This window comes from Parapedobacter luteus (assembly GCF_900168055.1).
GTDB classification, from domain to species: Bacteria; Bacteroidota; Bacteroidia; order Sphingobacteriales; family Sphingobacteriaceae; genus Parapedobacter; species Parapedobacter luteus.
Map to the genome: position 1 here is coordinate 1 of NZ_FUYS01000012.1, position 57,671 is coordinate 57,671.

General features: G+C 49.1%; 50 protein-coding genes. 22 read left to right on the plus strand and 28 right to left on the minus strand.

Translation table 11 applies throughout. The features are described from left to right. The 5 genes from tnpA to B5X72_RS17700 form a co-directional block, all read right to left on the minus strand. Positions 1 to 256 (minus strand): IS66 family insertion sequence element accessory protein TnpA (gene tnpA, locus B5X72_RS17675; RefSeq protein WP_079718262.1); only part of this gene is annotated, 256 nt, incomplete at its 3' end. Between the two features lie 42 nt (positions 257 to 298). Beyond that, complete coding sequence (locus tag B5X72_RS17680; RefSeq protein ID WP_079718263.1) at positions 299 to 802, minus strand: lantibiotic dehydratase; 504 nt, start codon at positions 800 to 802, stop codon at positions 299 to 301. Between the two features lies 1 nt (position 803). Further along, a complete protein-coding gene (locus B5X72_RS17685; protein ID WP_079718264.1) occupies positions 804 to 1,190 on the minus strand; it encodes a response regulator in 387 nt (128 codons plus the stop codon). Positions 1,191 to 1,914: 724 nt separating this feature from the next. Continuing rightward, entirely contained in the window at positions 1,915 to 2,478 is a 564-nt protein-coding gene (locus B5X72_RS17690; RefSeq protein ID WP_139378770.1) for a hypothetical protein, read from the minus strand. Positions 2,479 to 2,622: 144 nt separating this feature from the next. Continuing rightward, positions 2,623 to 3,318, minus strand: a complete 696-nt coding sequence (locus tag B5X72_RS17700; protein WP_139378771.1) for a DUF5683 domain-containing protein — start codon at positions 3,316 to 3,318, stop codon at positions 2,623 to 2,625. A 268-nt stretch (positions 3,319 to 3,586) separates the two neighbouring features. Between B5X72_RS17700 and B5X72_RS17705 the strand changes: the two genes are divergently transcribed. Next, positions 3,587 to 4,228 carry a DUF6266 family protein gene (locus B5X72_RS17705; RefSeq protein WP_079718268.1) on the plus strand — a complete coding sequence of 214 codons (642 nt, stop codon included), beginning with the start codon at positions 3,587 to 3,589 and terminating at the stop codon, positions 4,226 to 4,228. 21 nt (positions 4,229 to 4,249) lie between these two features. On the opposite strand, the gene B5X72_RS17710 is transcribed toward B5X72_RS17705, so the two are convergent. Continuing rightward, positions 4,250 to 4,669, minus strand: coding sequence for a DUF202 domain-containing protein (locus B5X72_RS17710; protein WP_217698161.1), 420 nt, complete (start codon positions 4,667 to 4,669; stop codon positions 4,250 to 4,252). On the opposite strand from B5X72_RS17710, the gene trxA reads away from it, so the two are divergent. Further along, positions 4,668 to 4,964 (plus strand): thioredoxin, encoded by a 297-nt coding sequence (trxA, locus tag B5X72_RS17715; protein WP_079718269.1) that lies wholly within the window; start codon positions 4,668 to 4,670, stop codon positions 4,962 to 4,964. The two genes, B5X72_RS17710 and trxA, sit on opposite strands and share 2 nt — an antisense overlap. 8 nt (positions 4,965 to 4,972) lie before the next feature. Here trxA and B5X72_RS17720 read toward each other — a convergent pair whose 3' ends face one another. The 5 genes from B5X72_RS17720 to B5X72_RS17740 all read right to left on the minus strand — a co-directional run bounded on the left by B5X72_RS17720 (position 4,973) and on the right by B5X72_RS17740 (position 12,450). Further along, positions 4,973 to 6,154 carry an RsmB/NOP family class I SAM-dependent RNA methyltransferase gene (locus B5X72_RS17720; protein WP_079718270.1) on the minus strand — a complete coding sequence of 394 codons (1,182 nt, stop codon included), beginning with the start codon at positions 6,152 to 6,154 and terminating at the stop codon, positions 4,973 to 4,975. Positions 6,155 to 6,168: 14 nt separating this feature from the next. Beyond that, complete coding sequence (locus B5X72_RS17725; protein ID WP_139378772.1) at positions 6,169 to 7,434, minus strand: ABC transporter substrate-binding protein; 1,266 nt, start codon at positions 7,432 to 7,434, stop codon at positions 6,169 to 6,171. Continuing rightward, entirely contained in the window at positions 7,391 to 8,941 is a 1,551-nt protein-coding gene (gene guaA / locus B5X72_RS17730) for a glutamine-hydrolyzing GMP synthase (RefSeq protein WP_079718272.1), read from the minus strand. Before guaA ends, B5X72_RS17725 begins: the two co-directional genes overlap by 44 nt. 270 nt (positions 8,942 to 9,211) lie before the next feature. Next, positions 9,212 to 10,291 carry a class II fructose-bisphosphate aldolase gene (gene fbaA / locus B5X72_RS17735; RefSeq protein ID WP_079718273.1) on the minus strand — a complete coding sequence of 360 codons (1,080 nt, stop codon included), beginning with the start codon at positions 10,289 to 10,291 and terminating at the stop codon, positions 9,212 to 9,214. 86 nt (positions 10,292 to 10,377) lie between these two features. Further along, positions 10,378 to 12,450 carry a TonB-dependent receptor gene (locus B5X72_RS17740; protein ID WP_233632700.1) on the minus strand — a complete coding sequence of 691 codons (2,073 nt, stop codon included), beginning with the start codon at positions 12,448 to 12,450 and terminating at the stop codon, positions 10,378 to 10,380. A 139-nt stretch (positions 12,451 to 12,589) separates the two neighbouring features. On the opposite strand from B5X72_RS17740, the gene B5X72_RS17745 reads away from it, so the two are divergent. Beyond that, positions 12,590 to 13,252: a hypothetical protein gene (locus tag B5X72_RS17745; protein ID WP_245826995.1), complete on the plus strand. Its 663-nt coding sequence runs from the start codon at positions 12,590 to 12,592 to the stop codon at positions 13,250 to 13,252. A gap of 7 nt (positions 13,253 to 13,259) precedes the next feature. Here B5X72_RS17745 and B5X72_RS17750 read toward each other — a convergent pair whose 3' ends face one another. Both B5X72_RS17750 and B5X72_RS17755 read right to left on the minus strand, forming a co-directional pair. Further along, the gene (locus tag B5X72_RS17750) at positions 13,260 to 14,177 is read right to left on the minus strand and encodes a TIGR01777 family oxidoreductase (RefSeq protein ID WP_079718275.1); all 918 of its coding nucleotides are present in this window, start codon (positions 14,175 to 14,177) and stop codon (positions 13,260 to 13,262) included. Positions 14,178 to 14,206: 29 nt separating this feature from the next. Next, on the minus strand, positions 14,207 to 15,079 hold the full coding sequence (locus B5X72_RS17755; protein ID WP_079718276.1) for a Rossmann-fold NAD(P)-binding domain-containing protein: 873 nt from the start codon (positions 15,077 to 15,079) through the stop codon (positions 14,207 to 14,209). A 222-nt stretch (positions 15,080 to 15,301) separates the two neighbouring features. Here B5X72_RS17755 and B5X72_RS17760 point away from each other — a divergent pair, with 222 nt between their 5' ends. The 14 genes from B5X72_RS17760 (at position 15,302) to B5X72_RS17825 (ending at position 36,565) form a co-directional block, all read left to right on the plus strand. Next, on the plus strand, positions 15,302 to 16,549 hold the full coding sequence (locus tag B5X72_RS17760; protein ID WP_079718277.1) for a DASH family cryptochrome: 1,248 nt from the start codon (positions 15,302 to 15,304) through the stop codon (positions 16,547 to 16,549). 126 nt (positions 16,550 to 16,675) lie between these two features. Continuing rightward, positions 16,676 to 19,471 (plus strand): 2-oxoglutarate dehydrogenase E1 component, encoded by a 2,796-nt coding sequence (locus B5X72_RS17765; protein ID WP_079718278.1) that lies wholly within the window; start codon positions 16,676 to 16,678, stop codon positions 19,469 to 19,471. A 26-nt stretch (positions 19,472 to 19,497) separates the two neighbouring features. Then, positions 19,498 to 20,757, plus strand: a complete 1,260-nt coding sequence (gene odhB / locus B5X72_RS17770) for a 2-oxoglutarate dehydrogenase complex dihydrolipoyllysine-residue succinyltransferase (protein WP_079718279.1) — start codon at positions 19,498 to 19,500, stop codon at positions 20,755 to 20,757. Between the two features lie 199 nt (positions 20,758 to 20,956). Further along, positions 20,957 to 21,352, plus strand: coding sequence for a GtrA family protein (locus tag B5X72_RS17775; RefSeq protein WP_079718280.1), 396 nt, complete (start codon positions 20,957 to 20,959; stop codon positions 21,350 to 21,352). Positions 21,353 to 21,366: 14 nt separating this feature from the next. Beyond that, positions 21,367 to 23,076 (plus strand): ArnT family glycosyltransferase, encoded by a 1,710-nt coding sequence (locus B5X72_RS17780; protein WP_079718281.1) that lies wholly within the window; start codon positions 21,367 to 21,369, stop codon positions 23,074 to 23,076. 6 nt (positions 23,077 to 23,082) lie between these two features. Continuing rightward, complete coding sequence (locus B5X72_RS17785) at positions 23,083 to 24,105, plus strand: hypothetical protein (protein ID WP_139378773.1); 1,023 nt, start codon at positions 23,083 to 23,085, stop codon at positions 24,103 to 24,105. Positions 24,106 to 24,209: 104 nt separating this feature from the next. Further along, a complete protein-coding gene (locus tag B5X72_RS17790) occupies positions 24,210 to 25,790 on the plus strand; it encodes a glycerol-3-phosphate dehydrogenase/oxidase (RefSeq protein WP_079718283.1) in 1,581 nt (526 codons plus the stop codon). Between the two features lie 44 nt (positions 25,791 to 25,834). Then, positions 25,835 to 27,319 carry a glycerol kinase GlpK gene (glpK, locus tag B5X72_RS17795; RefSeq protein ID WP_200121627.1) on the plus strand — a complete coding sequence of 495 codons (1,485 nt, stop codon included), beginning with the start codon at positions 25,835 to 25,837 and terminating at the stop codon, positions 27,317 to 27,319. 66 nt (positions 27,320 to 27,385) lie between these two features. Further along, positions 27,386 to 28,123, plus strand: coding sequence for an MIP/aquaporin family protein (locus tag B5X72_RS17800; RefSeq protein WP_079718284.1), 738 nt, complete (start codon positions 27,386 to 27,388; stop codon positions 28,121 to 28,123). Between the two features lie 142 nt (positions 28,124 to 28,265). Then, positions 28,266 to 28,865, plus strand: coding sequence for an RNA polymerase sigma-70 factor (locus tag B5X72_RS17805; RefSeq protein WP_079718285.1), 600 nt, complete (start codon positions 28,266 to 28,268; stop codon positions 28,863 to 28,865). Between the two features lie 201 nt (positions 28,866 to 29,066). Continuing rightward, positions 29,067 to 30,080 carry a FecR family protein gene (locus B5X72_RS17810; RefSeq protein WP_079718286.1) on the plus strand — a complete coding sequence of 338 codons (1,014 nt, stop codon included), beginning with the start codon at positions 29,067 to 29,069 and terminating at the stop codon, positions 30,078 to 30,080. A 264-nt stretch (positions 30,081 to 30,344) separates the two neighbouring features. Further along, on the plus strand, positions 30,345 to 33,761 hold the full coding sequence (locus B5X72_RS17815) for a SusC/RagA family TonB-linked outer membrane protein (protein ID WP_079718349.1): 3,417 nt from the start codon (positions 30,345 to 30,347) through the stop codon (positions 33,759 to 33,761). Between the two features lie 17 nt (positions 33,762 to 33,778). Then, positions 33,779 to 35,236, plus strand: coding sequence for a SusD/RagB family nutrient-binding outer membrane lipoprotein (locus B5X72_RS17820; RefSeq protein WP_079718350.1), 1,458 nt, complete (start codon positions 33,779 to 33,781; stop codon positions 35,234 to 35,236). 24 nt (positions 35,237 to 35,260) lie between these two features. Beyond that, on the plus strand, positions 35,261 to 36,565 hold the full coding sequence (locus B5X72_RS17825; RefSeq protein WP_079718287.1) for a DUF5689 domain-containing protein: 1,305 nt from the start codon (positions 35,261 to 35,263) through the stop codon (positions 36,563 to 36,565). A 90-nt stretch (positions 36,566 to 36,655) separates the two neighbouring features. Here B5X72_RS17825 and B5X72_RS17830 read toward each other — a convergent pair whose 3' ends face one another. The 7 genes from B5X72_RS17830 to B5X72_RS17860 all read right to left on the minus strand — a co-directional run bounded on the left by B5X72_RS17830 (position 36,656) and on the right by B5X72_RS17860 (position 42,229). Continuing rightward, positions 36,656 to 37,603 (minus strand): MBL fold metallo-hydrolase, encoded by a 948-nt coding sequence (locus B5X72_RS17830; RefSeq protein ID WP_079718288.1) that lies wholly within the window; start codon positions 37,601 to 37,603, stop codon positions 36,656 to 36,658. After that, positions 37,603 to 38,199: a dephospho-CoA kinase gene (gene coaE, locus B5X72_RS17835; RefSeq protein WP_079718351.1), complete on the minus strand. Its 597-nt coding sequence runs from the start codon at positions 38,197 to 38,199 to the stop codon at positions 37,603 to 37,605. Before coaE ends, B5X72_RS17830 begins: the two co-directional genes overlap by 1 nt. A 4-nt stretch (positions 38,200 to 38,203) precedes the next feature. Further along, positions 38,204 to 39,151: a CdaR family protein gene (locus tag B5X72_RS17840; protein WP_079718289.1), complete on the minus strand. Its 948-nt coding sequence runs from the start codon at positions 39,149 to 39,151 to the stop codon at positions 38,204 to 38,206. A 113-nt stretch (positions 39,152 to 39,264) separates the two neighbouring features. Then, positions 39,265 to 39,591 carry a preprotein translocase subunit YajC gene (gene yajC / locus B5X72_RS17845; protein WP_079718352.1) on the minus strand — a complete coding sequence of 109 codons (327 nt, stop codon included), beginning with the start codon at positions 39,589 to 39,591 and terminating at the stop codon, positions 39,265 to 39,267. Positions 39,592 to 39,629: 38 nt separating this feature from the next. Continuing rightward, positions 39,630 to 40,094 (minus strand): DUF1573 domain-containing protein, encoded by a 465-nt coding sequence (locus B5X72_RS17850; protein ID WP_245826997.1) that lies wholly within the window; start codon positions 40,092 to 40,094, stop codon positions 39,630 to 39,632. A 69-nt stretch (positions 40,095 to 40,163) separates the two neighbouring features. Continuing rightward, entirely contained in the window at positions 40,164 to 41,111 is a 948-nt protein-coding gene (gene nusB, locus B5X72_RS17855) for a transcription antitermination factor NusB (protein ID WP_079718291.1), read from the minus strand. A 41-nt stretch (positions 41,112 to 41,152) separates the two neighbouring features. Further along, complete coding sequence (locus tag B5X72_RS17860; protein WP_079718353.1) at positions 41,153 to 42,229, minus strand: Glu/Leu/Phe/Val family dehydrogenase; 1,077 nt, start codon at positions 42,227 to 42,229, stop codon at positions 41,153 to 41,155. A 168-nt stretch (positions 42,230 to 42,397) separates the two neighbouring features. Here B5X72_RS17860 and B5X72_RS17865 point away from each other — a divergent pair, with 168 nt between their 5' ends. Continuing rightward, positions 42,398 to 44,179 (plus strand): ABC transporter ATP-binding protein, encoded by a 1,782-nt coding sequence (locus B5X72_RS17865; protein ID WP_079718292.1) that lies wholly within the window; start codon positions 42,398 to 42,400, stop codon positions 44,177 to 44,179. Between the two features lie 18 nt (positions 44,180 to 44,197). Here B5X72_RS17865 and B5X72_RS17870 read toward each other — a convergent pair whose 3' ends face one another. The 4 genes from B5X72_RS17870 to B5X72_RS17885 all read right to left on the minus strand — a co-directional run bounded on the left by B5X72_RS17870 (position 44,198) and on the right by B5X72_RS17885 (position 50,177). Beyond that, positions 44,198 to 46,987 (minus strand): 3-keto-alpha-glucoside-1,2-lyase-like domain-containing protein, encoded by a 2,790-nt coding sequence (locus tag B5X72_RS17870; RefSeq protein ID WP_079718293.1) that lies wholly within the window; start codon positions 46,985 to 46,987, stop codon positions 44,198 to 44,200. 25 nt (positions 46,988 to 47,012) lie between these two features. Then, positions 47,013 to 48,284: a Gfo/Idh/MocA family oxidoreductase gene (locus tag B5X72_RS17875; protein ID WP_079718294.1), complete on the minus strand. Its 1,272-nt coding sequence runs from the start codon at positions 48,282 to 48,284 to the stop codon at positions 47,013 to 47,015. A 156-nt stretch (positions 48,285 to 48,440) separates the two neighbouring features. Next, positions 48,441 to 49,643, minus strand: a complete 1,203-nt coding sequence (locus tag B5X72_RS17880; protein ID WP_079718295.1) for a glycosyltransferase family 2 protein — start codon at positions 49,641 to 49,643, stop codon at positions 48,441 to 48,443. Positions 49,644 to 49,718: 75 nt separating this feature from the next. Beyond that, positions 49,719 to 50,177, minus strand: a complete 459-nt coding sequence (locus tag B5X72_RS17885; protein ID WP_079718296.1) for an NUDIX domain-containing protein — start codon at positions 50,175 to 50,177, stop codon at positions 49,719 to 49,721. Positions 50,178 to 50,344: 167 nt separating this feature from the next. Between B5X72_RS17885 and B5X72_RS17890 the strand changes: the two genes are divergently transcribed. Together B5X72_RS17890 and B5X72_RS17895 are read left to right on the plus strand one after the other, a co-directional pair. Then, on the plus strand, positions 50,345 to 51,340 hold the full coding sequence (locus tag B5X72_RS17890; RefSeq protein ID WP_079718297.1) for an acyl-ACP desaturase: 996 nt from the start codon (positions 50,345 to 50,347) through the stop codon (positions 51,338 to 51,340). 49 nt (positions 51,341 to 51,389) lie between these two features. Continuing rightward, positions 51,390 to 51,839 (plus strand): YybH family protein, encoded by a 450-nt coding sequence (locus B5X72_RS17895; RefSeq protein ID WP_079718298.1) that lies wholly within the window; start codon positions 51,390 to 51,392, stop codon positions 51,837 to 51,839. Here the strand turns inward: B5X72_RS17895 and ctlX are convergent. From ctlX to glmM, 3 genes are read right to left on the minus strand one after another with little or no spacing between them, the layout of a single operon-like run. After that, on the minus strand, positions 51,814 to 52,734 hold the full coding sequence (gene ctlX, locus B5X72_RS17900; protein ID WP_079718299.1) for a citrulline utilization hydrolase CtlX: 921 nt from the start codon (positions 52,732 to 52,734) through the stop codon (positions 51,814 to 51,816). The genes B5X72_RS17895 and ctlX overlap by 26 nt on opposite strands. Positions 52,735 to 52,762: 28 nt before the next feature. Beyond that, positions 52,763 to 54,214, minus strand: coding sequence for an arginine deiminase family protein (locus B5X72_RS17905; protein WP_217698162.1), 1,452 nt, complete (start codon positions 54,212 to 54,214; stop codon positions 52,763 to 52,765). A 49-nt stretch (positions 54,215 to 54,263) separates the two neighbouring features. Further along, a complete protein-coding gene (gene glmM, locus B5X72_RS17910) occupies positions 54,264 to 55,646 on the minus strand; it encodes a phosphoglucosamine mutase (RefSeq protein WP_079718300.1) in 1,383 nt (460 codons plus the stop codon). 151 nt (positions 55,647 to 55,797) lie between these two features. Here glmM and B5X72_RS17915 point away from each other — a divergent pair, with 151 nt between their 5' ends. Together B5X72_RS17915 and B5X72_RS17920 are read left to right on the plus strand one after the other, a co-directional pair. Further along, on the plus strand, positions 55,798 to 56,382 hold the full coding sequence (locus tag B5X72_RS17915) for a phosphatase PAP2 family protein (RefSeq protein ID WP_079718301.1): 585 nt from the start codon (positions 55,798 to 55,800) through the stop codon (positions 56,380 to 56,382). Beyond that, positions 56,379 to 57,122 carry a ZIP family metal transporter gene (locus tag B5X72_RS17920; RefSeq protein ID WP_079718302.1) on the plus strand — a complete coding sequence of 248 codons (744 nt, stop codon included), beginning with the start codon at positions 56,379 to 56,381 and terminating at the stop codon, positions 57,120 to 57,122. The genes B5X72_RS17915 and B5X72_RS17920 overlap by 4 nt, the downstream gene beginning before the upstream one ends. Before the next feature lie 3 nt (positions 57,123 to 57,125). On the opposite strand, the gene B5X72_RS17925 is transcribed toward B5X72_RS17920, so the two are convergent. Beyond that, positions 57,126 to 57,599, minus strand: coding sequence for a MarR family winged helix-turn-helix transcriptional regulator (locus tag B5X72_RS17925; protein WP_079718303.1), 474 nt, complete (start codon positions 57,597 to 57,599; stop codon positions 57,126 to 57,128). Positions 57,600 to 57,671: the final 72 nt, after the last annotated feature.

Here is a 57,671-nt window from a genome sequence, read left to right on the forward strand (position 1 = left end):
CCAGATCGGCCGAAGGTACCTCCAGCCGCACACCGTTGGGATAAATAACCGATAAGACACAATGGCCTGCCCTCTTGGGTGAACCCATCGGAATAAAGCCATTATCCCCGCCGGATTGATCCTCTTTCCAGCGACTGATCCAATAACCGAACTTACCCACGGTGATGCCATGCTGAAGGCAGAACTCCTGCCGGGTCAAACCACTCTCACGCCACTGACGGACAAGGGTAAACATGTAGTCTCTACGCTCTTTCATATCAATAATATTTAGCCCGTAAAACTACAGCGGATCAATTAATCAATAAAGATGTACTTGGTCGGGCGGATACTCATATAGCGTGCTGTTCGTAAAATAATTTAGTTGGCGTTGGCTTGACTTTTCTTGTGTGGCCAAGCTAATAAGATATGAAGTATATTCCGTGTCCAGTCGAAAGGTCGGGAAAAACTCCCCGGAGAGTTCAAGACATGTTTTTAATTCATCCGTCTTTCCCAAAGCCACTCCGGCAAACTTTCCGTATGGTGTAGGCCGTCCGGCCATCCTATTGACATACTTATACAGGGATGTCAGCAGCTTACTTTTTGACGGAGTGTACTCACTTCCAAGATGGTTTACCAATTCACGAAAAAGGTCTTCACTTGCAACGTAAATGGCATCAAGGATTTCAGGGTTCAACAACAAACTGTTTACATAGTTCCAAGCATCTTCTTTGCTGTCAAGCCTATTTAATCTATGAATGACAGAAGATGGTAAACGTGGAGTACGTAACAGGAAGAAATTGAAATCCCTGAATCTTGGTGTCATATCAGTCCTTTAGATGTTTGGCCAACACCTCATCTACGCAACGGTTGAAACTATCGTACGATACGGGCTTAAATAGTTCATAGATGTCTCCTTTGGGCAGGATACCCCGAAAAAGATTTGGCGGGGTACCTGACACAATGACGATGCTTGCATTCGATGGGAGTTTTCCGAAATGAAAGTCACCACATGCTCCCGGAGGAATAAAAAGGTCGAGGAAAATGATGGAGGGCGTATGTTTAACCAGTATATCCTTTACTTCCGAAAGTTCACTTACGACAGCAAGCAGTACCAGATCGTCTCTCCGACCAATGTAATCCTCCATCATTTCGATAGCCAATGCTTCATCCTCGATCAGCAAACAGGTAGTACGGTTAAACTTACTATACATTACAAGAAAGCCTCGCTATTTTTAAAGCCTCTGTTATCAGATAACTTATTTACCACCCAGTATAGAGGTGGTCATCGATGTTGTAAGGGTTATTGTATAAAGACCTTCGACTTCGCCCCAGAAATTCCCATAATTTGAGTTTTCAATGTGATCCGCACTGCAGACCACTTCTCTTTCGATTTGAAGAAATTGTTCGATTTGATTTTTGTTTAGCATTTCCATGATAATAACAATTAGATTTTCAATAAAATTTTATGCTAAACTGGATGAACCAATGGACTCCTAAAAATTTTTTCGACCAACTACAAATTGAACATCACAAAAGATGATTTTAGCACCATATCATATTTTCACCTTTTTTTATCTAATTGATTATATTTTAGTTGTCTGTTTTTAAAGAAATCGTGTGTTAGGGTTGTTTCGCGGTGGTAGAAGAGTCGTATTATAACATACAATCCGCAAAAGAAAAGAGGAAAGTTGTTAACTATTTACCTATAGGAGAGTTTATTGAAAATATTAGAACAAACATTGACTGGCACCCGGCATCACTTAAAACCAGAACCATGTATTCTCAAAATTAATTAAAACTATTTTGGCATTCTTGGCCTCAGGAGGATTAATTCAGTAAGTATCAGTGATTCATTTTCTGAACTCAAATGGAAGTGCGATTCTTGTGCAGAGTCGCACTTTTTTTATTTAAAGGAGAATAGTGACGCATGTATCTTTATCTCCTGATTTTATACCTCACCGTGCCGCCGATTTTCATGTCCCTTGTGCCGAAAAAGCCCGCCTCGGCTTCAATCACATCGCGATTCTTCAACGGTATCTGATATCCGGCCCCTAAACTTTTATATAAACCATACGCATGCCCTCCGTCCGAGATACTACCATCAGACAAGTTGGTATAATAATCGTCATATCCCACACCGAGTGCCGTAGCGAGGTAAAAGCCGCCCATGTAATACCTTGCTCCGACATTGAGCGAATACTCCTGATGAATACGAACATCGCCATAGACATGCGTACCATCCAGTTCACCCCAATAATCACCGGAAACATCTTTCCTTGTCCTTTCATACATGAGCGCAGTCGTAAAACCGAATTTTTGAAAAGGTCGGTATTCATACATTAAACCGCCTCCATATGCCAATCCCTTGGTGTCAAGGTTATATCCAGCCATGGGGCCGAAGCTGAAATTATGCTTTGGCGGGGTAAAAGTATCCTGCGCATTTGCAACCCATATCCCTGAAAAAAACAATAAGATCAAGACAAGATTCTTTAGACTCATAATCGAAGTTTTAGCGTTTGATAACTTTTTAATTACCAACGAAAATAGAATCAAAAAACCTGAAAATCACCTATTTTAACATTTTTAACTTTTTAGGCCGCAAATACTACGCACGAAACAATGAAGTGGTCCGAATAACCATCCTTATTCAAAATCCACTTGAACTTTCAGTCCAATCACTGGCGAATAAACGCCGTACAGTGGTGTGGAGAGCATTGCCGGACTAACCCTGGCGGCAAGGTTTTCACTGATGCTCCATCGATTTTTTAATATATCAGAAACGTATGCTTCGACAGCGTTCAATCCCCACCATCCGACCGCAAGCAGCACTGTTAAATCCCGGTTTCTCCGATGTGCATCTTTTGCATTGGTAAATCGCGTTGTCTGTATTTCATCGCCGAACTGATATAATGACCATGGAGGTGGTGCATCATTGTGCAGTATCCGGTATTGGGCTTCAGCCAAATACGTTTTATAATAATTTTGGTTAAAATTATAAATCAAAACTCCCGCCACAAAACCGCCATAAATCACGGGGACCTTAACCCACCAGAGGCCACCATTGGTATATTGTCCCCATCCCGGTACAATAAGGGATCGTTTCCAGACCTTGGCCGTCCTCGCCTCCATGGCAAGGCGGGTGGAGTCTTTTAATAATTCGTCTTTAGCAGTATCCTCTATTGGGAAGAAGCCCGAGTCGAATGTTCTTACAAAGAAATATTCACTTCCTTTCACTGTACAAGATATGGGCGGTATCGCAAAAATTAAGGCGAAAACAAAAAGAAATTTCATGATAGGTTCATTAAGGGCTGCTATCGCAATTTTAGCAAAAGTATTCATAATTCTTCAATATCTTATAACGGGTGTTGTAGCAGTTCTGCTACTGCATATACCGTACTTATCACCGGTACTGCTCAGCAATTGCTTCTGCCTTGCTCCGTGCCTGACTCACTATTAATATAGTATTAATAGAGGTTTAATAAAGGGTTGATAAAGGTTTAGTAAAGATTATACCTTTACTAAACCTTTATCAATACACTATTTTATCATTATTATTTCTATATTTGTAGAGAATCAGGTACAAAGCAGGTAATACGGAGGTACAACTATGGCTACTACAAGAAGCGGAATAAACGGAGTCTTTATTGGAAAAGTAGGCTCGATTGTCGGGTACGAACTCGGCGGGAAAAACGTCATTCGTGCAATAGGCAGGCGCACGAAACCCTTTTCCAAGCTGGAATTATTGAACCAAGCGAAGATGAAGGCCGTATCGGAATTCCTGCGCCCGATCAAACTCTACATAAAGTTCGGGTTTCAGCATGAAGTACCTCCAGGCAGCCACGCCGGTGCTTTTCAGCTGGCGCAATCGTACACCCGCAAAAATGCGATCGAACTGGATGAACAGGGATCCCCATTCATCAACCCGGCAAAAGTGCTGATCTCAAAAGGCGAGTTGGATCCACCGTTGAATTGCACCGTCGAACGGGACGGCAACCGCCTGACGTTTCGTTGGGATTACATTGACAAAAAACAAAGCCCCACTGACCGACTGGTGATATTGTTATACAACCCCGAGGAGCCTATCCGCATCTTCAAGGACCTTGGAGGCAAGCGGAAAGCGCAGCAGGAGGAATGGGAAATCGAATCGTTGCATTTATTCCCCGCGCCGATTCATGCTTATGCCGCATTCCGGAGCACATGGCCTGACCAGATTTCCAATAGCGTGTATTGCGGCGTGATTCCGCAGTAAGGCAACCGTGGTGGCCATTGTTTATTGCGTGCTATAGCCGGTATCTTGTCCTTCGTAATCAAGTTTGTAGTCACCGATATGCTTTTCACTTCGCGCAATTTTCTTCTTGTGGACAAAGTAGTTGACCACGCCGGCAACCAACACCACTGCGGAAATGGCAAAAAAGACGTATTCATAGACGTGCCCGCCGGGCAATTCCAGCAACCGATCGACCGATATCCCAGCTATCGCGAAATACATGGCCGTACGCAAGAAAGAAAGGAATGTCGACTGATTGGCCAGTATCGTGCGTTGCAAGGCAAGTCGTTCGCGCAAAATCAGATCCTTGTTCATGAGCTCAAAGGTAAGCCAATCCTGCATTTTCGTCAAGATCCCGGCTGTGCTCAGCATACCAAACAATCCAGCGGTACCGAAGTTAATTACAAGGAGGTAAAATAACATGAACACATTTATCGAATTAATCAATGGCGACAAGCCCGTATTGGTAGACTTCTTTGCCACATGGTGCGGTCCTTGCAAGACACAAGCACCAATTTTAGAAGAGGTGAAACAACGTATCGGTGATGGTGCATCCATTATCAAGATTGATGTGGATAAAAATCCATCGGTCGCTGCCAAATACCAGATACGGGGTGTGCCTACGCTAATGATTTTCAAAAATGGTGAAATAAAATGGCGGCAATCGGGCGTATTTCCCGCTCATGAATTGGAACGGCTACTAAAGGAAAACGTATAATTTGTGCGCTACAAAGCCACCAGTCGGGCCACAAACATACTATCTGCCCGGTGATCGTACCCTTGCAGCGTCTCCATGTGTTCAAGGTGGAGCCGATGGTGTTGCTGTAAATACCTTACGACCTCCTCATTTTCTGCTGCAAATACCGAGCAGGTGATGTAAATCAACGGCTTGCCGGGTTTCAGGTGTTTTACCGCCTGTCCGGCGATTTGCTGCTGTAGCGCCCCGAAACGTTGGATAGTCCCAGCCTGAAAAGCCGTAATCATCTCAGGAGTCCGGCCCCAGGTGCCCGATCCCGAGCAGGGCACATCGAGGATAATGCCGTCAAACTGCTCCTTTCCGAGTACAGCTGCCGTATCCCCTTTGGTAAGATCGATGATTTTCTGCCGGTATGATCGGATACCCGCTGCCTGAAAGCGCTCATCAAGGTTGCGCAGGATGCTGCTGCGTATATCAGACACCAGCAACTGCACGCCGGGGCAGTTGTCCAACAGCAGGAGTGACTTCCCTCCTGCTCCCGCGCAGGCGTCCCACCAGCTTTCACCGCGGGAAGCCTTAAAAAATCCACCTGTCCTTTGTGATGAATAGTCCTGCACCTCATACTTGCCGGCAAGGCCGGGAACACGTGCCAATGCGGTACCGTTGGGCAATGCCACGGTAAAATCGCCTATTCGCCGAAAGTCAATGCCTGCATTTTCAAGCGCACCAATGACATCGGCCGCGTAGCGCGGCCGCAAACGGAGAAAAAGGTCCGGCTGTTCAAACAAACTGAGGAGGAATCTATGCGGGTCAATACCCGATGACAACTGATTCAGAAAAGGAAAGACGTCCACTAAGCGGAATGGGGTATGCGTTTCCAGCAAGGCTATCTTCTCTTCCAACGGGGCTTGAATAGCCGGATAAAGCGCGGGCAGCAACAGTTCGGCTACGGCACTATCCGCACTGCATAAAAATTCAGCAATGGCCAGTTGCAGCGAAAATTCCGATTGCCTGGCCGCATGTCCAATCCGGAAATAATGGTATGCCAGGCGGGAGGCCATGCGCCTGTCTTTGGAGCCCATCTGGGGATTCCGCTTATAAAATCCTGTTAGGAAACGGGCCAATGGCGTACCCTTTTCTTCCTGTTGGTATGCCAACAATAGGCGTTCAACCGTTCGGATTTGCTGGTTTATCCGCTGTTCCGTTGACATCACGGCATGACGTTTTAATTCAGCGGTTGGAAATCACCACTCCGGTATTGCAAGATAGCTATCGCATTATTTACATATCCCCAGGAGGGGTTGTATTCAAATTTAAATGCGTTGTGCAAGCCGGTGTATTCCTCCTGAACGATATGCTCCCTATATTCGGCGCCATACTTAGCCAGTAAGCCACCAAAATAGCGGGCAGCATCATACCCTTTGTAGGCAAATTCAGTGGGTGCTATCCCAAATTCCTGCCGGTACAGCTGATTGAAACTGCGCACATCAGACGCCTGCGTATTTATGTAATAAGAGGTCGTGATGGCCGTTTGAAAGGCACCTAACCCGTCATTTTCATCAAACGGCAACTTGGCCCAATTCGGGTGTCCAAACAAATTGATCCGATAGGAAAGTTCGTCCTGCAGCTTATGCAAATGCGCCAAGACCGGTGAAATCTGGTATTTATTGGCGGTGCCTAAAACCACCAAATTCTTTCCCGATAAGTGGATGCTGTTTTCCAGACTGGCTTCATCCTGCACTTCCACCACTTTGGCGTTCTTCTTAATACGCTGTATTTCGACCTTCAGCGGTGATAAAAACTGCCGGCTGGCGGCATCCTGCGTATTGTATAGCACGATGACATCCCCCGTCTGGTATTGCTTCGTAATATGCGCGGCCAATGTGTGCACATGCGCCGTAATCGGAGCCGTGATAGTCACCAAATTGGGCAAATTGAACTCCGAAGGCATGCTGGCTGCCAAGGGTGAAATCTGCAACGCATCGGACAAGGCTGCGTTAAAACCAAACACCTGTATCTCTTTTGGATACACGGGGCCTACGATCAATGCTGCATTTTGTACTTCTTCCAGCTTTGCAATACGGGCATTTTCGCCTGCATCATCGCGCGTATCCAGCACATTGACTTTGAAATTGACACCCTGCTCCGCTAATGCGTCCAAGCCTAATTTAAAGCCCTGAAAAAAATCCAGTGCTAACGCGGACCGTTTAATATCTTCGGCACTTGGTGCATGCGGATTGGCCTTGTTCAATTCAAAAGGCAACAGCAGCGCAATCCGCTTTACATCCACTTTTTCCGCGTCGGTGACGGCTTTGTCCGCTTCCTTTTTATCCTTATCAGCAGGTGTGTCGGTCTTAGGGGGAGCACTGCTTCCCGAGCCACGCAGTACGCGCACTTTGGGCGTACATCCCATGATGAACAGTGCTATCACAATGCCAATGAGATATTTATTCCCACTCGATGGTAGCCGGAGGCTTCGAACTGATATCATATACAACTCTGTTTATCCCCTTTACATGATTGATTATCTCATTTGATATTTTTGCCAGCAAATCATACGGCAAATGTACCCAATCCGCCGTCATGCCATCCAGCGAGCCGACCGCGCGAAGTGCCACAACGTGCTCGTACGTACGCTCGTCTCCCATGACACCCACCGACTGCACGGGCAGAAAGATGGCACCGGCTTGCCAAACCTGATCATACCAGCCGGACTCGCGCAGGTTGCGGATATAGATATCATCAGCTTCCTGCAATATCCGTACCTTTTCGGGCGTGATTTCGCCTAATATCCGTATCGCAAGCCCGGGGCCCGGGAAAGGATGCCGGCCTAATATATTTGGTGCGACGCCAAGCGCCTTGCCCACCCTGCGCACTTCGTCTTTGAAAAGTGTATTCAAGGGCTCCACCACCTTTAGCTTCATAAAGTCAGGCAAACCGCCAACGTTGTGGTGGGATTTGATGGTGGCGGAAGGTCCTTTCACCGAGATGGATTCAATGACGTCGGGATAAATGGTTCCCTGGCCAAGCCATTTTACTTCCACGCCTTCAGGTAGTTCGGCCTGCACCGCATGGGCAGCCTCGTCAAACTCGTCGATAAATGCAGCACCGATGACCTTACGCTTTTGCTCCGGCTCACTTACACCGGCCAGCTTTTGGTAAAACCGTTCTTTGGCGTTGACACCTTTGATATTGAGCCCCATATGCTGGTAAGATTCCAACACCTGCTCATACTCATTTTTGCGCAGCAGCCCGTGATCGACAAAAATGCAATGCAGATTTTTACCGATGGCCTGGTGCAGCAATACAGCAGCTACGGTAGAATCCACGCCGCCCGACAGGGCCATGATGACATGGTCATTACCCAGTTTTTCCTTCAGCGCCGCGACTGTCGTCTCGACAAATGCATCGGCCGTCCACGACGGTGTACAACCGCAAATATCGATGACAAAATTCTTCAGCAACGTCGTGCCGTCTGTACTATGAGTCACCTCAGGATGGAATTGTATGCCGTAAGTCTGGCTGCCTTTGATGTGGTAAGCGGCTACCTTCACCTTATCCGTACTGGCAATCACCTCGAACTCCTCGGGGATAGCCGAAATGGTGTCGCCATGGGACATCCACACCTGCGAATCTATCGGGATATCCGCCAGCAACGGATTGCCGTGATCCACGAAATGAAGATTCGCACGCCCATATTCACGGATGGTGGATGCGATGACTTCACCGCCAGAATGCTGGGCGATATACTGTGCACCATAGCAAACGCCCAATACCGGAAAGCGGGCCTGCAATGCGCGGAAATCAACTTGCGGTGCGTCATCCTGACGCACCGAATAGGGACTTCCGGAAAGAATAACGCCTTTTACGGTTTCGTCGAAATCAGGCAGATGGTTATACGGATGAATCTCACAATACACATTCAGCTCCCGTACCCGGCGTGCGATCAATTGGGTATATTGGGAGCCGAAATCAAGGATAATGATCTTTTCTGGCATGGGCCAAAGGTACGGATTAGCACTGAGATTTGCGGTATCCCGCTTCGATTTGGTAAAATCTTTATCAACGTCAATCCATGACTGCCCGAACTTTAAAGTGAAATGTGCCTGTTACATATTTCCCTTTCTCCGTGCCTGCAGATTTAATCAACGTTATTTTCAGTACCTGCCGCATTGTCGTCAAATGCCGAACAATCGAATCGTTTAAATAAAAAACCCTTGTCCTACATAAGCGTGAGACAAGGGCTGTTATGCGGGTTGGGCGAAAAGCTACAGCTTGCTGTTTACATCCAACGCATTCAATTCTTCAAAGGCCTGCGTAAGGCGTTTCACGAAGCTCTCTTCTCCCTTACGCAACCATACGCGGGGGTCATAGTATTTTTTGTTGGGGGAATCCGGTCCTTCCGGATTGCCAATCTGGCCTTGCAGGTAGCCTTCTTTGGATTGGTAATACCCCCGTATACCGTCCCAGAAAGCCCATTGCATATCGGTATCGATGTTCATCTTGATGGCACCGTATGAAATGGCCTCGGTAATTTCTTCGGGCGCAGAGCCTGAACCGCCGTGGAAAACAAAGTTGACCGGCTTTTCGGCCGACAGGCCAAACTTATTGCGGATATATTCCTGTGAATTGTGCAGGATGACAGGCTGCAATTTCACGTTACCGGGTTTGTATACGCCGTGTACGTTGCCAAATGCTGCGGCGACCGTAAACTTATCACTTACTTTGCTCAGTTCTTCGTATGCATACGCAACTTCCTCCGGTTGTGTGTACAGCTTTGAACTATCAACATCTGTGTTGTCCACGCCGTCTTCCTCGCCTCCTGTTACACCGAGTTCGATTTCTACGGTCATACCAAGAGGCTTCATCCGCTCCAGGTATTTCTTCGATAGCTCGATATTCTCCTCAATAGGCTCCTCAGACAAGTCGAGCATGTGTGACGAAAATAACGGTTTGCCATATTGCTTGAAAAAGCGCTCACCGTAGTCAAGCAAGCCATCGATCCAGGGAAGCAGTTTTTTTGCCGCATGATCTGTATGAAGAATAACGGCCACACCATAATGCTCGGCCAGTAAGTGGACGTGCTGTGCCGCCGAAACCGCGCCCAGTATGCAAGCGTTCAATCCGTCATTGTTTAAGGTTTTTCCGGCAAAAAATTGGGCACCGCCATTGGACAATTGGATTATTACCGGAGAATTGACCGCTTTGGCGGTTTCCATCACGGCATTGATAGAATTGGTACCGATTACGTTGACAGCTGGCAACGCAAACTGATGAGCCTTAGCTACCTCAAAAAGTTCTTGTACGGCATCACCGGTGACAACTCCTTTAAAATCTTTCAAACTCATGGTATTATTTTATTTTTTTATGGCTTCGAAAGTAGGGATAATTTTTTTAAATACGTAATTCCGTTGTCTTTCTGTGCGGCTTTCGCTCAATAACGCAGGGCTATCCCGCCATAAAAATTCCGTGTTGGGGCAGCGTTGAAAAAGCGGCCGCCGAACGCATTGATATCATTGCCAAGGCTATATTTTTGGTTCAGTAAGTTATCGCCGCCAACAAACACCTGGAATCTCAATTTCCGGTTCAGTGCGGTGTCCCAGCTTACTTTAGCCTGCAAGAGGTGATACGCGTCTGCAAATACGGTATTGGCGTCATTCAACGGGATGGATGCCGTGTAATTATGCATGATATAGCCGCTGATTCCCAATGGAAACTGCGCCAATATGCTGCTGACCACCGTACTGGCTGGTACGCCTGTGAGTTTGTTGCCGGTAAAATTGTCGTCTCCCACCCGGTAGTCGCCAAAACGGAACCTGCTCAATGTAAGGTTGGTTCCCACCTGTAGGCCGCGCAAGCCGCCCTGATAGCGGGGTTCCACAGCCCATAGTACAGCCGAAAGTTCGGCGCCCCGTTGATCGACCTCGCCGGCATTGTCGAAAAACTCCGCACCTGTCTCCCGCAACTGACGGATAATTGCATCATCCATGCGGTAATAAAATAGTGAGCCATCCACAAAAGCCCGGCGATTGCTGGTCTGCCAACGGAAACCGACCTCATAGTTCCAGCCGGTTTCCGCCCGTAATGCCGTATTGATGATGTTATCCGATGGCCGTATTTCAGCAATTGTGGGCGGCGAATACCCACGCGAAACAGACAGCCGACTGGCCAACCGCGGCGTGATCAGATAGGATAGCGCCACCCGTGGCATCCATGCCGCGTCAAATTGCCGATCATTGAATGAAGATTCATTTCCTGGAAAAATAGATTGATACCGATAGCGGTAATCATTAAGGCTGAGCGCGGCTTCCATCGTCAGTCGGCTGCGTACGTCGGCGCTAAGGCGCACGAAGTAAAAGTGCTGTTGGCTCTTCAAGGCATCGATGGCCTGTTCATCGCCGCGCATGCCACCATGGTTATCGTAGTTGGCGATATCCGTACCGCCATGCTGCCATTCGAGCCCAGCATTGAATCGCCAGGAAAAGGTCTCCGGATCGCCATCAGCATAATCGATATAAGTCCGTAGCCCGATGTTGTATTCATCCCGGATTTCATAATTGGTGATAAACGGGTTGCTAAAATCGGTATGCGTACCGAAAATGCTGGCCACATGCCTGAGCTTCGCGCTGATTTGTGCCTCATGCACGATTCCGCCTACCAACGTTTTATTGACAATGCCGGCCTGTTGTTCCAATGCGCCGGGTATTGCCGGCGTGGCCGGACGGGCCAGCCTCGGATCTTCATGGTATTGCGCCTCCGTCAATCCCCCCGGGGTGCGGTATCGCAAGTCAGAATACAAGGCAATCAAACGCAATTCATTGGCCGGCGTATAGTTCCATCGTTGTACGGTCTGAAAGGCAGCCCGTTTCATCGACGAATTTTGGCGGTACCCGTCTGCACGCTGGTAGGCCTGGCTGAACCCAAACCGGTACGTCGATGATGGGCGGAGCTCGGTTGTCAGTTGTTCTTGAAACAGCCCGAACGAACCTCCGTTGATACGCAGCGAGGCCCGATCGCCAGCTTCATTGGACATGCCCACTGGCCTGATGAGTACGACACCGCCCGAATTGGCACCAAAAAGGCTTCCATCGGGCCCTTTCAAAACCGCTATACGATCCACACCGTCCGCATCCAACAGGTTTAAATAGGTATTCCCCCCCGCGTCGGTAAGCGGTATTTCATCCAGGTACACTTTCACATTCCGCACACCGAACGGCGATCGCAATAAGCTGCCCCGAAGCGAAAGCCGGTAACTGCCCGGTGAACGTTCCTCCATCCGGACGCCCGGCACCATATTGAAAGCCGGCAGCAAGGTGTGGCCGCTCTGTTGTTCAAGTGTACTGCGGCTGACGACCCCCGCCGAAGCGGTAAGCCGCAACAACGGCTGCTCAACAAAATATGCCCGTACCGTTACTTCCTCAAGGTGGGTTGTGGTGTCTTGGGCTGACCAGGCGAAAACTGGCAACGAAAACGCAATGAAAACAAAGGTGATGGCACGTATCATCATGGGTATCCAAAGTTTGGACGAAGTTAATCATTATGCACACATCATGTACGTGTGCTGCCGTTTGTAACATGAATTAAACTTTATTTCGCGAAAATGGTCTAATCAATAAGCACACATCGGAATGGAGGGAAAGATAATCATGAGAACAATCCTTGCTTTTATCTTAATCGGCAGTACAATTGCCGCGTTCGCACAGCGGACAGAAGATACTACACGTCAAAATAAGACCATACATATATCGAAGCTGGAGATCGGCAAGAAGAAAAAAGAGGTGTTTACAGGAAGGGATTCGTCGTTGATTGTGCGTATCGACACGTTGATCATGAACGATCGCAGTCAGTTGGTGTTTTACGGCAAAAAGGACGTAGCGCTTCACGTAGCGCACGCGGAGATAGGCAAACGCGCCTACATATTCGGCACCGATGGCAAAAACAACGGCACCGATTTTGACATCGATATGCGGCTGGAAAAACTGGGTGCATTGTATGTTTTAGCCGGAGGCCATGACGCCAATAACAATGGGTCGCGCACGTTTCCAAACGGGAATGGCGGCCGTGTAAATTTCACCTACGACAGCACGGGCATCGTGCCGCAGACAGGCGATAAAAAAGCGTCCCACTACCTGCAAATTGATACCCGTGCGGGTGGATATCGTGTTAATCCGCAGAATGACCTCAACAACATCTATAGCCTGATTAATCTGGGCGTGCGGGGAAGGCCGCTGGGCAACCTGGCACAGGGTACGGTATATTCGGGCTCTCCCGGACGAGACGGCAAAAGTACCGTGAAGGCAAGGGAGTAACGGTAGCTTATCGCTTACCGCTTAGCGCCTTTACTGCTCCTCCGATTTCGGGATACGTAAAGCGGAACCCCGCATTGCGGATTTTTTCGACCGACAGCCGGGCACTGCTGAGCAACATCTCGCTCATTTGGCCTAAAACTGCTTTCAGGATGCCGCGGGGAATGTTAGGTAGCCACAGCGGTCTCCCCTGTTGCTTCGCGATGAGGCGAATAAACGCCGAGAACGTAGCGGGTTCAGGCGCTGCCATGTTATAAACGCCCTGTATCCCAGGATGTTCGAGGGCGAAAATATACATCGCCACGGCGTCATCAATGTGTATCCATGGCATCCATTGTTTACCCGTGCCGGGCACCGCTCCCAAACCCGCGTTTACAAAACCGACGAGTTTGCGGTATATGCCGCCATCGTATGACAATACAACCCCGCTTCTTAATGAAACCGCCCGTATTCCCTGGTGGCGCCCTTTGCTCACCGCCCGCTCCCATTCCAAACACGTCTGTCCGAGGAAATCGTTAGCGGGGGCAATATCCTCGCTTATCCATCTATCCCCCATGTCGCCATAATAACCTGAAGCAGATGCGGATACAACGGTCCTGATCTCGTGCCCGATTTGCTTTTTCAGCAAGTCATACAGCAACACGATACTGTGTGTCCGGCTTTCCAGGATTGCCCGTTTCCGTTTGTTGCTCCAGGGTTGCGCGATGTTCTCACCGGCCAGGTGGATGATAGCTTGCGCTCCATCGACGCAGCGCGCGTCCACTTCGCCCGCCGAGATATCCCATTCGTAAACCCGCACATCCGGCAAACCAGAAGGCTGCTTCTGCCTACTTAGTACATTGACCGCATAACCACGGCGGACCAATGCTGCTACCAGCGCCCGGCCCACCAAACCACTTGCTCCAGTGACCAACACACGTTTTTCCATAATCAAGCCAGTTAAAGTGCAAACAAAGCCTATGGCAAGCCCAGCGCATAGCGGAGCGATGCACTGAACGGTGCCAACTTCGCCGGATAGAGCCGGTTCAGACCGTTATTCAATGCCACTAAATCCCTCCCCATATAAACAATAAATGCGGCCGTAACGTCTTGTTCAAACTTATAGATATGCCGCCCCAAAAAAACCGACATGGGCACGCCCAATCTCGGCAATGCCCACACTTTCTTTTTTAACTTGGCTACGTCTAAGTAACGTTCAAAAGCTTCTTTGTAGGTCATGATTTCCGGCCCTCCCACATCAAAGGTCTGCCCATAGGCATCGGGGTCGAGCAGCATCTTATTGAAATAGGCACATACATCCAATAAATGAATGGGCTGGCAACGGCTCGTGGCAAATTCTTTGGGAAGAACCACCAGTTTTTGCTTCGCCAGATTCGACATGATATTCATCAATGCAGAACCTTTACCTATAATATTACTGATCCGTACCACGGTGTAGTCCAATCCGCTTTTGCTGATATACGACTTAATCTTGCTGACGCTCTCGTCGGCAAGCTTGGTCACATAAATCAAATGCCGGCAGGTCGTAAGCTTTAGCGCGCTGACGTATTTCTGCAACGCAATTAACTCCATTTCCAGCCGGATGTCAATTTCGTTTACCGGCGATTGGTTAAAATACAACGCCACTTGGGTTTCTTTATCCAACCCTGCGGGCAGTGTACCCCGGAATAAATCGCCTTCAATCAAATTGATGCCATACCGCTCAGGTACGTGCTTATAAAAAAACTTCTTACTCCTAATCAGGCACGTCACCTGATGTTCCTCTTCGGCAAGGCATACGGCTATATTTCTCGCTAAATAATTATTAAGGCCGGTTATCAGGACTTTCATACGCTATTTATACCACTTAGGCGGGTTGGCTATTTTTATAGCAACTACAATTGAAACCAGTTTATGTTTCCGGTTATGGATAATTTTGTGCAAAATTAACATTTCTCCTTGTTTATAAAACGAATTGTGGTTTTATTGTCAATATTCCGTTGCTGGCCGTATAGATTATGGCGATAATAAACAATAAAGCCTATATTTGTAGAATTTAATCTCCTTTGAAGCATGGACAACAGGACAATTTTGGTTTGGTTCAGAAATGATTTACGCATTCATGATAATGAAATTCTACTCCGCGCAATCGAACGTAGCCAACGCATTGTACCTGTTTATTGTTTTGATCCGCGTTACTTTACTTCTACCAAATACGGTACCAAAAAAACCGGCGTGTTGCGCGCCGCATTTTTACGTGAAAATGTCCTGGCCTTACAGCAAATGCTTCAGCAGTTAGGGGGCGATCTGATTATCGCCCATGGCTATCCTGAAGTGGTGCTGCCTCAAATTGCCGAGAAATACCAAGTCGATGAAGTTTATCACCATCGGGAGGTGGCTTACGAGGAAACGCACATCTCCGCCCTGGTGGAGGAAGCATTATGGAAAATGCAGATCAATCTACGTCATTTTATCGGCCACACATTATACCATAAAGAAGACTTACCTTTTCCGATTAAAGACATTCCGGATGCTTTTGCGGTTTTCAAAAAAAAGACCGAACGGGAAAGCGCCATCAGGCCTCAACTGGGTAATCCCGATGCGGTACGCGTGCCTGAAGGGCTGGACACCGGCCGCCTCCCGGACCTGACGGAGCTCGGTTTTGATGAAGAAGAGATTCGACAGGCCTCCCAGCTAACGTTTAAGGGAGGTGAGTCCGTCGCATTGAAGCAAATGCATACCTATTTATATGATCAGCCGGCTCAGCCCGACTTTTCGCGCTTATCGCCCTACATTGCTGTCGGCGCATTATCACCTAATACCTTGTACCATGCAGCGAAAGAAGCGGAACACGCAATGGCGAAAAAACGGGTTGAACAAATTATACTTCGGTTATTGTGGCGCGACTATTACCGGTTTATGTTCAAGAAACACGGCAACCGCTTTTTTCAGATCGACGGCCTGACCGGCCATTCGCCGGAAATGCTTGAAGATGACGGGGCTTCTTTTGAGCAATGGAAAGCTGGAAACACGGGGAATCCTGCTGTGGATAAGGGTATACGCCAATTGAATGATACAGGACATATTCCCTATAATTATCGGATTATCGTCGCAGCCTATCTCATCCAGGAGCTGAAAGTCAATTGGCTTAAAGGCGCGGCCTGGTTTGAGGAAAAGCTCCTTGATTACGGGCCGTCCAATAACTATGGCAACTGGGCGCACCTCGCCGGGGTCGGAAGCAGCATGAAAGACAACAAGCCGATAGACATTAAAAAGTTGACCGCGCAACTTCATCCGAAGGAGGCATTCGCTTTTGAATGATAAATCTCCAAGTCAAATCGTAAAAATCCTATTGTTACTAAAATTTGGCTATAAAATTGTGGGATATTGCTATGGTAAACAATTTAATAATTATAACTTTGACGCATTATTGCATTAAACAACTAAATGGACAAGCTTTCTTATCTTAGTAACGCAGATTCGGCCTATATCGACTCGTTATACAGAGCATATAAAGAAGATCCCAATTCGATTGATTTTGGCTGGCAAAAATTCTTCGAAGGTTTTGATTTCGGCCAAAACGGTACCGCCTCAACCACCGACACCACGCCTGATCATGTGCTGAAGGAAATCAATGTGCTGAACATGATTAACGGCTACAGGGACCGCGGTCACTTATTTACCGAAACCAATCCGGTACGTCAACGCAGAAAATATTACCCGGGCAAAGAATTGGAAACATTCGGCTTAAGTGAAGCCGATATGGATACCGTATTTAACGCGGGTGTGGAAGTAGGGCTGGGCCCAGCTAAATTGCGTGATATACGCCAGCTGATTGAAGACACATACTGCCGCTCCATCGGTGCGGAGTTTAAATATATCCGCAGTCCGGAAAAAATAAAGTGGTTGCAGGACCGTATGGAAGGTGAGCGCAATACCCCCAATTTTCCGATCGAGAAGAAAAAAAGGATATTGAAAAAGCTCAACGAGGCCGTAGTATTTGAAAGTTTCCTCGGCACCAAGTTCCTCGGCCAAAAGCGTTTCTCGCTGGAAGGCGCCGAAAGCTTGATCCCAGCCCTGGATTCGGTCATTGAGAAAGGCGCAGAGCTCGGTATCCGGGAGTTCGTGATTGGTATGGCACACCGTGGCCGCCTCAACGTGTTGACCAATATCCTGGGTAAATCATATGAAAGTGTCTTTTCTGAATTTGAAGGCAAAACGTATGCTGAAGAGGCAGAACAGGATTTTGGCGGGGATGTCAAATATCACCTGGGATACTCGACAGACATCACCACGGATAATGGTTCCAGCGTTCATTTGAGCTTGGTACCTAACCCGTCTCACCTGGAAACGGTGGATCCGGTTGTCGAAGGCATTGTGCGCTCAAAGATTGACATGAAATATGAAGGGGATGCTACGCGTATCGCGCCGATACTCATTCATGGCGATGCGGCGATAGCGGGGCAAGGTATAGTGTACGAAGTTATCCAGATGTCAAAACTGGAAGGCTTCCGCACAGGGGGCACCATCCATATTGTCGTCAATAACCAAGTAGGCTTCACCACAAATTTCAAGGATGGACGCTCGTCGACTTATTGCACGGACATTGCCAAGGTAACGTTATCTCCGGTATTTCATGTCAACGGGGACGATGTCGAAGCACTGGTCTATGCGATAAATATGGCCGTCGAATACCGCCAGAAGTATCATACCGATGTGTTCATCGACTTGCTGTGCTACCGAAGGTATGGACATAATGAGGCCGATGAGCCGAAATTTACGCAGCCACTGCTTTATAAGGCTATTGAAAAACATCCCAGCCCGCGTGAGATCTACAACAAAAAGCTGCTTGAGCAAGGGAGCGTAGATGCCAACTTGGCCAAGGAAATGGAAAAGGATTTCCGGAAACTCCTACAAGCACGTCTGGACGAGTCAAAAGAAGAAGAAAATCTGACACAAGACAACCCGATGTATTCGGGCGCGTGGAAAGGGCTCCGTAAAGCAAAATATGAAGATATTTTTGTACCTGCCCAAACCGGGGTTGACGAAAAGGCATTCCTGAGCCTTGCGAAAGCCATCAGTACGCTGCCAAAAGACAAAAAGTTTTTCCGTAAAATATCGCGCCTCTTTGAAGAACGGCTCAAAATGGTTGAAAACAAAACCTTCGATTGGGCAATGGGTGAGCTGATGGCCTATGCCACACTACTCAACGAAGGGGCACGCGTACGGGTTAGCGGGCAAGACGTGGAGCGTGGTACATTCTCCCATCGCCACGCGGTGCTGACGCTGGAAGACTCCGAGGAAGAATATATCCCGTTGCAGCAAATTACCGGCGGTGAGCGGTTCAATATCTACAACTCGCACCTGTCGGAATATGGCGTACTGGGATTCGAATATGGCTATGCACTGGCCAATCCGCAATCACTGACCATTTGGGAAGCACAGTTTGGGGATTTCTACAATGGGGCACAGATCATCGTGGACCAATACATCTCCAGCGCTGAAACCAAATGGCGGCGCTCCAACGGCTTGGTAATGCTCCTGCCGCATGGGCTGGAAGGGCAAGGCCCGGAGCACTCTTCGGCTCGCATCGAGCGGTTTTTGGAGCTTTGTGCCGAAAACAACATGCAAATCGTGAACTGTACCACACCGGCAAATTTTTTCCATGTCCTACGCAGACAACTTAAGCGCGACTTCCGGAAACCGCTCGTTGCCTTCACCCCCAAAAGCCTGCTGCGCCATCCAAAGGTCGTAAGCAACATCGCGGAGTTCACGACGAAATCCCAGTTCCAAGAGGTGATTGATGATAGTTTCGTAAAATCTGCAGATGTAAAACGGGTGCTTTTCTGCTCCGGCAAGATCTACTATGATTTGCTTGAAAAACAGCAGGCAGATAACCGCAAGGACGTAGCAATCGTTCGGGTAGAGCAACTTTACCCCACGCCGATGGATAAACTGCGTGCAGTACGGAATAAATACAAGAATGCCAAAGAGTTCCTCTGGGTACAGGAAGAACCGGAAAACATGGGCGCATGGCCTTATATTTGCCGCAAATTCAGGAATCGGAACATTTCGTTGGAGGTTATTTCCCGTAAGGAAAGCAGCAGCACGGCTACGGGATACGCCAAACAGCATATCACCCAACAACTGGCCGTGGTAGGCAGGGCGTTTGAAGATAAGGCAGGACCGGAAGTGAAAGAGAAAGTGAAAACCAATGTCAAAGTTGCGTCTAAGGTAGATTGATCCAAGCACTTAACACAGTCAAACATATGAGCGTAGAAATAAAAGTACCGACCGTAGGCGAATCCATTTCAGAAGTGACCTTATCCCAATGGCTAAAGCAGGATGGCGACTACGTAGAAATGGATGAGAACATCGCCGAATTGGAATCGGACAAGGCCACATTTGAGCTGCCGGCAGAAAAGGCTGGTATTTTGAGAATAGTAGCCCAGGAAGGTGATACCCTGGAAATCGGCGCCTTGGTGGCCACGATTGAGGAAGGAGAAGCTTCCGCTGCCAGCGGCGACAAAAAAGCGGATACGCAGGAGCCGGCCAAAACGGCGGACAACAGTCCATCTGATAATGCACCGGCCGCGCAATCCGACGGTGAGGTGAGCTATGCCGCGGGAACGGCTTCCCCCGCTGCGGCAAAAATCCTCAGGGAAAAAGGTATCGACCCCGCCTCCATAACGGGTACGGGCAAAGATGGCCGTATAACCAAAGAAGATGCCGAGAAGGCTCAAGTGAAGTCGGAGGCTCCCAAAGCGAAACCGACGGAAGCCGGTAAGCCGGCAGCAGCCACCGAAACGCCTAAGGCTGCCAGCGGTGCGAGAAATGAGCGGCGCGAAAAAATGTCCTCGTTGCGTAAAACCATTGCCAAACGATTGGTGGCTGTAAAAAATGAAACCGCCATGCTCACCACCTTCAATGAGGTGAACATGAAGCCTATCATGGATTTACGGGCCAAATACAAGGAAGTATTCAAAGAAAAACATGGTGTTGGCCTCGGCTTTATGTCCTTCTTCACAAAGGCGGTATGCACAGCGTTGAAAGAATGGCGCGCCGTAAATGCACGCATTGAAGGCGACGAAATTGTATACAGCGATTTTGTCGATGTCTCCATCGCCGTATCGGCGCCCAAAGGACTTGTGGTACCTGTCATCCGGAATGCAGACACCTTGTCCCTTCATGAAATTGAAAAGGCTGTGGTGGAACTGGCTACCAAAGCACGCGACAACAAACTGTCTATCGAAGAGATGACCGGAGGTACCTTTACCATTACCAACGGTGGGGTATTTGGCTCCATGATGTCTACGCCCATCATTAACGCCCCTCAATCGGCCATCCTCGGCATGCACAATATTATCGAACGCCCCGTTGCCGAAAACGGGCAGGTCGTCATCCGGCCGATGATGTACATCGCCCTGTCGTATGACCACCGGATTATCGATGGCCGTGAGTCGGTCAGCTTTCTCGTGCGGGTCAAGCAGCTGCTTGAAGACCCGGCAAGGCTCTTGCTGGAGGTCTAACGGCCACCCGCAGACCGTACCGGTTCGGAAATCATCATTGCGCTATTGGAAAGAAGTTCCTTTAGCGCTTTTTTTTTGAGCTTACCCGAGTTGCGCGTTTCGCAGGTGCTTGAATGCCCATGCATGGCGGCGACGCTGATGACAATAAACATTTGTAAAAAAAAGCAAGTTTATCTATGTTTGGCAAAACTTTGCCCATATGGTGTTCGATTCCGAGTTTTTCGCCAAATTCCTGCGATTTGGTATCGTTGGTTTATCCGGTGTTGTAGTCGATTTTGGTGTTACATGGACCTGCAAAGAAAAACTACGCTTCCATAAGTACATTGCCAATTCACTTGGTTTCTGCGTGGCAACGGTAAGCAATTACCTCTTCAATAAATATTGGACATTTAAAGTGATAAGTAACCAAAGCATGTTCCTGGAGTTCTCTAAGTTTCTGGGATTCGCGCTGGTTGGGTTGTTAATCAACAACTTGGTGGTCATTATCTTACACGGAAAATCAAAACTCAATTTTTATCTTTCCAAGCTTATCGCCATTGCCATCGTGTCGATATGGAATTTTTTAGGCAATTATATTTATACTTTTTCAGCTTAATTTAACGCCGGCCTATGTCCAAATCCGCGAATACCGTCATTTTCTATTTTCTGTTGGTGTGGCTGGCCATCAACCTCGTGCAATCTGCTTTTTCCGAACTGCACTACGACGAAGCGTATTACTGGGTTTATAGCCGCTTTCTGGATTGGGGGTATTATGATCATCCTCCGATGGTGGCCCTATTTATCAAGGCCGGAACGCTGCTGACGCAATCTCCTTTAGGAACCCGGTTGCTGAGCGTGATCTCCAACGTTATCGCCGTGCTCATGTTGTGGAAGATAGCGAAGAATTATGCTGACAATGCCAGGCTATTTGTGCTGCTGTACAGTAGCATGCTCATCCTGCACGTGTATAGTTTCATCACTACGCCGGATACTCCCCTGTTCTTCTTTACGGTGCTTTTCTATTATGTCTTGCGCCGTTATCTCTCGGATGATCGTCCTAAATATGCGGTCCTGTTGGCACTGGTTATCGCCTGCATGTTGTACAGCAAGTACCATGCGCTATTGATCATACTGTTCACCGTGCTTGGTCACTGGAAGCTGCTCAAGCGCCCAAGCTTTTGGCTTATCGCTGCGTTGGCCATCGTCTTTTTCCTGCCCCATATTCTGTGGCAGGTCAATAACGACTTCCCTTCCCTGTTTTATCACCTCCTTGACCGTACGTCGCAGGTTTATCGCTTCTCATTTATCAGCGACTTCATCCTGGGGCAACTGCTCATCGTTGGCCCGTTGACGGGCGTTTTTCTGTATTACTACGTCTATAAGCAAAAAACAACTGATACGTTTCTCCGCATCTTAAAATTCAATTGCTTTGGATTTCTGCTGTTCTTTTTGCTTAGTGCTTTCAATAGCCGCGTTCAGGCGCACTGGACGCTGTTGGCGTTTATCCCTTTCTTTATACTTGCGTATACTTACCTTGCCGGGATGCCTGCCTTACCGCCATGGTTCAGGCGACTGTCCTATGCCAACATCGCTTTGATCCTTTTGGTAAGGGTATTATTGATCGTTCCCGTGCCTGCATTATCAACGATAAAAGGGCTTAAGCAGTTTTGGGGGAAAGAGCAATTTGCTGAACAGTTGCACCGTATCGTAGGGGACGATCGCCTGATCATGGACAATGGGTTCCAGGATATTTCGTATTATAACTTCATGAATAATACCGTCAAGGGGTTGTCTTATAACACACGGCATTACCGGAAAACCCAGTATGATTATTGGCCAATCGAAGACAGTACCCGGAACCGGGGCGCCTATTTCGCGTCGTTTGGTCGTCTCAACGTTGACAAGCAAGATTCACTTGATACCGAGCGTGGACGTCTGTATTTCGCGTATATCGATTCCGTAAGGACATATCAAAAAGTGACTATCGCCGTGAAGGGCGTCAAGGAGCAGGCCGCTGCGGGCGAACGGCAGGCAGTAACCCTCGAAATATATAATCCATACGGTGATACCATCTCGTTTTCCAACGAACAGCAAAAATGGGCATGTTTCATTGAATACGGCTTTATTAAACATTTTTTCGAACACGTTGATTATAACGCCATCAGCGGCGACTACCACCAGCTCCGTATCGCTCCCGGTGAATCGGCTTCCCTCGCCACGCATATTCGCATGCCGGACGTCCCTGGCGACTATGCCTTGGTTTTTTCGATAAGGACAGCACCGTTCGCCGGCTCAAGGAACAGTAAGAAAATACCGGTAACTATCACAACCACTAATTGAGTAATTATGGCTATTTGCTATCGTATATTTGTTACAAGCCTTCTCTTATTTGTGACCATCGCCGGCTCACATGCGCAGGATGTCGGGTGGAACACTTACTTCCATGGTTTTGCCGATAACCGGGAGTATGGCAAGTCGGATCAGTACTCGCAGTCGATTCTTGGCGTCCGGATAGCGCCTGAAATTTACTTATCGCTGGATAGCATCCACTTTTTGCACGGAGGGGTAAATTTTCTGCATGAATTCGGCAGCAAAGGAACCGTTGCCAAGCAGCTTGCGCCAACCATCTATTATAACTACAAGCAACAGGGCCACGACTTCTATATCGGGATGTTTCCCCGTAGGGACTTATTAAGCGGTTATCACCGCGCGATAATGAATGACACGCTGAATTACTACCGCCCAAACATTGAGGGCATGTTGTGGCGGTACCAAAAAAACGCCTTCCATCAACAACTGTGGATCGACTGGACGAGCCGGCAAACCGAAACCGCACGGGAGCAATTCATGGTCGGCCTTTCGGGCCGCCTAAACATGGGCCGCTTCTACCTATCACACAACGCCATGCTCTGGCATGACGCAGGCAGAAAAAATAACACAGATGAAAACGAGATGCCCGTACGGGACAACGGGGCAGCCATGGCCAAGGCGGGGATTGATTTATCCGGCTTGTCATCGCTCGATTCATTGGATATCAATGGTGGCATTCTGGTGGGTTATGACAGGCTACGCGGTATTTATGGGTGGCGCATCCCGAAGGGGTTTATCACTGACCTGTATGCAGAATACCGTAAAATATTCATCGCCAACACCTTCTACGTAGGCGACAAATTGGATGTAGCGTATGGCGATCGATTTTATACTGCAGATTTTTATGATCGGCTTGAATTGGGCTGGAAGCCGTTGCAGTACAAAGGCCTGGAAAGTAGATTTACGCTAAGCTTCCACTTTACACGTGGGGCAATCGACAATCAACAGCAGTTTACCTTGCAGTATAACCTCGGCCGGCTGTACACGAGGCAGCGCTGACTTCATCGCTCGGTGATGGGGATTTGCATATGAAAGGCAATTTCGCTAAGTTTGAAACAAACAAATGAGCACGCCTATTAGACATCGTTATTCCTCCGCCGTTCATGAATAGCCCACTACTTGACAGAAATACCGCACTCCAGCGGGCCGCGGCCCCTTCCCAATGGGACCTCGCCATCATCGGTGGCGGCGCAACGGGGCTGGGTATTGCGGTGGATGCCGCGACAAGGGGATACAGCACGATACTGCTGGAACAGCATGACTTTGCCAAAGGCACCTCCAGCAGAAGCACCAAATTGGTACATGGCGGTGTCCGTTACCTGGCCATGGGCGACATCAAACTGGTTTATCACGCACTGTATGAACGGGGCTTGATTTTCAAGAATGCCCCTCACCTCGCCCATATTCAATCGTTTATCATTCCTTGTTACTCATTTTTTGACAAATGGAAATATCTGATTGGGCTAAAAGTGTACGATTGGTTAGCCGGGCGCTACCGCATCGGCATATCAAAGTCGGTGTCAAAAAGGGAGACGGCGGATCAGATCCCCGGAATTAAGACTAACCGCCTGAAAGGCGGGGTCCGTTACTTTGACGGACAATTTGACGATGCCCGGCTGGCTATCAACCTTGCACAAACGGCTGCGCAACACGGGGGCGTCGTACTCAATTATTGTAAGGTCACCGAACTGCTTAAAGATGACCGGGGCAAGGTCGCAGGTGTAGGATTTACCGACGAAGAAACGGGCCGGCGATTTACACTCAATGCTAAGGTGGTAGTCAATGCCACGGGGGTTTTTGTCGATGATATCCTGCAACTGGACACCGACGAACACCGATCATTGGTAAGGCCCAGCCAAGGAACCCACATTGTCGTTGATCGTGCTTTCCTGGGCAGCAGCGAAGCCTTGATGATTCCAAAAACCAGTGACGGCCGGGTGCTTTTTGGCATTCCCTGGCATGATCATCTCTTACTCGGAACCACGGATACGCCAATCGCGACGCATAGCCTGGAACCCCGCCCCCTGGATACGGAAATAAACTTTATACTCGAAACAGCAGCGACGTATTTAGCTAATCCGCCGCAAAGAAAAGATGTCCTCAGTATTTTCGCTGGGTTGAGGCCTCTCGCCGCCCCTACCGGAACGAACGAATCGACCAAAGAAATCTCGCGCGACCACAAGTTGATGGTTAATCCATCGGGGCTGATTACCATCACGGGGGGCAAATGGACAACGTATCGCAAAATGGCCGAGGAAACGGTAGACAAAGCGATGGAAACAGGTGGATTAACACCGCGGGCTTGCCGCACGAAAACCGTCAAAATACATGGTCACCAGACACCAGTTCAAAAGGGGCATTGGGCGTATTATGGCAGCGACGCCTCCGGCATCCAAGCGTTGGTGGACAGTGAGCCGGCGTTGGCGGAAAAACTGCATGCCGGATTCGACCACATCGCCGCCCAAGCGGTGTGGGCTGTGCGGCATGAGATGGCAAGAACCCTGGAGGATGTGCTGGCGAGGCGACTCCGGATATTGTTTCTCGATGCTGCCAAGTCCTTGGAAATGGCCCCGAAAGTAGCCGGTATCATGGCCGCAGAGTTGGGAAAAGATACTGCATGGATAGCCGCCCAAATCGAACAGTATACAATGCTTGCGGCAAATTATTTGCCAGAACGTAAATAAACACTACCGTTAGGTGTTTACAACGAATGAAAATAACCAATATAATGAACCAGTATATTTTATCTTTAGACCAAGGTACGACCAGTTCACGCGCCATCATCTTCGACCGATCGGGCAAAATTGTTGCGTTGGCGCAAAAAGAATTTAACCAATATTACCCCCAATCGGGATGGGTAGAGCACAATCCGAAGGAAATCTGGTCGACGCAACTTTCCGTGGCGACCGAGGCGGTGGCGAACGCCGGGCTAAAAGCGTCGTCCATCGCAGCGATAGGCATCACGAACCAACGGGAGACAACCATTATATGGGACAGGCGTACCGGACAGGCCATCTATCCGGCGATTGTCTGGCAGGACAGGCGCACAGCGGCCTATTGCGACGAACTCAAGGAAAAAGGACTTGGCGATACCATCCGGCAAAAAACAGGGCTATTGATTGATGCGTATTTTTCTGCCAGTAAAATCCACTGGATATTGAAACATGTAGCAGGCGCATACGAAAAAGCCAAGAATGGTCAATTGGCTTTCGGTACCGTCGATGCCTGGCTGATCTGGAACCTTACGGGAGGCGAAAAGCACCTTACCGACGTAACCAATGCGTCGCGCACCATGTTATATAATATCCATACGTTGGAATGGGACGACGAGTTGCTGGAGCTCTTTGACATACCGAGGAGCCTACTGCCGGAGGTGAGAAGCTCTTCGGAAATTTACGGCGAAACAGCCGCCAGCATGCTGGCTACGAGGATTCCCATCGCCGGTATTGCCGGCGATCAACATGCCGCGCTTTTCGGGCAATTGTGCACCAAAACAGGCATGGTGAAAAATACGTACGGTACCGGATGTTTCATGCTGATGAATATCGGCGACAAGCCCATCCTCTCGGCAAACAACCTGGTTACTACCATTGCTTGGAAATTGGGTGACAAGGTGAGTTACGCACTTGAAGGCAGCATTTTTATCGGTGGTGCCATCGTGCAGTGGCTCCGGGATGGGCTGGGCATCATCCGCAATTCGGCCGATGTGGAAACCCTTGCCAAGAGCGTGAGCGATACCGATGGCGTATACCTCGTACCGGCATTTGCCGGGCTGGGCGCTCCCCATTGGGATCCCTATGCCCGGGGAACCATCGTCGGGCTTACCCGGGGCAGCACGGCAGCGCATATCGCACGGGCAGCCTTGGAGGGCATCGCATTCCAGACGGTCGACATCCTTCGCGCCATGGAGGCAGATGCGGGCGTCGGCATCAAGGAGTTGCGCGTAGACGGCGGGGCCACCGCGAATAACCTACTGCTGCAGCTCCAGGCAGACATATTGCAGGCACTGGTAGTAAGACCGCAAATCACGGAAACCACCGCCATCGGCGCTGCATACCTGGCGGGACTGGCAGTAGGCTTCTGGCAAAGTGTGGATGATATCCAAAGCCAATGGCAAATTAACCAGACATTCGCGCCCGATGCGAGTTATGATGCCGCATCGGCCATCAGCAGGTGGCATCGAGCCGTCGAAACAGCAAAAACGTTTAAATAACCGGTAGCTGGTAATCACGGATCACCGGCTATCGACCGCTGACCATCGAACATCAAAAAAACAATTATGACCCCATTTATTGCAGAAGTTATTGGTACCGGTATCCTTATCTTATTGGGTGGCGGCGTGGTCGCCAACGTCGTGCTTAATGGCACGAAGGGCCACAATAGTGGCTGGATAGTCATCACCACGGCATGGGCATTGGCTGTGTTTGCCGGGGTGGTCATCGCGGCCCCCTACAGCGGTGCGCACCTCAACCCGGCAGTCACCTTAGCCATGTTCATCGCCGGCAATATCGATGCTGCCAGCTCCGTGCTTTACGTTGCTGGTCAATTCATCGGTGCCATGGCGGGAGCCTTTATCGTCTGGCTGGTGTACCAAGATCACTTTCGCATCACGGAAAACCCCGGAGCCAAGCAGGCCGTATTCTGCACAGCACCGGCTATCCGCAACCTTCCCGTAAATTTAATCGGTGAGGCCGTCGGTACTTTTGTGCTAATCCTTACCATCTTCTACTTCACCGATGCCGAACTTACGGACGAACGGGCAATACCGATTGGCCTGGGTTCGCTCGGAGCGCTTCCGGTTGCCTTTCTGGTATGGGTCATCGGCCTATCATTGGGCGGTACCACGGGCTATGCCATCAATCCAGCGCGCGACTTGGGACCGCGCATCGTGCATGCCTTGCTGCCCATCAAGAACAAGGCACGATTCGACGCTTCTTATGCGTGGGTACCCGTCATTGGGCCGCTTATCGGCGCAACACTAGCCACGGCGATTTTCTTGTGGCTGGGCACTGCGTAGATCGATAATGCCACCGCATAAGCCAAAATAATACCGTATTGTAAAGCCTAAGTAACTAATTATAAAAGAAAAGTTAATAAAAACATAACATATAGGCGCGGTGCCTTTAGCTAATTTTGGCCTTGTAAAAGTGACATAAGTTATGGCACACTCAAGACCAGACTGTACAGACGAGATGCTGCTCAAAGCAATTTGCAATAACGATGTTCGGGCGTTTGAAGCGCTTTTTGAACGTTATGCTGAACGCCTGTATAACTTTGCGCTCCGGTATGTCCAGGATCCGACCATTGCCGAAGAACTAATGATGGATGTAATGCATTGGGTATGGATGCGTCGCGAACGTCTGGACAACATCAAGCAGGCCGCCTCTTACCTATCCAAAGCCATACGCAACAAAGTATTCGATCACTTACGCAAAACCACTATCGATACTTTACCACTGGATGCGCTTCCCGAACGGGGAAATCAACTCGTTGACCCTACACCGACCAACCATTCCCTTGACTTAGCCGAATTGCGGGAAAGCTATGAACGGACGCTCCAATCTCTGCCGGCACAGTGCAAAAAGGTCTTCGAACTGAGCCGCGAAAATGAACTGTCGCATGCCGAAATTTCTTCCATCTTAAACATTTCCGTCAAAACCGTGGAAGGACATATTACCAACGCCCTCAAAATAATGCGAAGAAACCTCCCGTCTTCCACCGGCGTAGCGTGCTCCCTATTCCTCCTGTTGTTGCCATAGATTCGCCTTTGTTGTGATATAGCGCTTCAGCTACACATTTTTTGATGATAACACGCTGAGCCCTGACCTGCATGCACGAACCGATCATTTGGATTATATTATTTTTCTAAAAACCAGCCTTTTACAAAAAAACATATCATTAATCAGAAAAAGAGCAAGGGTACTATCCATTTTTTTCGCCTTAACCAATAGAGACGCCAAATGAATACGTCAGAAGTCAATAGGGAACTGATAAAAAAATACCTGACCGGACAAGCCAGCAAACAGGAAATAGCGGCTGTCCGTCGCTGCCTCCAGCAACCAGAAAGCAGGCAGTTGTTTGATAGCGTTTGGCAAGAATTGCACGGTGAGATGGAAACACCTGCAGCAGACACAATCAGCAACCCCAATCGCATGGAAGCCTGGAAAGCCACTATCCGCCAACGGATTGTACAGGAGAAGGCACACCAGGCGGAAAAAAAGGAACGTCGTATCGTGTTTTTCCGTTATGCCGCCGTGTCTATCATAATATTGGGCACCATTTTCTGGGGTCTGTTGCATATAAACAACGGCCAGGATCATGACAGTAAATGGATAACGCGTAATAATCCCCCAGGCCAGCGTGCGCAGATCCGCTTAGCGGATAGCAGCATAGTCTACCTCGGTGCCGGCAGCAGCCTAAGTTATCCCAAACGCTTCCAGGGCAAGAAGCGGGAAATACGGCTCGAAGGTGAAGCCTTCTTCGAAATAGCAAAAGACAAACACAAGCCATTCCTGGTGCACAGTGGCGATATAGTCACCCAAGTGCTGGGCACCTCATTCAAGATAGACGCGTTTATGAATTCACCGGTCGTGGTCGCCGTCAGCTCGGGGAAGGTCCGGGTCGGGGAAATGGCCGGCAAATCGATGGAGGCGATCGCCGATCTCACTGCCGGACAACAGCTCACTTGGAACAAGGATGCAGGCGGTGCCGTGACCGTCATGGCGAATCCAGAGGCCATCTTGGCTTGGAAAGCCGGTAAACTGATGTTCGACGACCACCCCCTCAGCGAAATCGCCAATATACTGGAACGAACTTACGATATCGATATCACTATACAGAACAATGCACTAGTCAATAAGCGTATCCGTATCACGCTCGAGAAAAGCTTCCCCTTGAAAACGGCGCTAGACGTTCTCTCAGCATCAGGAGGGTTCCGTTACGTTTTGGATAACAGAACTGTTAGGATTTATTAATTCGGGTCTTCATCAAAAGTGGATATGAAAACATAGAAAAAGCTTACAGAAATAAAAAGGGGCCACCTGAAGCAGGCAGCCCTTGAAATACGAAAATGTGTCGAAGCCTGTGGTTGGTCGCCGGATGGCCTCGACGGTAAGGAAACGTGTATGTGGCAAACCACATACGATTTGCCATTTCCATTAAAAATCAAGGACAAAGTTATGCAAATGCAATCATATACTATCCCCATAAACCAAATTTATCACCTTAAAGCAGCCAGAATGGTTTTATTCTTGCTGTTCACGCTGCTGGCTATATGCCATGCCAATGTATCGGCAGGACAGCCTACCGATAAGAAAATCTCGTTGACACTTGAGCAGACAACGCTCAAAGAGAGCCTTTTGCAGGTAGAGAAACTCAGCGGTATCCCGTTCACCTATTCTACAGAAGCACTGGCTGCACAGGAAAAAAAAATCACCTTAACGGCTCAAGAACTCACCGTAAAGCACGCCCTCGACCAGATTCTCGCCGGAACAGGGCTTCGTCACCGAGTAATTTCGGGTTACGTCGTCATTGACCCAATACCTCAACAATCTCCCGTAAGAGGCACCGTTAAAGACGCATCAGGCAATCCGATTTCGGGAGCAACGGTGCAGGTCAAAGATCATTCCCTTTCCCGCACGTCCACCAATCAACGTGGCGGGTTTACTATTGATGCAAATAGCGACGATGTGTTGTTAATCACCAGTATCGGCTTTAATCCCTTGGAAGTGCCGATCAACAACCGCAGGACATTGGACGTCGTAATGCAAGAAGCTGTCGCAGACCTCGAGGAAGTCGTGGTGACGGCACTTGGCATTGAACGGGAGCGCAGATCACTGGGGTACTCTGTCACCGAACTGTCCGGGGAAGATCTAACCGAAGCCTTATCAAATAACTGGACAGAGGCATTGTCGGGTAAGGTTGCTGGGCTAAACATGCTAAAATCAGGTGCCGGTCCGGCCGGATCCAACCAAATTATCCTACGCGGAGAAACTTCGTTAAGCGGCGATAATGCGGCACTGATCGTTGTAGACGGTGTCGTTATCAGTGGCAGCAGTGGCCAACTTACCGGAACAGGCTCCAATCCCTACCTAAACCAGGAATCACCCGTGGATTTCGGTTCAAGCTTAGCGGATTTAAACCCTGAAGATATCGAAAGCGTATCCGTATTAAAAGGCCCTGGAGCTGCGGCCCTCTACGGTGCTCGCGGTGCAAATGGCGCGATTATCATTACGACCAAGCAAGGTAAGCGGGAGCAACAAGGCGTTGGCATCACCTTCAACTCCAACCTTTCTTTGGCCACTATTAACCGTTGGCCGGATTACCAGCATGAATATGGGCAGGGATTAACAGCCAATAATTTTTATTATTCCTATGGCGCGACCGAAGATGGACCAACTACACTAAGCACGAGTTCGGCTTGGGGACCTAAATTCGACGGGCAACTGTTTTATCAATACAGCCCCGATAATTATCGCCAGCCTGCTACTGAACGAACTCCTTGGGTCGCCTACCCCAATAACCGGAAAGATTTCTTTGAAACAGCATATACGTATACAAATAGCTTAACCCTACAAGGCGGGAATGACCGGACAACGGCCAGGCTATCGTTTACCAATGCCACCAACTCCTGGATTGTACCTAACACGGGCTACGCCCGCAATACAGTTGCGTTGCAAGTCAATCAGAAATTGACAGACAAGCTGACAGTTTCTTCACGGGTAAACTATAACAACCGGCATAGTGACAACCTGCCCACCACGGGTTATAACAACCAGACCATCATGTATTTCATACGCGGCCTGGTGCCCAATTTCGATATCAACTGGTTCAAAGACTACTGGATTCAGGGACGAGAGGGCATCGAACAACGCCGCCCGTTCAGCCTTCAATTGGATAATCCCTACCTCCAGGCCTATGAAATGCTGAACAAAAGCAATAGGAATGGCATAATCGGCAATGTACAGGCAAGCTACGATTTCACCAGCGAACTGAGCTTGATAGTGCGTACCACGATGGACTTCCAGTACGAATCCCGCTCGCAGCAGCGGCCTTGGAGCACCCAAAAGTATGCCAATGGTATGTATCGCGAACAGGACATTTATAGTCAGGAAACCAATGCGGATTTCCTTCTACGATACAATAATGGACGGAACGATCGGTTTTCCTATAGCCTCTCCTTTGGCGGCGCGTTAATGAATAATAAGTACATCCGTGATGAATATCGTGCAGAGAACCTTGCACGGCCGAACATCTATACATTGGCAAATAGCCGTGACCTGCTCATCTCCATGCCGTATCGGCGGGAATATGCCGTAAATAGCCTATATGGAATGGCAACAGTTGGCTACAAAGACTTTCTCTATGTAGATGTGACAGCCAGACAAGATTGGGCGAGCACACTGGCACAGCCCGTGCACAACAGGGTCACACCATTCTTCTACCCAGCACTGAATGTAAGTGCCATACTGTCTGATATCATCCAGCTACCTGACGTCGTTTCTTATCTTAAACTGAGAGGTTCGGTTGCATCGGTTGGCAGCGGCGGCACTACAGCGTATCTAACATCCTATGCCTATTCGCCCAGGCAAGAGTTTCCCTCGGGATTAGCAAATCCGACGACGATACCCGATTTGAATCTCGGTTTCGAGCGCACGGTAAGCTACGAAGCAGGCGCTGATATCCGGATGTTTAAAAACCGGTTGAACGTGGACATTACCGCTTACCATAGCAATTCGTTTGACCAAATCCTTATTTCGCCGGTCGATCCCGCCAGTGGTTACGCCAACCGGACGTTGAATGCCGGAAGTGTGCAGAACAAGGGACTGGAAATAGAAGCCAATGGAATTCCACTGAATACGAGTAGCGGCTTCAACTGGAGAGTTTATGGTACATATGCTACGAACATCGATCGTGTCGTCTCGCTGGCAGACAGCATGTCGTCCATGCAATTATCCACGATCTTCGGCTCGCGTGGCTCCATCGAGGCCAGACCTGGCGGACGTTTCAGGGATATGTATGGAATAGGGTACCAGCGATCGCCAGATGGCCAAATCATTTACAATGAAAACGGATACCCGTTGCAAGGCGATTCACTGATCTACCTGGGTAATCCTACGCCAAAATGGCGTTTCGGGTTTGGTAATGAGTTCAGCTATAAACGATTTAGACTCAATGTGCTGTTTGACGGCCAGTTTGGAGCCAAGGCCTTCTCACTGACCCATGCGGTATTAATGGAAGAAGGCAAGTTGAAGAAATCATTGCCCGGGCGCTACCATGGCATCATCGGCGATGGTGTCATCCGGAATCCTGATGGCACTTTCCGAAAAAACGATGTGGTAGCCACGGACATACGCGACTATTATTACCTCCACTTTAACCGCGATAATCAGGAATCCAACATGTTCAGCACAGACTTTATTAAACTACGTGAAGTGAGACTCGATTATACGTTGCCAACGGCATTGGCAAACCGACTGCGGTTGCAACGAGCTACCTTAGGCGTATACGGACGCGACCTCCTGGTATTTACCAATTGGCCCGCGTTCGACCCCGAATTTGGAACACTTGGCGACGGTGTGATTATACCCGGCGCAGAAACCGCGCAGTTCCCATCAACCCGGACAATTGGCTTTAATTTAGTTATTGGTCTTTAACAATATTTCCAATGAAAATGAAGAAGATAGTATACTGGAGCCTAATCGCTGTAAGTATTGCAGCAAGTCTCTCCTGTACCAAGAATTTTATTGAGAAAAACACAAACCCTAATGCATTGCAGGACGCATCGCCAGAGGCCTTGTTGGCCCCCGCCTTGCACCAAGTAGTCACGAGAAACCAAAACAGAGGCATGCGTATTGGGAACGAACTCATGCAGGTACATGTCACCGTCGTTGAAAGCCGCGAATTTCATCGGTATTTCATCAGGCCCAGCGAGCCCGATTGGATGTGGCGCCACTGGTACCTGCAGCTCAACAATATCCGCGACATCTATACCAGCGCCAACACTTCGCAAGAAAACGGCTATCAGACGTTTTTGGGTATTTCGCTTATCCTCGATGCTTGGGTTAGTTCCATGATCACCGATATGTTTGGTGATGCACCCTATTTCGAAGCATCGAAAGGCCATGAGGGCAACGTCCAACCCCACTTCGATAGGCAACAAGACATTTATGCCGATATCTTCCGTAAATTGGAAGAAGCTAATGAACTACTTGGAGCCGACGTTGAATTGCCTGAACACATCAAAGGCCTGGATCCACTATATAATGGAGCACCCGACGCCTGGCGCAGGTTTGGCAATTCGCTCTACCTCCGCCTCTTGCTGCGTGTATCCGGAAAAGCTGCATCGGGCGCGATTGCCAAAATAGCCGAAATAGTGGACACGAACAGCGGAAATTATCCGATATTTACCGACAATAGTCATTCTGCCATTCTACCAACCGGTGCAACACAGCCCATTACATCGGAATTTTTCCAATGGCGCGATCTGGACTTCAATGGCGACAAGGGATATTCCGAGTTTTTTATCAACAACCTAAACGAATGGCAGGACCCCCGGCTGCCCCGATGGGCTACTCAGGTTTCCGGCATCTACGCTGGAATGCCCAGCGGATATGCGCCAGGAAGAGGGGTTGAACGAATGTCTACCTTGCTCGTATCGCTCAAGCAGGATCCGCTCCTCGGGAATATAATGAACTGTGCCGAACTCCAGTTCATACTGGCAGAGGCTGCCCTAAAAGGCTATATAACGGGAGATCCCCACAGTTACTATGAAGCAGGCGTTGTCAGCGCTATCACCCACTGGGGCCTTGAAGTGCCCGAAGGCCATCTCGAAAAAAACGCTCTAAAATGGGACGACAACCTCAACTTCAACGAAAAAATGGAGCGCATTCATCTGCAAAAATATTACACCTTATTTTTTACCGATTTCCAGCAATGGCATGAACATCGTCGAACCGGCCATCCTGTACTCCCGAAAGGCGAAGGGCTGATGAACGACGGCCGCATGCCCTCGCGGCTGATGTACCCCATAAACGTGCAAACCCTCAATAGAGCTAATTACCTTGAAGCCGTACAAGCTATGGGAGGAGACGATCTTAATGTGAAAGTATGGTGGAATACACCTGATTAGAAGATTCATATAAAAACAACAGCGATGAAGAACTCGATATATTTATTGATTTTTGTCCTTTCAGGAATTTTTTTTGGAGGGTGCTTAAAAGTAGACGAAAATCCGGCAGCAGGGGCCCCCGCTGCATGGACAGGGATACCGGCTGTACGAAGTGTATATAAAGCCGGTGATGTAAGACTTTCTCCGCAAGCACTTGGCGGCGCCCATCAGACAAGCGGCGTCGTCATATCAGAGTACGCAGGGAATAACCTTCCTCCTGGCTTTGTGGTCATCCAAAACAACTGGCGCAACCAAATACGGGGGCTAATCCTCCAGGTAGGTACAGCGCTTGCTCCCTCCTTCGCAAAAGGCGACTCGTTACTTATAGACCTCAACGGCGCAACGCTGACGAGAATCGACGGTGCTTTAGCGATAACCAACCTTTCGCCTACACAGATCTCCAAGGTCTCGTCCAGCAATCCGGTTATCGTCCAGACCGTTGCTATTTCCAACCTTCAGCGATGGCCCGATCGATACGAAAGTACCTTGGTAGCCGTTACGGCCGATGTCGAGCCATTCCCTCAAACCGGGGAAACTTTTGCGGGAACCAAAAAAATCACCGATGGTCCTGACCATATGCTCGACGTTGTCACAGATCCCGGAGCCGCTTTCGCCAATGAACACATCGCACCGAGCGCAAGCTTCCAAGGTATCCTCTTTATGGGAGGAGGCAACACGCCGCAATTGCGGCTGCAGAAACTGGAAGACATGATGGATCCGAGCGGCCCCGTATATCCCGGATACCCCGAGGACTTCGAATTTCCGTTTGACGGAAAACAAAACTACAATGTCACCGGTGAACATCAGTATGACAATGAAGATCAAACCGTCGTCATCGATAACAATGTGGATCTGAGAACCGGGAACTGGAAGTTTGAACAATCGCTGCTGGGCAATTTGGCAAACGACCGCGTCGTTTCTGGCAGACAGGCCGTCAGGTTCCAGCAAAACCTGTCCGTTCCGTCTTACCTGCAAATGAACTATGACGTACCAAACGGAGCCACCAAAGTTACGTTTTGGTATGGGTCGTACGGCAATGACGTAAGCTGTTCATTTGATTTGGAATATTCTACCGACGAAGGACGAACTTGGCATAAGATAGGCGAAACCATCAGCGATGCACATCCCAGAAGTCAAAGTGCTAGTGCCAAACTTGCGACTTACACGATGGACATTCAAGGGCCGGTGCGGTTCCGTATCCATAAACTCGGCTTAGGTCCGAGCAGCGGCACCGCAGTAAGGAACGGCCGTTTGGGGGTAGATGATTTTGCCATATACCAGAATTACTAAGCCCAACGGATTGATTGATAGTCGACTTAACCAACGGCATGCAGCTACATTGTCAAAAAGCTGCATGCCGTTCTGGTTTGGCAACCACCATTATCCCAACGATTTCACTGTCAACGTGTGTTTATAATGATTTGCCAGATGCCTGCCCTCCCCGTGTATCGTCCATATTTCCCTCGGCCCCACCTGCTCCACATAACGCAGGATATCCTGCCAGTCCACATGATCAGAGATGTACAGCTCCATGTCGTTCCGATGTTGCAAATGTTTCCACCCCGATGCGAAAACGCGCAGCACATTCGTCGCCCGGTAATAGCTGTTGAAGGTCATCGGGGGCACCATGTAAATCGGGTCGACACCATCAACTTTCATCGCTTTCCGGTTATAGGGTTCATATCGCAACTGTGTGATTCCCATCGATGCATAAAGCCTATGCAATGGCAGTATACTATGGTGCAACAATACCGCGCGTTCAGGACAATGTTCATTGATCAAGGCCGTCAACCGTTGCGCTTTTCCTAAGGCGTAAGCGCCAAGCAAGATGGGATGGGGCTTTCCGTTCAACTTGACTATCTCGGCCACCGGATCGGGGTGACTGATACCGGGATCCGCAAATGTACTCTCCGTAATCAATACATCCGCCCGCACAATTTCGAGCGGTTCACAAGTGCTGTCGGCCTGCATTTTATAGTCGCCCGTGTACAGGTATCGAACTCCATCATACTCCATTAAAATCTGTGCAGACCCCAGCATATGCCCGGCGGGAATCAACCGGATGGCTATATTGCCGATCTTAAAAGGTTGATGGTATGAAAACGTCGTGTAGGTATGCCCGGGTTGCCTGTTGTAACGATGGCGCATGAATGCTGCCGTGGCTGCCGTACAGCAAATTTGCCCATGTCCCGGCGTAGCATGGTCACCATGGGCATGGGATACCAGTGCCCGGTTCACAGGCAGCAGCGGATCGACAAAAAAATCGCCATACCGGCAATAATAGCCTTCCGGCCGTTTAACGAGGAAATCAGCTAAAATCGATGCCATTACAACCGTTGAGAGCGAAAAAATTGGTCGAGCTTCAGCACCTGCGGAATCACAGCTTGTATACCATCGTTGACAATGACGTAGTCAGCGAGCTTCGTCTTCTCCTCATCGGGCCATTGCCGGGCGATGCGGGATTTCACCTGCTCAACCGTGACGTTATCGCGCTTAACTACCCGTTCGATGCGCACTGCTTCGGGCGCCTCCACCAATATGTTATACCGATTTAACTTGAAGGAACCACTTTCAAAAAGCAAGGCGGCCTCCTTTATCGTGTAGGAGGCGTCCTGGCGGGCCGCCCACTCCTCCCCTGCCTGGATAACCACAGGATGTACCAAAGCGTTCAATCGTTTCAACTTATCTTCGTTGTTGAAGACCTGTGCTGCCATATACATGCGGTTTAGCGAACCATCGTCATGGTAAGCCTCCCCCCCAAATTCGGCCTGAATAGCTCGGACCAGCCCGCTATCTGTCGTCATCAGCCGCTTGGCCTCCCTGTCCGCGTCAAAAACGGGAATCCCCAAAACCTCAAATATCCGGCAGATGGTGGATTTCCCGCTACCGATTCCTCCGGTTATGCCTACCTTCAACGATTCCATTACCTTATTTCCTGACAAAAAAATCGACATTCTGCGGTTCTACTTTCACCAGCTTGCAAAATTTAGGCATTTGCGTGATAATCACGGGTAAGCTCGTTACGCCGTTATCAACCCAGTCGTCCATGTTGACGACCGCTTCAAACGCATTATTGGTGACCTTCATATAGTCGCGCAGCGAAACCATCACGGTAAGTCTCACCTTGCCCGGAAATAATTTCACCGAACTAAACTGCTGAGCGTTCTCCGCCTTCAGCGGCACTTCAAGGATTTTCTCTGTTATTTCGCCAACGGGAATGGTCACTTCCACAGCAGTGGGATAGACATTGATGTTGGCACGTCGATTTTGCTTCAGATGAGCTACCGTATGGACATCACTGTTAACGCTTTCAGACCGGATGGTGTCGGTCTCCCAATGCTCTATTTGTACGACGTCTTCAAGCGGGCCGGTTATGGTCACATATTCGGGTGAAATGCGTAATTCGTCGATGACGTCATATTGTTTGTTGAACCGCAGATTATACAAGGCCTTTACAGGGACCTTCCGTTCTGTCTGCTTCGAAAAATCAAAATAAAGCGTATCAGGAGACACGGAAATCACGCGCTGATTGGCAGGGAACTGGCGATTTATAAATCCGAGTTGATTGGCAACAACAATCCAGCTACGGTTTTGGAGCCCGCTGAGATCGACTTGAATGCCCTGCCGCGTTGTTTGCAGCGTCCTAAACAACAACTGCCATCCGGTGGCTTCCAGCCGTATAGTTACCGTATCGGATTGGAGGGGATGAAAAGCCCGATTATCCGGCGCATTTACGTACTGCACGCCTGATTTTACGGTATAAACGTAGCTATTCGATATCGCAAAAAGCGCCCAGGCAAGGAAAGAGAAAATGATGCATTTAACGAAAATGCTTAGTTTGCGCCGCTGTGTTTTATTGAGCTTCAGAATCGGCATACCAAACAAGCTTAGCAACGGTTAAATTTATAACTAACGGGTCCCGGTAAGGCCACAAAGTCGCCGGATATCCTTTTCCTTTTATGGCCTTTGTAGCTTTACCGGAAGCCGAATTAAGCCTTCGGTGCCGCGTTTTGCGCCTTCGAAGCATCCAGGGCAATCGCTGACTTATCAAAGCGAATTTTTACGCTGCCGCCAACGTCAACCAGAAACGTCGTTTCGGATATTTCAACAATACGTCCGTGTATACCTGCCGTTGTCACTACCCTATCGTTTACTTTTAATTCCTCGATGTATTTCTTATGATCTTTGGCCTTCTTCATCTGTGGCCGAATCATGAAGAAATAAAAAACGACAATAATTAAAATCATGGGTAGGAATCCCATGATTCCTCCTGCCCCACCTGCTCCCCCAGCTTGCAATAGAATTGTTGATGTGATCATTTGTTTTGTAATTATTGGTTGTTGTATGTTGTTGTCTATTTCTCCACTTCACCACGTAGGTGCAGCAATGTGTTCGGGCTTGATGCATTCGACGTGACCGTCACCACCTTGTGCTGCTTACCCAATTGCCCGGCGCTATTAAACACGACTTTCACCATGCCTTCATCACCCGGAGCTATCGGGTTTTTTGAATATTCAGGGGTTGTGCATCCACATGATGCCTGCACATTGGATATAATGAGCGGAGATGTACCTGTATTGGTGAATTTGAACTCATGTTCGACCTTCTCTCCCTCTTTGATCTTACCAAAATCATAGGCATCATTTTCGACTTCCAATACCGCACTGACCGAATCGCCCCCTGGTATGATGGTCTGGCCAACAGGTTGCTCACCCTGCTGTTCCAAAGGTATTTCCTCGGCGTCCTGTTCTTGGTTGTTCCCGGTGTTACAGGATGTGATTAACATCAGTCCTAAAACAAATAAGGGTGTCCATTTCATTGTTCTTGCAATTAAAGTTGACAACTAAACTAACTATATCATTAAACAAGGTATAACCACACTTGTTTGTCATTGTACGAGTCCCCGCCCGTGTTTACGTATGCGCCCGGCGGCTTGTAATTCATTCAGGATCTTATCCAAGATGCCGTTGATAAAGGTATTGCTTTTGGCCGTACTAAACACCTTGGATATTTCGATGTATTCGTTGATAGTTACCTTGACCGGAATGGTCGGAAAATTAAGCAACTCACAAATCGCCATGCGCATCAACAGGTTGTCCAGCAACGCAATTCTGTCAGATTCCCAATTTTTGGTTTTCATGCTTATCAACTGTTGATATTCATCTGCATAACGGATAGCATGCCCCAGCAAATCGAGAATGAATTGTCTGTCTTCCTGCCAGTTAGGTGTCAGCTCCGCCAGTTCATTTTGATGCGGGTTTTCGCTGATGAAATTCTTGAAGGTCTTTGCAATCATCGCTTGCAACACCTCTTTGTCTACCTGCCAGTTAATAAATTTTTCCTCAAACACTTGCTCAATCGCCGGAGCCTTCAGGATAATCTTCTTGAAAATGAATTTGATAATATCTTTTTCTGCCGCGATCGAACGATCATCCTGGCTCAAGTACGTCGCATAGGCCTCTGTATCGCGCAACTGGAAAAAGACCATACGCACGATCTCCGGGTCAAAGCTCCAGGATACTTTATACTGTTTCAGCCCCGCTTTATATTTCTCATTATGACGCAATAACTCGATAAACGTATTGTTGTATAACCGCGTATTGGGCGACAAGTCCGCTGCTGAAGGCAAAAACTTATTTGCACGTTCGTCCGCGTCGATGCGCACATAATCCGATACTTCATCCAATAGGTTCAGCGTCCAGATATACATCTCGTATACCTGATCTACGCTTTTTAGCAGCGCTTTTTCAAACTTACCCACCTGCTTATCTTCCGATAACTGGTAGGCGTACAATGTTTGTAATACTTTGACCCTTAGGTGTCTTCTATTTAGCATAAATTATATAAAGAACGATTGGATGAAATGATAGCGCTTTATTATTTGATTTTACGCATATCGGCTATCCGTGATTCGGCAATCTGATTTGCGGCATGGTAAGAAGCCACATTTTCCGTCATCGACTTGCGTAATACCGAGCGAGTAACTTCATAAATATTTTCTGTAAGTGCCGCCGTGCGCGAGGCACTATGGCCTGCAATTTCGGAGTAACAACTGATCAGCCCACCGGCGTTTATCAAGTAGTCGGGCGCATATAAAATCTTCCGTTCCATCAACAATTGTCCGTCTTCCTGCTCGTTTCTTAGCTGGTTGTTTGCAGAGCCCGCGATGATGCGGCATCTCATCTTGGAGATGGTATCTTTATTGACCGTTCCCCCCAAGGCGCATGGTGAGTAAACGTCGACATCCAAGTCATAGATGTTGTTGTTGGATACCGCAACCGCCTTATACTTGTTGGCGACTTCGGCCAGACGCTCTTCGACGATGTCACTGACATATACTTTGGCATTTTCTTCGCGCAATAAAGCAATCAGCTGCTCGCCCACATTACCGGCTCCTTGTACAGCTACGGTACGGCCGGCTAAGCTGTCGTTGCCATACAGCTCTTTCAGCGCTGCTTTTATCCCGTAATAAACCCCTTTGGCAGTAAACGGTGCGGAATCGCCGCTCCCTCCGAGTGATTTGGGTAACCCGGCCACATGCTTGGTCTCCATATGCAGGTATTCCATATCCTTTGGTGTTGTTCCGATATCCAAGGAAGCGATAAACGTACCGCTAAGTTCGTCTACAAACTGGCCAAACCGGCGGAGCAACACCTCATTCTTCTGAGTACGGTGATCACCGATGATGGCTGCATTGCCACCTCCCAGGTTTACCCCCGCCACGGCAGCCTTATACGTCATTCCCCTTGAAAGCCGAAGTACATCGTCAATCGCTTCATCGGTGTTTTGATACGGAAGCATCCTGACTCCCCCGATTGCAGGGCCCAACGTAGTATCATGGATAGCGATTATCGCTTGCAACCCTACTTCACCGTCATTACAGAACACAAGCTTTTGATGGCCGAATTGAGCCATTAACTTAAAGGACGAATTATCTTTGGTAGGTACGGACATATAAATTATAACACGAACTATGAACTGCAATATTGGGGCAAACTTAGCAAAAATATTGATGCATGTAACCAGCACGGCCAAACATTTCGTATTTTTGCTTCCCTCGTATGGCTGAATAATGACGCTTCCGTGCATGTTCTTTTTTGGCCGTCGGCTAATAATGCTCATATGAAACACCTTGCGCACCTCAACAAATATTTCTATAAATACCGTTGGCGAATGATTCCCGGCGTCATCTTCGTCATCGTTTCCAATTATTTCGGTGTATTGCCCGCGCAGGTTATCCGCATTGCTTTTGACCTGGTCAAAGAAAACATCAGTATGTACCGCTTATTTGACGGGTTTGAGCGCCAGCAGCTTGTTTACGAAATATTCGGATACAGTTTATTGCTGTTTGGTGTGCTGGTATTGTTGCTTTCGCTTATCCGAGGCATTTTCCTTTTTTTGATGCGTCAGACCATCATCCTCACATCAAGGCACATCGAGTATGATTTGAAAAACGAAATCTACAACCACTACCAACAGCTGGATATGGCGTTTTACCGTAGAAACAACACGGGAGACCTCATGAACCGGGTAACAGAAGATGTCAATCGGGTACGTTCGTACCTCGGGCCAGCCATCATGTACTCCATCAATACGGTGGTGCTTTCCGTCATGGTTATTGCCGCGATGGTCAGCGTAAACCCTACGTTGGCTGCCTACGCGCTGATGCCTATACCCATACTGTCCGTCATCCTGCTATTCGTCAACAAAATCATCAATCGCCGCAGCGAGCGTATCCAACAGCAGCTATCCACGCTCTCGTCGTTTGTCCAAGAGACATTTTCCGGAATCCGCGTAATAAAAACCTACAATCGCGAAGCCGATAAAATGGATCGTTTTACGGACGAAAGTAATCATTACCGGCAAGCGTCACTGGCACTGGTAAAAACGGAAGCCATTTTCTTTCCGCTTATCCTATTGCTTATCGGGCTGAGTACGGTCATCACCGTGTATGTAGGTGGACTGGAAGTGGCCAAAGGTACCATCACCTCGGGTAACATCGCCGAATTTATCATTTATGTCAACCAACTGACGTTTCCGGCTATGGCGCTGGCCTGGGTAACCTCGCTTATCCAGCGTGCTGCAGCATCTCAAAAGCGCATCAACGAATTTCTCCGCACAACATCGGTGATTCAGTCGGCCGCTCAGGGTCATTTCCGGGCTCAGGGACATATTCGTTTTGAGGCGGTGAGCTTTACGTATCCGGACACAGGGATCCAAGCCGTCAAAAACGTGTCGTTCGAGGTAAAGCCCGGTGAAGTGCTTGCGATTATCGGTAAGACCGGATCAGGCAAGTCTACACTGGCGAATCTGCTCATGCGCATGTATGATGTGGATTCGGGCGCGATTACGATTGACGGCATTGATATCCGGCAATTGCCCTTGCAGGCGTTCAGAAGCCAAATCGGTTTTGTCCCCCAGGACGTATTCTTATTTTCTGACACGATAGCAAACAATATTGCATTTGGGCTGGACGAGGTTCATATGGATGCCGTGGAGAACGCCGCCAGGCATGCTGCCGTTTACGACAACATCACCGCATTTGAGGAAGGGTTTTCAACCACCATCGGTGAGCGCGGCATCACGCTATCCGGCGGGCAGAAACAACGGGTATCCATCGCCAGGGCACTCATCAAGAATCCTCAAATCCTGATTTTTGACGATTGCTTGTCTGCTGTGGATACCAAGACCGAGGAAGAAATTCTACGCAACCTGAGCACGGCCATGCAAGGCAAGAGCACCATCTTTATTGCCCACAGGGTATCAACGATAAAAAATGCCGACCACATTATGGTGTTGGATGAAGGCTCGATTATCGAACAAGGAACCCACGAAGAGTTGCTTGCCCGGCAGGGCAGCTATTTCGAACTACACGAAAAACAGCTGCTGGAAGAAGCCGTATAGAAAACCGGGGAGCCGTACCTAAGGAAGCTCCCTAAGGTGGATATCCCTGTAAGACACATGCGTTCCGTGGGCTTGCAGCTCAATCTGTTCCATTGGAAATATCGGCAACGTCCTGTTCCAATAGTTTTCCAGCACAACGTTATCCGTTACGAGCTCGCCATTCAGGTATACCGTCACACGATCGTCCACCATAATAATACGAAACGTATTCCACTCGCCCAGAGGGTTATCAGCTACTTTAAGTGGATCACGGGGATTCCGTTCGTTGTTGTAGAGTCCTCCGGATCCTACTTGCGCACCAACGTCTACGCGCGAGGTATCCCATATCTGTACTTGGGGAGTGCCTCTGAGGTATATCCCCGCGTCCCCTTCTTTACCTTCTTTCGCAAGCTTCCAATCAACCCATAGCTCGAAATTGGCGTACTGGCCTACCGTCGCGACGTTGTCACCCTTGCCATTGAAATGCAACACCCCATCTTCGACATACCAGCCCTGCCGCATAATTTCGTCTGCCTTTTCCTGGGCTGCCGCGAGCGCTTCCGGACGCATCGATGCCCGCTCGATAGGGTTTGCTACCAAACCTTTCCAACCGGTCAGGTCGCGGCCGTTGAATAACGACGTGTAGCCTCCGTCACGCGGTAGCTCGTCGATATGCTTCTGGATGGCCTCCCTGAGGTAGCTGCTTTCGCTGCCGGACAAAAGCGCCATCACCTTGGTCAGCAAACGGGTGACATCCGGCCCGTAAAGTTCCTTATTTTCCAGCGCAATATTCATCACTGTATTGGCCGCAGTGGCCTTCAATTGCTCGTCATCGAGAAATTTACCTGCAAATAACAGCGCGTTGTAGGTCTTGTTGGCTTCCAAGGCGGCTAATACCGACCGTCTTTGCTCGACAGACTCTGCACTATCAAACAGGTCACGCAGGTGAAGCACTTTTTGCTCAATAGGAATATTAGCAAGGCCGACGATGCGTATCAAACCCTTGAATACGGCATCCCGCTGCGTTGAATCCATGACTTTCCTGCGGCTCAGTTCAATTAACTTAGGCAACGCTTCGGCGCCAGACCATTTTGCCAATGCGCTGGTAGCTGCACGACGCATCCCCGGATCGTTATGGTCCGCATAACCGGCGACCAAGGCCAGGGCCTCTTCCCCACCGATTCCAGACAAGACCGGAAAAAAAAGGGAGCGCGACGTCATGTCCGATTTCCGGCACCGCGCGATTACCGCTGTCACCTGATCTGCCCTGTTGCTGCTGCGGTTTACGGAAACAACAGCGGCCTGCTGTACTTGGCTTGCGTATTCACTGCTTGCCGCCGGAAGCAGATCCAGCAAATCCGGCAAGTCACTTGGCCGGACAACCTGCGGCAACGCCTGATACGCTGCGGTTTTAACCTGCACGGGGGCATTTCCTTGTATAATCTCAAAGATAACCGGAACACTCGATCCTACTCCCTTTTGTGCCAATAGTTCGATAAGCAGCACCTGGAGCTCGGGATCATTCTCCCCAGCTAATGCTTCGGTCAGCAGCGCGGGCAGCTCGGGGTTTTCAGTTATCAGTAACGCATCCTTTATAGCCGCCCTTGTTTCCTTATCAGATTCACGGAGCATGCCGATCAGCTCACCCGTTGCCTCATCTCCGACTAATTTCTGCAAGGTACTGACAGCCGTAGCACACACTTCAGGCGTGCCGACATCCAGCGCTCTCCGGACCTCCGGAAGCACCGATGTGGAACGATGGTCGCCAAAATACCGTAGGATAGCTACCTGTACCGATTCGTCGGCCTTGAACATGCCCTTGGCAAGCTGTCGTGAAGTCCGCTCATCGAGGTGTGGTACCAACAATGTCAATGCTGCATTCCGATAGATGCTGTTGTCGTCCTTTGCACCTTTTACCAACGTGTTCACGCGTTTATTTCCGTCTATTTGGGTAAGTAGCCGCAACGCCGCAATGCGCGTATGTACCTGGTAATCTTGTTTTGTCGACCGGAACAGCCGCGCAGCAATTTTCTCGGCAGTTGCCGTCTCTCCGATGGCGGCCAGGCGGTAAGCATAGTTGACATAAGCCGCTGTTGCATCGGTAGCGTCATACACATAATCCACTTCATCGGCAGCCTCACGCAAAAACGGCTCAGTACCTGGTCCGCCGATACGCGAAAGCGCGTAAAGCACAGCCTTACGCAAAGACTTATCTGACGTATGTAGCCGTGCCAGCAAAGCCTGCTCTGCCGGCTTATACGCCATGAATCCTAATGCGTTGGCGATGTTTACGGCGGACTGGTCGGTAGCATCCTGCAACGCGGCCACTAGTGCGGCACCTGCCGATTCCGTACCGATTCGGGCTAATGCGCGGGCGGCTTTTTCATTTAGGTAATCGTCATTCAGATACCGTTTCAATGCCTCCACGGCCGTATCATCCCCCGCATTCTGCAGCAGTTGAATGACGAACCCTTTATTATCATTGTCCGTAATGGCATTTAACGCTGCCAATGCACCTTTGATAAAAGTCACCCGCTGGGCAGCCTTTCCGGCCGTAAGCACATGGTAGCTATAACTATTGGCGGCATATTCGACACCGGCGTTATCCCCCTTGCCCGGAGGCGTGAGCTGACGAAGCAATGCAGAAATATCCGACTCGGAAAACCGTTCGAGCTGCGCCATCGCTTCATTCAGCGCATCGGTTGTTTCGGCCGGTTGTTTCGCCAATAGCGCGGCTATCTTCTGGTCCGCCGGCGTATTGTCCAATTGGGCGTACACAGGAAGCTGCAGAATCAGCAGCACAAAAAATGGATATATTGATTTAATCATCGGTAATAGCGTTATATATAAGCAATTAGATAGACCATTGACCGCGCATAGGCTGGTCCAACAGTCTGTTGGCCGCTTCGTCGTTTATAAAAACCTGATTTTCGGGATCAAACTGCAACGACCTGTTTAGACGCAAAGCCACCAAGCCCATATTGACGATTGTACACGAACGATACCCATTCTCTTCATTAAGCGCAAATTTTGTCCGGGTTTTAACCGCTTCGACAAAATCGGTCACCTGTGGATCCGGATCGGGGAACGCGGCTAACTTGCGCTCCATATCCGGAATATCAGACTTAAAGCCACGATAAAGTTTTCCCTGGGGACCTTCGATATAAGGCATGCCCACATCTTTGCCTTCACCATCGAGAATAATCTGGCACCCATCTGCATAGGTATACGTGATGCGTCGCCAGGTGCCTACGGCGTCGCTGTGCTGCTGAGGGGCATCTACTTCCACGGAAACGGGGCTCTCATTATCTTTATTAAGAAAATACTGCACCGGGTCGATGTAATGTTGTCCCATGTCGCCCAGGCCTCCGCCATCGTAATCCCAATATCCCCGGAACGTGGTATGCACGCGGTGCGTGCTGTATGGTTTGTATGGTGCAGGACCAAGCCACATGTCGTAGTCAAGTTCTTTAGGCACCTGCTCCACAGGCAAGTTCTCCTGGCCCACCCAGTAGAACTTCCAGTCAAATCCAGTATGTTTGCTGATGGTGACCTTAAGTGGCCATCCCAACATGCCGGAATCGACCAGCTTCTTAATCCGTTTTACCGGCACATTCATTCCATAGAAATTGGCTTCAAAGCGGAACCACGTATTCAGCCGGAAAATATTGCCATGCTGCTTAACAGCCTCGACCACCCGCTTACCTTCGCCGATGGTGCGAGTCATTGGCTTTTCGCACCAGATGTCCTTTCCCATACGTGCCGCCTCCGCCGCCATAATGCCGTGCCAGTGCGGAGGGGTGGCGATATGAACGATATCCACTTCGGGCAACTGAATCAGCTCACGAAAATCCGCAAATTGCTTAATCCCTTTGTCTTTAAGCTGCTTCATCGCAATGGCGAGATGGCGTGTATCTACATCACAGATTGCCACCGTCTTGGTACCGGCGTAACCAAAATGCCCCCGGCCCATAGCTCCTACACCTATTACCCCTTTGGTCAGGTGATCACTGGGGGCTAAGTACCCAGCCCCTCCTAATACAAAACGGGGAACGATGCTGAACGCCGCTGCCCCCATCAAAGATTTCTTGATAAACTCCCGACGGGAGGTGTTTTTTTCTTTCATATTTTGTGATTCCGAATCGGTACGAATGTCACAAATTTATTATTTCCCCGGTTAAACCAAAAATTTTCTGTGCCTTTCTCAGGGATTTCGCTTCTCCTCTCCATCCGTAAGTTCACGCTGGATGCGCGTAAGGAAACTTGGCGCGAAGAGCAAGCGCTAACGGATCGGCGTGTCGGCAAACGTCTCCTGTTTACGGTTGACACGTTCCCAAATGGCCCCCTGCTGACCGCTGAAATACCGGACTATTCCCGCAAGTACAGCATAGTTCATTACACAGAAATAATACGGCACAAACGTCGCCTTTATTTTCAGTGCTCTCCGCTCAAGCAAGAAGCCGATGCATGCTAACGCATAAAACGACAATTGTCCCAAAAACAGCAGGGTGTAGAGATCCCCTTTGTCCGTAAGGTACAACAAGCCATTGAGGACAAAGACAACAGGCAGCAGTATGGGCGCAACGGTCCACCGCAACACCCGGTGACTGATGTATTGGAATGTCAGCACCGGATTGGTAAACGGATTCAACACCCCTTTAAGCCGCATAATGGACTGGATTCCGCCGGCAGCTATCCGGATTTTGCGCTTTAGCTCTTCCTTTACATTTTCCGAAGCCAGCTCCGTAGCACATGCGCGGGGTTCATAGACCACACGGTATCCCTTTTCGGCAATCCGCATGGATATCATGAAGTCATCCAATATGGTATCCGGGGGCACGGTTTCATACAACCTTGTGCGGATGCTGAACAACTCGCCGGCGCTGCCGACCACAGAATATAATTCCGCGTCCCATTTTTTCAATGCAGATTCATATTTCCAATAGAAACCCTCGCCCGCGGCACTGGCGTCGGCCTCCTCGCCCGAATATACTCGCTTCTCGCCAGCTGCCGCACCGATTTGCTCGTCTGCGTAATGTCTGCATAAGTCGAGGAGGGCGTCGTTGCTAAGCAACGTATTGGCATCGGTAAACACGACAACATCGGTTGTGACCTGCTCCATGACGCGATGAATCGCCGCAATCTTGCCGCGTCGTTCGTCTGTATGTAATAAGTGTATCTGCGGGTATTTCGCGACGCGTTGAGGGGTTTCGTCCGTAGTGCCATCTGTCACGAAAAAGTAGTGAAGCTTTTCTTTCGGATACGATAACGCCAATGTATTGGCTATTTTCTGCTCAATGATTGCTGCTTCATTATATGCAGCAACAATTACAGAACAGGAAGGCAGCGCGCCCGGATCGGTATGCGGAATGAGTCTTTTCCGTCCTAAAAATCTTCTGACGATCACCAGTGCGTACAGTAATAGGCCGTAACCCACATAGGTGTAAACGATAAAAAACAGGCTAATCCAAAAAATATATTCCATGAGGTCCTCGCAAAACAGGTGCGAATGTAGCTAATTATCGGGGCTTGTTCGCCCTGAATGGCTTGCCTAACCCCATCAAAATTCCAATCCGTAGCTTTTTTCCGACACCAGCACCCGCCAAGCGGCCCGATCCATTTCGAATGTCAGATCTTCCGCTTTCAGGTCGCTCACCGGCACCCAGCGGAACACCTGATCAAGCGCCTTCCCTTCTTCAAAATCGAATGGCTTTTTGCTGAACCGACAAACTAATGAATCGTTGTTCTTCACCAGGTAATAAACACCGATTACCTGGCTGTCGTTAAATGCCGATTTGAAAAAAACATCGGTAGTATGCACATGACGCAAAATCTGAATACCTGCACCGCATTCCTCCTTAAATTCCCTGTCGAGTCCCTCGCGTAGCCCTTCGCCATATTCGAGCCCGCCTCCGGGAAATTTTGTGAACTCCATACCATATTCGCGCTCATCACTGATCAGCACCTCTTGTCTGTCATTAATCAATATGCCGTACACGCGTATGTTAAATTTATTCATGCTAAATTATTACCTCTTTCCAAACAAGACGGAGCTTCATCCGTTATTTGCATTAGGATTAACAAGTCCAAAATTACGCTTTAAAATATGATTCTTGTCATATTTTAAATATAATCGGACTGTTAAAAAACGATTATCAACGCATTTGATTACCTTTGCGGTACATTATGCAAGCATTAACACAACAGATACCCGAAGGATCTCGAAAAGAAGTGATGGCGTATTTAGAGCCATTCATGCTCAATGAAATGAGTGAGTACCTGAAGCCCGTGGAAGAAATGTGGCAACCTGCCGACTTGCTACCCGACGCTTCGCGGGACACGTTTTTTCAGGAAGTAAAAGAATTGCAGGAAAGTGCAAGGGAATTGCCTTATGACTTAGTTGCCGTACTGATTGGTGACACCATCACCGAGGAGGCATTGCCGACCTATGAATCGTGGCTGACCATGGTGGAGGATGTGAATAAGAATGAACAGGGTGGCTGGATGAAATGGGTACGGGCGTGGACGGCCGAGGAAAACCGCCATGGGGATTTGCTGAATAAATACCTCTATCTATCCGGCCGCATCAATATGCGTGAAATGGAGATGTCCACGCAGTACCTATTGCAGGATGGCATCAATATTGGCACCGGCAATGACCCCTACCGCAATTTTATTTATACGTCATTCCAGGAATTGGCCACCAACATATCACATCGGCGCGTCGCCGGATTGGCCAAGAAAGATGGCGATAAGCTGTTGGCCAAGATGTGCGGCGTTATCGCATCGGATGAAGCACGGCATGCCAAAGCATACATGTCATTCATTTCCAAAGCCATGGAGGTGGATGCCAGTGAAGTCATGTTGGCGTTCGAAGACATGATGCGCAAAAAGATCGTTATGCCTGCCCACTTGTTGCGCGAATCAGGCGAGCCGCAAGGCGAAGCGTTCGCTCATTTCTCCGATGCAGCGCAACGGCTTGGCGTCTATACAGCTGTTGACTATGTCGACATTCTGAAGGAATTGATCCGCGAATGGAAAGTCGAATCCATCCGGGAGCTCAACGAGGCCGGTGAGCGTGCGCGGGACTACCTGGTGCGACTGCCGGACCGGCTCCTGCGCTTGGCGGACCGGATGAAAATGCCCGAAAAAAGCTACAGCTTCAAATGGATACATAGCTGATAGGGATATCCGCAACACGGATATCGTTGTCATAGCGATAAAAAATCCAATGATAAAAACCATCAACTTACTGGCCATCGCCCTGTTTTTTTCCGTTGTTTCTTGCCGGAACCCGGCGCACACGGGTTCGTCTGCCGGCCCGGAGGCCGCGATTTTGGCAGCAATGAAGAAACAGGAAAACGCATGGAATGCTGGAGACATCCACACCTTCATGGAGACCTACTGGCGTCATGACAGCTTGATGTTTGTAGGAAGCCAAGGTCCGGTATTCGGCTGGCAGCCTACATTGGACCGCTACCTCAAAACCTACCCGGATACCGCCGCCATGGGCAAACTTCATTTCGATCGCTTACGGATCAAGCAGTTATCGCCTACCCATTGTTTTGTGTTGGGCAGATGGCATTTGACTCGTACAATCGGCGATGCATCCGGCTATTTCACCCTGCTGTTTGAGCAGATCGAAGGCGAATGGGTCATTGTCGCTGATCATTCGAGTTGAGCGGAAGGAACACCTCGGCCATCATGCAACGCGCGCTGCCGCCGCCGTGGCACTCAACGGTATCCAACGGCGAATGGATAATCGGGTTGAAAGCCGTTAGCTGCTCCACCTGCTCAGGGCGTAGCGACCGGTATGCCTGCGACGACATAACAAGATAACGCATGCCCGCCCGGTTTTCGATTTGCAGCATATTGCCGGCAAACGCGTCCATCTGCGCTTGACTAATCGGCATGATGGTCTTTCCCGTCTCTTTCAACGCATTTACAACTGTTGCCCTGTCGGCCTCCACGATACTTTCCAGATTAATCACGGCGTAGCCGTCTGCCAGGCACATCATCACATTAGTATGGTATATCGGCATTCCGTTGCCGTCATTTGCGTCAAAAACGATCGGACGGTAGGCCATCTTTGCGCAGTACTCTTGGAGCAACACCTCATCAGTGCGGGGAGAACGGCAGGCATACGCTAAGCGATGCCTCCTATCAAGCACCATACTGCCCGTGCCTTCCAGGAACTTCCCTTTTGTCTCCTCGCCCGTATAGTCTACCCAATGACGGATAAGAAAGCGGCTGCTGATGGCGTCAAGGACCTGTTGTTTCCGCTCTAAACGCCTGTTTTCCGCAAACATCGGATACAAGACCACCGTACCGTCTTCATGGAAAGAAACCCAGTTGTTGGGGAAAATGCTATCTGGCGTATGAGGATACGCCGTATCTTGCACAACCAGCACATCGATGTCATGACCGCGCAACTGTTCGACAAATGCATCAAACTCTGCTACAGCCAGGCGTTGAATCCGCCCGGCACTTTCTGCCGTAGGCCGCTGAAAGGCATTGTTTACAGCGGTCTGCGCGTTATACCCGAAATGTACCGGGCGAATCATTAATACAGTCATCGGTCGCTATAACTAACACTAACCAAACTTATTCATCCCGCAGCAAGGGCATGCTCATGCAATGAAAGCCCCCCCGTGCACGGGACAGCTCCGCCGACGGCATCAGCACCAGCGTGTCAACCAGCCGGTCGGCCGATAACCGGCCCGCTTCGAGATCTGCCAACAATGTGTTTACGTCCACTACATCAAAGCCAGCCTCCCGGAATGCCGCTGTGGTCCGGTCGTTGCGGTCGTACCCCAGCACCACCCCGTCCTGGATAGCCAATAGGTTACAGCTATCCGTCCACTGCTCACGTGCGTCATACGGAAATTCGTTGTTGCCCGACAAAATTATCCGCACGTCGGCGGCGGAACACCCTAAGTCCGACACGCTGATGTCAACAAGCAGATCTTCCAGGCTTTCAAAACGGCGCGGGTTCGCTATATTGTTCTTTTCGAATTGAATGATTTCCAGGCGGTCGGCCTTGTGTGTCTGGATGCGCAAAGCACGATGTACTTCATCAACCTGTAACCCTTTTAAGCGTTCTCGGGAAAAATCGCCCAACATAACCCAAACGTTTTTCTTCACTTGCGTAAAGACCGTATCAATGTGCATATAATCGCGTTTGCTGGGTATTTTCACGATGGTAGCCTTGCTGACAACACCGTGCTCAAACAACTTCGTTATAGCCTGGGCTGCAGCTACCCTGCTGGTACGCTCGCTTACGCCGATAAGGACATGTTCCTTACTGACCACCATGACATCGCCTCCTTCCAGCGTGACCCTTTCGGTCGCCGAATCCTTTGGCAGAAGAAAATGATGCTGGGTGTCCGTCAATTCGATGATCCTATCTTTATACCCCGAAAAAATCGGGTGATGGTGAAAGATGTACTTGGCAATCAGCGCCTCCCGTTTCCGGGCTTCTTTTTTTGGTTTGTTGAGCAAAATATAGTCATTGACAACAATACCGATATCCCGCGTGAATATAAAGTTGGGGATTGGCGGGAAGATAAATTCCGTTTCATTGTACGTGCCACTGAAAAAGACCCTCGCCAATGTTGCTGGCGCGTAGCCCATCATCTTCTGCTGGATGTCATAACTGCACGCTTCGATGGCGCAGACGGAAGCGACCAACTGGCTTTTTATCGATGGATTTTCCAGGATTTCGGTAAGCAGTACCTGCAATTCAACGACTTTGTCCGACCGGTAAAAATCACCATGGCCTGGCTTATAAAACCCACGGTTGCTTGCCGGATCATCGATCTCAGCTAAGCGTCCCTTTATTTTTTCTTCATCCAGGAAATACAGCAATAGCTTAATGTAATAGTCATACTCATTGCGCCGGATGGTATCCAAATGGACGATGTCTTCAAAGAGCCAATCCTGCGCCTTAGAAGGTACGACTTTACCCAATCCACTATCCGGGCTGTGCACCAACACCCGCCGTAATTTGCCCGTTTCAGAAGTTACATGAATCCGATTTTCTACAGCCATATCCATAACGCGTCAAAAAAGGCAATATACAAAATTATACAGGGTTTTGGAACGGTTATCCCATAATGCTCTCGATCTCACGGATGATTCGCTGTGCGATGGATATCGCTTCCTCCGGCGTAGGTGCTTCGGAATAAATCCGGATAATTGGCTCCGTGTTCGATTTCCGCAGGTGCACCCATTCATTTTCGAAGTCGATCTTCAGCCCGTCGATGGTGCTGTGGGGTACATCGCGATATCGTTGCTGCATCGCAGCCAATAGATTATCGACATCCAACCCCGGAGTGAGCACAATTTTGTTTTTAGACATGTAATACTGCGGATACGCAGCCCGAAGTTCGGAAATACGCCTACCGCTTTTGGCCAGGTGCGTAAGAAAAAGCGCAATCCCGACAAGTGCGTCACGGCCGTAATGCAATGCTGGATAGATCACCCCACCATTGCCTTCTCCGCCAATCACCGCGCCTACTTCCTTCATTTTTGTGACCACATTGACCTCGCCTACCGCAGCCCCGTGGTATTGGGCGCCCCGGTTGACCGTTATATCACGCAAAGCCCTCGTCGATGACAAGTTGGATACCGTATGGCCGGGGGTATGCTGCAACACATAGTCACTCACTGCCACCAGTGTGTACTCTTCGCCAAAAAGCTCGCCATTTTCCATCATGAAGCAAAGTCGGTCGACATCGGGATCAACCGCGATACCCAAATCGGCCCCGGTATCGACGACAAGCGCCGCAAGGTCGGTCAAATTTTCGGCGAGGGGTTCAGGATTATGTGGAAAATCGCCGTTCGGTTCGCAGTGGATTTTATATACGGTATCCACGCCTAGTGCTTTCAACAGTGCGGGAACCGCTATCCCGCCGGTGGAATTAACGGCATCCACCGCTATCTTGAATCCCGCTTGCCGTATAACGTCGGCATCGACCAGGGGTAATGCCAGCACTTGGTCGATGTGTCGCTGTAAATAATCATCCCGGTGCATCACGCTTCCCAAACGGCGTACGTCAGCAAAGTCGACATCCAGGCTTTCGGCTATCTTCAATACCTGCTGCCCCTCTGCATCATTGATAAATTCGCCTTTCTCATTCAATAATTTAAGGGCATTCCATTCGATAGGATTATGGCTCGCCGTAAGGATGATTCCTCCCCCTGCCCCTTCCCCGGGTACCGCCACCTCCACAGTAGGTGTAGTAGACAACCCTAAATCGACGACGTCGACACCGATACTTTGGAGTGTGCCGACGACCAAGTTGCGTACCATATCACCGGAAATACGTGCATCACGACCGATGACTATTCGGCTGTTCCCTGTCCGAAGCTGAATAAACTTTCCGAATGCCGCAGTAAACTTAACAATGTCAATCGGTGTAAACGCCTCTCCGGGTTTCCCTCCGATGGTACCGCGGATACCTGATATGGATTTGATTAATGTCATTTTCTTGTTTTTTGGCTGCTGACTATGTTGTTTATAATGTTTATTTTCGAGGCCATAAAAGTAGGAATATTGTTCTGGATTTAAAATTACCCCGCGGTTAATTGAAAGTTCAAATTTATTCTTACTTTTGTTGCAACTTTGTGTAATTTACATGATCGATCAGCTTATCTCTCTGGATCAGGAGATTTTTTTAGCCATCAACCAAGGGTTGAGCAACGCGTTCTTTGATTGGCTAATGCCTATATTACGGAACCCATACACGTGGGCTCCCCTGTACCTTTTCATTATTATTTTCTGTATTAAAAATTATAAAAAGAAAGGTGTACTTGTTGTTTTCCTGGTATTGATTACATTCGGCATAGCGGATGCGCTTTCGTCTTCCGTCATTAAAAAATCCGTTCAGCGGGTGCGGCCATGTAACGATGTGGAGTTTAAGGAAGAAGTCAACGTCCGGGTCCGGTGTGGCAGTGGGTACAGCTTTACTTCCTCGCATGCGACCAATCATTTTGCCATCGCAATGGTCCTGATCATGGTTTTTTATAGCCGGTGGAAGCCGATACTGGGGTTGGGGCTTTTGTGGGCCGCAGCTGTCAGCTTCGCGCAGGTCTACGTGGGCGTACATTATCCGCTGGATATCATCTGCGGTGCGATCCTCGGTTGTCTTATCGGCTGTTTTACCGGCCTAATTTTTCGTTTTGCAAACCCCAATCCTCTTCCGGCAAATCCTACCTTATGAGTTCAGTGCTGATTATAGCGATTTTATTTGTTTCCGCATTTGCGAGTGGCGTATCGGTTTTTTTCATAAAGCGCGATAATACCAATGCCTTAAAGTTAGTCCTTTCCTTCAGTGGTGCCTACCTATTCTCCATCACGGTATTACACCTCATTCCCCACGTATATCATACACATAGCGCGTCCAGTGAGTTTATTGGCTTGTTTGTGCTTCTCGGCTTTATTTTTCAGCTGGGTCTGGAGCAGTTCTCCCACGGCATTGAGCATGGGCATATCCATCATTTGAAGAAGCCTGGCGGGGCCTTTCCGTTGGGCATCATGCTTAGCCTTTGCCTACATGCCTTCCTTGAAGGGATGCCCCTTGCTTCGCACCACCGGCATGAGCTCACCTTTGGAATCGCGCTGCATCACGTCCCGGCAGCTTTCGCTTTGGGTAGCCTACTGTTGCATACCGCGCTTTCCAAACGGTATATTATCACGTTATTAGCGGTATTTGCCGCGATGACGCCCTTTGGATACTTAGTCAGCCAGGCGATAAGTATGGGTCAAATAGGTCATGTCGAACAGTATTTTGACCGTATTATGGCGGTAGTTATCGGTATTTTCCTTCATATTTCAACGACGATACTGTTTGAGTCGGGATCGGCAGATCATCATAACTTTAACCGGAAAAAAATGATTGCGGTGGCCTTGGGGATAGCCATTTCCTTACTTAACTTCCTGTTTGACTCGCATACGCATTGATGATCAGTGATCGACAGCCGACGGTCGGTATCCGCGCAGTTTGTCAAGCAGTTCATTAAGAATACGGCATTCGTCTTCGCTGATGTTGTCTCCGAGAATATCCATCATCATCATATCCTCTTCCAATTCAGCCAATGTGTCAAGCCCCTTTTGGGTGATTTTTACGTCAACAGCCCGTCTATCCCGGTCACAGACGCCACGGGTTACCAGCCCTTTCCCCACCAAACGGTCAATAATGCGTGATACATCGGGCATTTTGTCCAGCATCCGCTCCTTAAGCAAGCTGTTCGTAACCGGGTTCGGGTGCTGCCCCCTTAAGATACGCAAGACGTTGAACTGTTGCAATGTAATGTGTTGTTTATTCGCCCGCTTTTCCAGAATGCCGGTAATCCAATTGCTTGTGAATACGACATTTATCGTCGCCTTTTGTCGTTCGTTACGGAATTTCCGCGTTTGAATCTCGTCTTCGATTTTCATTGAAATAATTGTTTTTAAGCGGCAATGAAGCTTGCATGAGCCATTTCATATCCTTTTGAGCAGCGGCTCATG

Coding starts and splice junctions, on each gene's coding strand:
- B5X72_RS17680 (WP_079718263.1), bottom strand. CDS start 802: ATGACACCAAGATTCAGGGATTTCAATTTCTTCCTGTTACGTACTCCA.
- B5X72_RS17685 (WP_079718264.1), bottom strand. CDS start 1,190: ATGTATAGTAAGTTTAACCGTACTACCTGTTTGCTGATCGAGGATGAA.
- B5X72_RS17690 (WP_139378770.1), bottom strand. CDS start 2,478: ATGAGTCTAAAGAATCTTGTCTTGATCTTATTGTTTTTTTCAGGGATA.
- B5X72_RS17700 (WP_139378771.1), bottom strand. CDS start 3,318: ATGAATACTTTTGCTAAAATTGCGATAGCAGCCCTTAATGAACCTATC.
- B5X72_RS17705 (WP_079718268.1), top strand. CDS start 3,587: ATGGCTACTACAAGAAGCGGAATAAACGGAGTCTTTATTGGAAAAGTA.
- trxA (WP_079718269.1), top strand. CDS start 4,668: ATGAACACATTTATCGAATTAATCAATGGCGACAAGCCCGTATTGGTA.
- B5X72_RS17710 (WP_217698161.1), bottom strand. CDS start 4,669: ATGTTATTTTACCTCCTTGTAATTAACTTCGGTACCGCTGGATTGTTT.
- B5X72_RS17720 (WP_079718270.1), bottom strand. CDS start 6,154: ATGTCAACGGAACAGCGGATAAACCAGCAAATCCGAACGGTTGAACGC.
- B5X72_RS17725 (WP_139378772.1), bottom strand. CDS start 7,434: ATGATATCAGTTCGAAGCCTCCGGCTACCATCGAGTGGGAATAAATAT.
- guaA (WP_079718272.1), bottom strand. CDS start 8,941: ATGCCAGAAAAGATCATTATCCTTGATTTCGGCTCCCAATATACCCAA.
- fbaA (WP_079718273.1), bottom strand. CDS start 10,291: ATGAGTTTGAAAGATTTTAAAGGAGTTGTCACCGGTGATGCCGTACAA.
- B5X72_RS17740 (WP_233632700.1), bottom strand. CDS start 12,450: ATGATGATACGTGCCATCACCTTTGTTTTCATTGCGTTTTCGTTGCCA.
- B5X72_RS17745 (WP_245826995.1), top strand. CDS start 12,590: ATGAGAACAATCCTTGCTTTTATCTTAATCGGCAGTACAATTGCCGCG.
- B5X72_RS17750 (WP_079718275.1), bottom strand. CDS start 14,177: ATGGAAAAACGTGTGTTGGTCACTGGAGCAAGTGGTTTGGTGGGCCGG.
- B5X72_RS17755 (WP_079718276.1), bottom strand. CDS start 15,079: ATGAAAGTCCTGATAACCGGCCTTAATAATTATTTAGCGAGAAATATA.
- B5X72_RS17760 (WP_079718277.1), top strand. CDS start 15,302: ATGGACAACAGGACAATTTTGGTTTGGTTCAGAAATGATTTACGCATT.
- B5X72_RS17765 (WP_079718278.1), top strand. CDS start 16,676: ATGGACAAGCTTTCTTATCTTAGTAACGCAGATTCGGCCTATATCGAC.
- odhB (WP_079718279.1), top strand. CDS start 19,498: ATGAGCGTAGAAATAAAAGTACCGACCGTAGGCGAATCCATTTCAGAA.
- B5X72_RS17775 (WP_079718280.1), top strand. CDS start 20,957: ATGGTGTTCGATTCCGAGTTTTTCGCCAAATTCCTGCGATTTGGTATC.
- B5X72_RS17780 (WP_079718281.1), top strand. CDS start 21,367: ATGTCCAAATCCGCGAATACCGTCATTTTCTATTTTCTGTTGGTGTGG.
- B5X72_RS17785 (WP_139378773.1), top strand. CDS start 23,083: ATGGCTATTTGCTATCGTATATTTGTTACAAGCCTTCTCTTATTTGTG.
- B5X72_RS17790 (WP_079718283.1), top strand. CDS start 24,210: ATGAATAGCCCACTACTTGACAGAAATACCGCACTCCAGCGGGCCGCG.
- glpK (WP_200121627.1), top strand. CDS start 25,835: ATGAACCAGTATATTTTATCTTTAGACCAAGGTACGACCAGTTCACGC.
- B5X72_RS17800 (WP_079718284.1), top strand. CDS start 27,386: ATGACCCCATTTATTGCAGAAGTTATTGGTACCGGTATCCTTATCTTA.
- B5X72_RS17805 (WP_079718285.1), top strand. CDS start 28,266: ATGGCACACTCAAGACCAGACTGTACAGACGAGATGCTGCTCAAAGCA.
- B5X72_RS17810 (WP_079718286.1), top strand. CDS start 29,067: ATGAATACGTCAGAAGTCAATAGGGAACTGATAAAAAAATACCTGACC.
- B5X72_RS17815 (WP_079718349.1), top strand. CDS start 30,345: ATGGTTTTATTCTTGCTGTTCACGCTGCTGGCTATATGCCATGCCAAT.
- B5X72_RS17820 (WP_079718350.1), top strand. CDS start 33,779: ATGAAGAAGATAGTATACTGGAGCCTAATCGCTGTAAGTATTGCAGCA.
- B5X72_RS17825 (WP_079718287.1), top strand. CDS start 35,261: ATGAAGAACTCGATATATTTATTGATTTTTGTCCTTTCAGGAATTTTT.
- B5X72_RS17830 (WP_079718288.1), bottom strand. CDS start 37,603: ATGGCATCGATTTTAGCTGATTTCCTCGTTAAACGGCCGGAAGGCTAT.
- coaE (WP_079718351.1), bottom strand. CDS start 38,199: ATGGAATCGTTGAAGGTAGGCATAACCGGAGGAATCGGTAGCGGGAAA.
- B5X72_RS17840 (WP_079718289.1), bottom strand. CDS start 39,151: ATGCCGATTCTGAAGCTCAATAAAACACAGCGGCGCAAACTAAGCATT.
- B5X72_RS17850 (WP_245826997.1), bottom strand. CDS start 40,094: ATGAAATGGACACCCTTATTTGTTTTAGGACTGATGTTAATCACATCC.
- nusB (WP_079718291.1), bottom strand. CDS start 41,111: ATGCTAAATAGAAGACACCTAAGGGTCAAAGTATTACAAACATTGTAC.
- B5X72_RS17860 (WP_079718353.1), bottom strand. CDS start 42,229: ATGTCCGTACCTACCAAAGATAATTCGTCCTTTAAGTTAATGGCTCAA.
- B5X72_RS17865 (WP_079718292.1), top strand. CDS start 42,398: ATGAAACACCTTGCGCACCTCAACAAATATTTCTATAAATACCGTTGG.
- B5X72_RS17870 (WP_079718293.1), bottom strand. CDS start 46,987: ATGATTAAATCAATATATCCATTTTTTGTGCTGCTGATTCTGCAGCTT.
- B5X72_RS17875 (WP_079718294.1), bottom strand. CDS start 48,284: ATGAAAGAAAAAAACACCTCCCGTCGGGAGTTTATCAAGAAATCTTTG.
- B5X72_RS17880 (WP_079718295.1), bottom strand. CDS start 49,643: ATGGAATATATTTTTTGGATTAGCCTGTTTTTTATCGTTTACACCTAT.
- B5X72_RS17885 (WP_079718296.1), bottom strand. CDS start 50,177: ATGAATAAATTTAACATACGCGTGTACGGCATATTGATTAATGACAGA.
- B5X72_RS17890 (WP_079718297.1), top strand. CDS start 50,345: ATGCAAGCATTAACACAACAGATACCCGAAGGATCTCGAAAAGAAGTG.
- B5X72_RS17895 (WP_079718298.1), top strand. CDS start 51,390: ATGATAAAAACCATCAACTTACTGGCCATCGCCCTGTTTTTTTCCGTT.
- ctlX (WP_079718299.1), bottom strand. CDS start 52,734: ATGACTGTATTAATGATTCGCCCGGTACATTTCGGGTATAACGCGCAG.
- B5X72_RS17905 (WP_217698162.1), bottom strand. CDS start 54,214: ATGGATATGGCTGTAGAAAATCGGATTCATGTAACTTCTGAAACGGGC.
- glmM (WP_079718300.1), bottom strand. CDS start 55,646: ATGACATTAATCAAATCCATATCAGGTATCCGCGGTACCATCGGAGGG.
- B5X72_RS17915 (WP_079718301.1), top strand. CDS start 55,798: ATGATCGATCAGCTTATCTCTCTGGATCAGGAGATTTTTTTAGCCATC.
- B5X72_RS17920 (WP_079718302.1), top strand. CDS start 56,379: ATGAGTTCAGTGCTGATTATAGCGATTTTATTTGTTTCCGCATTTGCG.
- B5X72_RS17925 (WP_079718303.1), bottom strand. CDS start 57,599: ATGAAAATCGAAGACGAGATTCAAACGCGGAAATTCCGTAACGAACGA.